Origin of the sequence: Bifidobacterium animalis subsp. animalis ATCC 25527 (assembly GCF_000260715.1) — a bacterium.
Classification (GTDB): Bacteria; Actinomycetota; Actinomycetes; order Actinomycetales; family Bifidobacteriaceae; genus Bifidobacterium; species Bifidobacterium animalis.
The window spans coordinates 173,015-230,685 of record NC_017834.1 but is presented as its reverse complement, the minus strand read 5'-3'; the positions used below and the strand labels follow the sequence as shown (position 1 = coordinate 230,685).

Below are 57,671 nucleotides of genomic sequence, written 5' to 3'. Positions count from 1 at the left end.
TCACCTATATAGAGGAGAACGCCGAGGGATTCCAGGTGCTTGTGCGCGATTCGCCAAGCACCGACCCGTCGAGCTCGTTCTCGTCGCTGCTGGGCGATGTATCGATGCGCGTCGGCGAGATCCTGAGCGAATGGTTCAAGAAGCAGAAGCTCCCCACGAAAGGCGTGCCGTATTACGCACAGATGCTCGTGGGCATGACGGTGTTCACCGGGCAGTATTGGGCCGACCAACGCAAGGTGAGCAAGGAGCAGCTCGCCGCGCTCATTGTGAACCTCGCATGGAACGGCCTGTCACGCATGAAGGCGAAGCCGGAACTGCGCTTCGAGGGCGAGAAGGCGAAAAAGGCGGCGCAACAGGCGGCGGAGAATGACGGCACGGAGGAAACGCGCACCGAATCCCCTTCTGCGTAAAAAGAGACAGAACACACCGTGCAAATGTCCCAAATTACGCAGAGGACTGCACTAAGAGGCCTGCACTAAGAGGACTGCACTCATGCAGAGGAATTGCGTAGCGGGCCGAGCCCATTACGCAACGGCCTGCGGCCTGCACTCAGCTCATCCAGTGGTCACTCATCTTGAACGCGTTGTGCATGAGATTGCTCGTCGTGTAGAGCACCTGATTGAGCAGCGTCTGCGTGCGCGTCTGCAGCCAATCTGCCATCGCCTCGTTTGCAGTCTGCAACTCCAGACGCACCGCCTTGAGCCCCTCGCGCGCGGAGTCGCTCGCCAACGCGTCGGCATCGGCGCGGATCGAGGCGTCGGTGTCCGCGACAAGCCGGTGGCCATGCGCCTGCACATCTTCGATGTACTGTTCGATCTCGCCGTCCGTGTCATAGTAATGCGCGTCGGCCATCACCGCGAGTATGCGGTTCGTCCAGTACAGCGAGTTCGTCGACGCATTTTCGCCGTCGGTGTCGCGTAGATAGGCCGGCGTATCGGTCACATTCGCGTAGAACGGCGCGGGAGTGGTGAACGCGCTGGAACCGTATGAGATCCACATGATCGAACGGTAGGCGGCGGCCGCATACGGGCGAATCTGCATGCAGACCATCTGCCCGGTGCGGTTCACGCCGATCGGGCGGTAGCGGTGCCGGGATTCCGCCGTGCCGGTCGTGCCGTACGGGTCGAACGGCGTGCCTTGGAAATGCGAGCCCATCAGGAACGCGACGTCCTCTATGGTCACTTTGCTCTCCGGCTCGCGCGCCCACGGCATGTCCTGCGAATCCGGGCGGTACTGCGCGGCCGACGAATCCCAGTCGTCGCTCGGGTTGAGATACCGCTGCATGTACCAGGCGCGTGGGGTGTTATAGATCGCGTCCTTCGGCGTCGCCGTGCCGAACACCGTGCGCGGATTGACATGCTGCGCGGTGTGGTCTGCGAACTCGGGGTCGGGCATGGCGCGGTCGAGATGGTTCGCCTCGATGAAATCGGCCAGATCGGCGCTGCACATATTGTTGCGGCATTCGCTCATCGCGTCGTCGATGTCGAGCAAATCTATACCGAGCTGGTTCGGAATGGCGGCGTAGCAGTCGTCCGGCACACGGCGCGCAATCCAGTGATGGCCGCCGATCGTCTCCACATACCAGATCTCATCCACATCGCTGGCGATGATCCCGTTCGACTCATAGGTGCCGTAGGTCGCGAGCAGCTCGCCGATGCGCGCGACTGCCTCACGCGCCGTCCTCACATACGGCAGCACGAGCGTGATGATGTCCTCCTCGCCGAAACCGCCGGGCACCTCCTCGCGATAGTCAGCGTCACCGGGTTCGCCGTGCGCCGGCACGAGCTTGACGAGCGGATCGGCGGCGAGCACGCGCGAATTCACGGCGATGGTCTCGGTTGCGCTCATCGCCACATTGTATTCGTTGACGCCCGCTTCGGCGAGCACGCCGCGATTCGGGCGCACGTTCGGCACAATGCTGTACAGGCACGGGTCGTCGGGCAGATCGATCTCCATGTGGCTGATCACACTGCGGTAGTGCCGCGGCTGGTCTTCGGGACGCACCGCCACGAATTTCTTCGGGTCGTAGGTGCCGCTGCCCGAGTCATCGTTGCGCGCGATGATCGTGGAGCCGTCGTAACTCGCTGATTTTCCTACCAATAGCGTTGTGCAAGACATAGTTACAGACTACTCAGCGCACCGCTCACCCGCCACGCCGACCGCGTACACCCGCATTTTGCGTTTTCCCGCACTCGTTGTAATATGTGCGGTGTTGCCCCTCTAGCTCAACGGTTAGAGCAGCGTCCTTTTAAGTCGTGGGTTCAGGGTTCGAATCCCTGGGGGGGCACAATGAAAAGGCTCTGAACCATTGGAATACCAACGATTCAGAGCCTTACTTCTTACCACCACAAGGCCATTCCGGTGCCGGAAAAGGTCATGTTATGGTCGTGAAACAGCGATAAAAGGTCATATCGAGTCAAGACCGCCCCACTTGTCCAACGTGCTCGCCGTCTCCACCGTGTGCAGATTACGGGCAATATAGACACGCTCGGTCAACTGTTCATCCTCATGCCCCAGATAGTCACGTATGGCCAGCTGCGGCGCTCCCTGCGCCTCAAGGATGCTCGCACACGTCTTCCGAAACGAATGGGACGTGAACCGCAACTCAGGATAGCCAAGCGCATCACGATTCAACCGCAGATGCTTGTTCAGCAGATTCGCCTCACGGACATTCCCATTCGGCAGCGGAAACACCAAATCATGCTCACCGCCCCCACCATCGCGCACCTGCTCCTCATGCCGCCTCCTGAGCAAATCAACCGTCGCAGATGGAATATGGATACGCCTCCGGCTCGCGCTCGTCTTGACATCATCAACCACCTGCACACCCTCACCGGGAACACGCTTCGACTGGCGTTCAACCGAAATCTGCCCAGTGTCAAAATCCACGCAATCCCAGAGCAGACCACACGCCTCGGACACCCTCAACCCGGTGCCAACCATGAATCGCAGTAGATCTACTTCATCGTTTCTAACCAAATCGGAAATGGTTGAGATGGCCCGGAACACATCCTCCAAGCCCTCCAAAGGAATCGCATCCGCCTGCCGTTCTTCATCATCATCGGAACGCCTCACCATGTCCAGCTCCGCCACCGGATTATGCATGATAGCGCCATTCCGAACCGCCAGCTTGAACATGCCGCTTAACACGTTTTTACATGTTTTGGCTGCACCGCGCCCATGTTCCTCCACCACGTTGTCGATGAACCGTTGCAGCACCATCGGAGTGGCCTCGAACACGCGCAACCCACTCAAACCGGCGTCAATCGTCTTGACCGCCGACCTGTATGGGGCGAGACTCGATTGACGCACACGACGCGCGGCATCATCCAGATACAATTCGGCCAGCCTGTCCAGCTGCATACGCCCATCAACATCACCGCCAGCATTCAGAGGCAAGGTGCTGAACGCCTGCTCCAGATTCCGTCGCGCAGCCTCTTTCGACTTGCCCGACCGCTTGAGCTTCCTCAGCTTCCCATCAGGCGTCCGATACTGGCAGAGAGCACGCCAACCCTCACCAACCGACTCGAACCAAACATCACCATGCTGACCCAACGGAATCCGCTCACGCGGCATCACTATCACCACGCTTCCAATCAGCCGGAAGAAGCAAGCCCATCTTCCGTGCCTTCGTAATCCAACGGCGCACGCTACCCGGTGCTACATCACTGTTGATCTCAACCATCTTATTTGCAGCGTTCGCATTCGGATATTTCTCGGCAACCGCATCATACTGTTCAGCCACAAGAGCATAGAACCAGTTACGTCTCGAATACTCCACCGGCAGTGGCGTGAGAATATTCTTTGGCGGACAAGCTCGCGGAATATCTTCATCATTCCAATACAGTGTCGGAATACCCGCTTCCTTTGGGCAATTCAATAACATTCCGCGGTTCACTACAACCTCTCTCGACCATCTGACCTTCAGGTAAGCAGATATGATTGCCTTCAGCGGGAAATCATGCAAATCAGTGGTACTTATATCCTCTGTATACGGTTGCGCCACAATGAACATTTCAAGAAGCCGGAAATTCACCCCAATACCATCAGGTTGACCACTGTACGTGGTCCCAAGCAGTAGGGCGACAATCATGCCATTAGCCGTGTTTCGAACTAGCTTCCACTCGGCATGTTTTGCAAACTCAAACAAGCCCATGCGGCCAACAGCAAAGGGGTGTTTTGGGGGATTCTTGTCCTCGATATATTCCAATACCTCACGAAATTCACTGTTTACGGCATGTAACTTGTGGTTTTCAGTTCCATAGAGACGGACATCTTCCCACGGTTCTGGAAGCTGCACAGGTTCGTTCTTGCGGTCTGTCATGCACTCTAGAGTATGCCGACCTTTTAACTACCGCCACCCATATATGACGTGGGTCACATGGGTCACGTAGGTCACATAGAGCACGGAAACGTTGGAAGGAAGCCGAAAACGCCCCACACACTCAACAAACATGCTGGCGACACACCATAGCCAAAGACGCCCCCACACCCATACCCTGAAAAGGCGTAACCGGCGTAACCGGCGTAACCGCAACGATTTCCAGCGTAACCAAAGAAAGTAAAAGTGTAACCGGCGTAACCGCAACGATTTCCAGCCGCACACCACCTGGGCAACAGCACAACACAGGCATAAGGAATACGATGCAGCAGACGTGCAGTGGTGGGTGATGTGTGGTGCAGTGGTGTATGTAGCGGCGTGCGGTGTATGCAGTGCGATGCAGTGATTGCAGATCATGCGGGAATCCCGAAGCAGGACTGCACCTATGCTGCAAGGTGGTCGTGAACCACGAGCACCCACAGCAGCGTCCGCCAGCTCAATCAGACACCCATCTGGATACCATGCCATGAACCCACCTGCAATCCAGCGGATACGACACTTCAGACACTTACACAGCAAAAGTGTCTGATTCCAAAAGCCAATGATTCCAAGTGTTCCCAAGTTATTTAAGACACTTACGACACTTCAGACATAGTGTCTGATACGACACACACGCATGAGGTGGTAGACCACCACCCCACACCTACCAAGCATCAACTTTACAATTACTAAAGTTGTCGGCAGTCCCAATCCCAGTCGCGCCGCGACACCGCACGCTACACCCTCACACAACAACATACCCTCTGTAACGCACATAAACGCCCCTCTAACGCGAGCAACATGCGCACACGAGTAACCCACACAAACAGTCAAAACGAGCCGGAGACGAAAGCCTGAGAGGATATAGGGGCGGGGAGGGGTGCCCCCCACAAAAACGATTTGGCCGCATGCGGTTCTGGTTCCGGCCCCGAATGCGTTCTGAGACTATTTGGAAGAGGCGTGACATGTTCCCGAAAACACAAGCGGCAGTAGGTGTTACGACGTTTTTACAACACCTTCGATGGGCATGAAAAAGGGCCCCACCATATCAGCGAGGCCCATCAGCAGCTATGCAGCCGTCACTTCGTCGGGACGATCACGCGACCAAGACGTCCAGGATTCGCGACACCAAACCCGAGGCGCAACGTCATGCGCAACAACGAGGAATCGCTGGTGAACATCGCAGAAGAATCAGTATCTGCGGCAATATCCGAAACGCTCACAATCACATCGGGCGCGGACATCGTGAGGATGGTGTTCGCGGGGACTTGGCTGTTGAACAGGACGGGGACGTTGAACAGCATGGGCGACGCGGAAGCCGTCACATCGGGCTCGATAAGCGGACGCCCGTCTGTAGCGGTGAGCGCCATGAGGGTTGCCCACGTCGAAAAACGCATGACGATAGCCGTGGGCGTGGCCCCTTTGTCGGTGACGGCCGCCAGCACGTCGAGAACCGCATCGAGGGTCTTCGCCTTGCTCGCGGCCGTAACCTCGGTCACCCCGCTCGTGTCTTCCGTCGCCGCCGGAATCTTCGCGATACCAGTGGGAAGCACGCCGTTCGTATCAGCGTCCGCCGCAAGGAACAGATGGTCGGCCTGCGCCACGAGCGCCTTCTGCGCCGAATCGGTGATAAGCGTCACGGCATCCTCGTAGCGGAGGCTCTCGTTCGAGAACGGTACGAGAAGCGCAATCTTGTGGGTGCCGAAGCTGATTTGGTTCAACGCCGGGTTGCTCGTGGCTATCTCCGCCCCCTCGGCCACGACGTTTGCCGTGGGATCTACCGACACGTAGGGCACATTAACCCTAGGCGCGTCGCCACTGATTACAACCGACTGTGTTGCCACAAGTGGGTTGAGTGCGATGGCCTCGGGAATGGCCTCGCGAGCTGCGATGAATTGCGCATCAGGGAATGCCCCCTTGGTTGTTGTTGTCTTGAAAACCGCCATGTATATGTCCTTTCGTCTCTGCCGCGCAGCCCGGTAGAAACGAAAACGGGGCGTGCGGCACCATCAATTAATGAATGCACCGCACGCCCTGCGTTACGGGTCGTGAACCCTGTTCACTCCTCCGATTATACCATGAAATCGGCTTGATTTCAACGATTAACTAGCTTCTGAGCCACACCCTCCATGCCGCTGCCAGGACGCTTCATCTTGCCGCCGCCGACCTTGTTCGCGCGCACACCCTGCATGATGAGCTGCAACTGAGTAGGCTCCGCAGACTTGGCCGCGAGGGCCGAAGCAACCTGCTCGAACGTCGCCGCCCATTCAGCAACGCCTTCCGGCGTGTCCGCTCCGCACAGCGCATCGAGCACGTCCACCGTCACATGCTCATGCTCCGTTACGGCCTGTTGTATTGCGAGGTCGAGGCGCGCCGCAGCCAGTTCGCGTTCTGCGTCGCTCATGGCTCCGCTGTCCGGTTCCGGTTCACCGCGAAGCGCGACAACAAGCCCCAACGACTTCTCGGCCCAGTCTGCCAGCCCGTCCGCGTCTACGCCCTCCGGCGCATACTTCTCAATCAGTTCGGCGGTCAACTCCGGGTGATTGGCCGTCACCTGCTGCCGTGCCTGAGACAAGCGAAGCTCTGCTATCTGCTGCCTCAAGCTCTCGGCTTCGGCTTCGGCGGCGTCCGCGCGGGCCTGCGCTTCCTTCGCGGCGATTCGCCTTTTCGCGTTCTCCGCCGTCAGACGGCCTTCGTGGTCGTTGTTATCCGATGTGGGTTGCTCATTGGTGTGGTCGTTCATCTTCTTCCTCTCTGCTGTTGTTTTCGATTGTGTCCAGGATTTCCGCGTCCACCCGGGCACGCGCCCGGTCAGACACATAGAAGTGTTCGGCCTCGCCTGCGCGCTGCCACGCCTGCAAACGCTTCCGCACTGTGAACTCGAACAGTCGCTCGGCCCGTGTGGTGTCGGCGGCGAGGGGTACAAACCGGGCCAATTGCTGCAGAGTTTCCAGCTCTTGCTGGGCCGCAAGCCGACTGTGCGCGTCACTGCCGCCGAAGATGTTCATCTGGCGCAACATGGTTTGCATATCCATGTGTGGCACTCCTTTCACAGCAGTTCAAAGATCTTGGCGAGCTTCTCGTGCAGGGCTTCGTTCTCGGCTTCGAGGGCGGCAATATAACGGCGTTTCCACAGCCCCTCGCTCACCCGCTCGCCATTGATGGTGAACCTCCAACCTGCCCGCCCGTGGTGTGCGCTCATACCGTCCACGTGATCCCACATCAGGCCACGGCCTCCCGTGCCGGTATGGTTCCGTCCGCGATGCGCTTGGCCCACTCGGACGCCACCATGTCAATCGCTGCCGCGTACCGTGTGCGGAACGCATCCGCAAGCGCGTGCAACTCGTCGGGTGATTGGAAGCTCCATTCGCCTGTCGCGTCGCCGTAGCATTCTGCATGCTCGTCGTTGATCGCGCGCACATCGAATCCGAGGCCCATGTCATCGAGAGCGAGCCGCACGAAGCTGTGCAGTGTCTCACCGTCGCCAACATCCTCGTGCTGCGCTTCCGTGCTGAACGTGACGCCCTCCATCAGCTCGCCACACGTGAGGCTTTCCACATGGTTCAACCTGCACGCCTCCGCTACTTCTACGAGCTGTTCCAGCGCGTCCGCGATACGGGCCATGTTGTTGTCGTTGCCTGGTTCCTTCGGTTCCAGTCGGCTCACAGCGGTCGTTAAGCAGCCCAGATTTGTTCCAATGAGGCGTAGCGCGTTCGCCGTCTGCTGCTCGAATTTGGTCATGGTATTGTTATTCATCGTCATTATCCTTCTGCTATTCTGTATTCTCTTGATTCTTCGGGGTGTGTCAGCTGTGTTTCTATGGGCCTCCTCTCATAACAACGTCCCCTGCTGCCATCCGCTCACGGCGTCGATGCGTGCGCATTCGGCTGCAAGCTCGCAGAGCGGGCATGACACCCATCCGGTTTCCGTTTCGATGTTCTGGCGAGAGGTGCGAACACCGCCCACGACCTGCTTGCCGCACAGCACTTTGTTGTTCTTGTCAAGTACATGCGCGACTGATATTGTTACCCCCGACCGATTCATTTTTGGCTTCCTTCCAACAAAAATCACGCCCTACGTGACCTACGTGACCCACGTGACCCACGTCAGGTAAGGGTGGGGAGGTGTAGGGAATCAGCAACCTTGGCAATATCGGCACGCAAGTACGAACGTGGTGTTTTGGCACCGTTGTCATAACTTCGAACCGAATGAATTCCAAGTGGGGACATCATCTTCGCCAACCGTTGCCTTGTGATTGGCTTCCCGTATGGACTGGCAAGGCCCCACTCCTCTGAGTTGTAAGCCGCCAGCTTTGCAACAATTTCCGTTGTCGGCATGGACTCGCGTTCACCGAAAACTGTCACAAGATCACGGAGCAACTTCACCGTTTGCGGCAATCCGTTGATACCATCCGCTCGTTCGGCTTCCTCGCGGTCAAGGTCGGCTTCGATCAGATCGTTGACCTTGTCGGGCCATTGTCCACCGGCGACGGCGGCGATCTTGGCGAAGCTGACCCACCTTTCCTTCGCCCTGTTCCGGCATCGGGTGGGGAGCACCGGCCTCGTGGCCTGCACCTGCTCAGCATGAATGGTCGCCCACGCCTCCAGCTTCGCATGCAATGCCGCCGCCTGCTTTGCCAACGTGTCATCGCTCACCCAATCCGTCTCGTCGGCGCTACCGTCGATGTCCGGCAAAAGGAAGATTGGGATTGAACGCGACTTCGTGTCATCCGGTAGCTTGGGACTGTTGCCAGCCATCGCGATTGCGGCGTACGTGTCCATCGGCGCCGCCTTCCACCCCTCTTTCTTGTCCGGCACGAGCACAGGTCGGGTCGCGCCCGGCTTGTAGCCTGAATTGATCACGGCGAGCAGATCGCCCACGCCATCCTTTGATGGGTCGAGCGTCCTATCAACTTCGTCAATCAGCAGAGAGAGTGAGGCATCTCCAGCAGCGTCGATCATTCGTGGAATCATCGCCGCCGAGCCGAACGCACTGGCCAGTGTCGGCGCGTGACATAGGTGATCGAGGTGTTCTAATGTTGTGGTCTTGCCGGAGCCTGGCATTATCGAATCAACCACGAGTCGCGGCGACACCGGCAGCACTTGCAGAAGGTACGTGTGCAGCGTCCACAACGACAGCACATCCAAGTCAGAGGGCTTCCGCGTCACAATGAACCGTGCGAACCACGCCCTCGTATCGTTGAGCACGCCATCATCGGGCATCGCAGCAACAGCCGCAAGAGCATCCTGCCGTTCAATCAGCAGCGCATCCGCGTCAAGCTCAGTTGTCAGCATGTCTCTTCCTCTCCTCCTCAATCTCCACCGAAGTAAGCACCCTGCCGCCACTTAGCGGTTCTATTGCTTGTCCCCCCGCGTTCCTCACCAAACCATCGCCCCATCGCGCAAGCTCAGCATCACTGAATCGCACCAGCGGCGAACGGGCCAGCGAAGGTGAAATCAATCCCATCACCGCACCCCGCTTCCCGTACGAGCACCGGCTATGGCCTCGATCTGGGCGATCGTGGACGCGGTCGTTCGATACTGAAGTGTCGCCACCGCCGCGTTCCGGCCATCCATCGCAACCCGCTCGTCCCCGGCAATTTGCCGGAGCGACGCCAGCAGATTCTCCAGCACACGACGATTCTCGTCAGGCTTGTCCGAGCCCCGCTTGAGCTGAAAGATCGCCCCCATCACGAGTCGCATTAATTCGGTAATCTGGCGCATCGTCACAAGTGGAGCAACATTGTTTTCGTTGACTTCATCCACGGCAGCGCTGAGCTGATTCGCGAGAACAGACAGCACTAATTTGAGTTGGTGAATCATTTTTGCTCCTCCTGTTCTTCTTCATGTGCGCTCATCCATGCGTTCACCGTGTCAACATCCCAACGAAGTCGGCCACCAACCTTTACTGCCGGAGGCAGCGTCTCCTTCATGTATGTCCTGCGCCGGTAAATGCTGCGCACTGATAGTCCGGTGATATTGGCTAGTTCTTGGATGCCTATGGTTTTCATGACCTCCCCTTTCTGTGAAATTTTTATTTAGCACATTTATCGATAAAGCGATAATAGCGCGAAGTTTTAAAATTTCACACTTCGGCGTGTCGCGTCGCCCTCCTGCATTGGGTCGTGGTTGGGTCGTGAATCGGCGCTATAGGGCGCTATATTCCGATAAAACAAAACAAGCGACACGCCGACAATTTCAAGCATTCAGTCATATCGTGATAGCTGGTGATAAACAGAAGATTATAAGTCGTGGGTTCAGGGTTCGAATCCCTGGGGGGGCACTTTCAATTTCTTCACACGGCTTCCAGTGATCCCTAAGTAATTCGGCAGTCTGCGCCAATCCGTTGCGAAGTTCGCCCCAAACTTCGGCAGCTGTACTGAATCCATACGCAATTCGGTTTGCGAATTTTCTACAGATATCGACACAGATTGGGGAATGAATATGGCACAGCACGACAACACGAACACCGGGATCATCCGGCCGCAGGACGGTTCACAAACCCAACCGGCGGCCGACACCACGCAGACCGCGCATACCCAAGCGGATGCGCCCACCCAGCCACAAGGCTATGCCTTCGACTTCGCACAACAGCAGGGCGAGCAGATTCCACCGAGCCAGGGCTATGCACCGCAGAACGGCGAACAGCCCTTCACCACGGCGGCCAACACCGCGCAGCCGAGCATGGGGAACGTGGGCGGCAACGGCGTCCCGAACAATCCGCAGGGCGGCCAGATGCCCATGAATGGCGGCGCACCGGGCAACCGCGGAACGGCGACGTTGCGCGGCAAACTGGGCGGCAAGACCATCGGCATCATCGCGGCGATCAGCCTCGGGTGTGGCCTCGTCGCCGGCATCGCGGGCACGGCGGTCACGAACGCGATCTACCGGTCGAACGAACCGTCGCATTCGAACATGATGATGCGCGGCATAGGCGACCGCGACTTCGGTGAATGCGACGGGAACGGCGAGTCTATGCCGGACTTCGGCTCGCGGAACCGCCGTTCCTACCGTGCGGACGGTCAGATGCCGGGCATGCAGGATTCGGACGGCGCCAATGGCGAGTCGAACGGCGATGCGCGCAACCGCAGCCAGTCCAACGATTCCGACACGAACGTCGACTCTGGCAGCTTGGATTCCAGCAAGAACTGAGTCGGCGGCGCCATCTGCGTGCCGCCCTCTCAGCCTCACCCTCTGCACCTCACCGTCTGCGTAAGAAGGGACAGAAAACACCACGCAGCCCCCTCCTGCGTAAAAAGGGACAGAAAGCATGATGCAAATGTCCCAAATTACGCAGAGGCGAATCGCAGAGGGGCAGATCACTCAAGAGAACGATAGAGAACAATCACCAGATTTCGTCGATGTTGTTCACGAGTTTCACCACCAAGGCGCGAATCTCGGGCAACGAGACCGCCTGCGGCGTGCGCAGCCAGAACATGACGCCCGCGATGAACGCCGTCGCGGCCATGTCGAGCACGAGCGCCCGATTCACCGTCGCAGGCCCCTGCCGCACCGGCAATTCGTTCCGGTTCGTCGCATCGGCATCCGTTCCAGCCGGCAATCCCTCCTGAAATGTTGCCGAACCGCCATTCGACGTACCTGGCGCGGCACCGTCACCCCATTCCGCAACCGCATCAGCTGTCGCGGCACCGCCGCGCTCGGCTTCGAACAACCGGTGCCATACATGGTATTCGAGCGATTGCTTCCACAACGCCACGAACCGCGAACTCGGCTGGCGCACCAGCACCAACCGGAACTCGTTCTCATGCGCGCGCAGCACCTTCACGAACGCGTTGAACGAACGCATCGTCTCATCGGTGCCGTCTGCACGCACGCGCATCGGCACTGCGCACTCGAAGAGCTGGCGCAGCAGCCGGTTCTCCACCGATTCATACACCTGCCCCATATGCTGGTAATTCGCGTAGAACGTGCTGCGCGCCACGAATGCCTTCTTGCACAGCGCAGAAACGCTCAGATCACCGGCCGGGCGGCCGGTCTGCGTCATCCATTCCACCAGCGTGCGTTCTATCGACTGGCGCGTCGGCGTGAGTGGCAGCACCTCGATGTGCGCCGCAGCCGCATACGGATTCACGTCGTTCATAGGCACCAGCATAGGGAATCTCCCATGGGGACTCACGAAAAAAGCAGACATTTCTCGCGAATTTGTAGCGCGCCCTCCGCCATCGCACCTCATTCATCGATTTCAATGAATACAGATCAATGCATACGATCGAGCGCAATCGAGGTGATGGCGGTGCAGCAGACCACGCAGCCGACACGACCCGCACGCCGCGAGAAGGTGGGCGTCATCGACGTGGGCGGCGGCCTGCGTAGCGCCTACAGCACCGGCGTGCTCGACTACTGCCTCGACAACGGCATCCATTTCGATTACGGTCTGGGCGTCTCAGCCGGCGCCGCGAACATCACCTCGTACCTCGCGGGCCAGCGCGGCCGCGCACTGCGTTTCTACACCAAGTACTGCTCGCGCCCCGAATACATGGGTCTGGGCAATTTCCTGCGCACCGGCTCGTATCTCGGGTTCGACTATATTTACGGCACACTGATGAACGAGGGCGGCGAAGACCCGCTCGACTACGATGCGCTCAAGGCCGGCGGCGTGCCGTACCGCATCACCGTCACCGACGCGCTCAGCGGCATGCCGAAGTACCTCGGCCCCGAGTCCATGAGCCGCAATCACTACGACGCGCTCAAGGCCACCGCCTGCCTGCCGGTGCTCGACAAACCCTACCCGCTGGATGGGCGCCCGTATTTCGACGGCACGATCAGCGACCCGATCCCGTTCCGCCAGGCATTTGCCGATGGCTGCACGAAACTCGTCGTCATTCTGACGCGCCCGCGCGATTTCTACCGCAACCCCGACAAAGACATCCTGAGCTCGATGATGCTCGCCGTCCGCTATCCCGAGGCGGCACGCGCACTGGCGAATCGCGCGCATACCTACAATGTCGAGCTCAACATGTGCAAGAGACTCGAGGCGCAAGGCAAGGTGCGCATCATCGCGCCGAAGAGCATCGACGGCCTAAGCACGCTCACCAAGGATCCCGACAAGATTCAGAACCTCTACAACCGCGCCTATAACGACGCGACCGTGCTGCGGAACTTCCTGTAATCCCGCACACATCGCAGCCGCGTCGCACACTCCGCCTGCCATGCCGTATGGGCGACTCCCACCATCTATCGTCTCATATTTGTGTCCACTATGCAGATTCAATTATTGAGAATCGTTCTCATTTGCTACGCTCGTTATTGAGAACGATTCTCAATAGATGGCATAGAAGACAGTGGAGAGGGAACAGAGACGAGCATGACAGAACAATCTACAAACCAACACCCCGCAACGCATGACGAACCGCGACGCCGGCCGATCACCCGTACCGCGATCGCATTCCTCGCCGGCCTTGCGGTGTGCGGACTCGCCGCTGGCACTCTGTCGGGCTGCGGAGGCAACGCCGGAGGAAACAGGACCTCGGCCGCAGCCGCACGGCAGACCACCGACAGCTGCGACACCACAATCAACGTCGTGGCATCGGTGAACCAGTGGGGTTCGCTCGCCCAGCAGCTCGGCGGCTCCTGCGTCAACGTGACCTCGATCATCAACTCCACGGCCACAGACCCACATGACTACGAGACGACGCCGGCGGACCTCACGAAGCTCGCACGCGCCGACGTCGTGGTGCTCAACGGCGCCGGCTACGACGGATGGGCCCAGAAGGCGCAGCTCGACGAAGGTCGCCAGCGCATCGTGAAGGCATCGTCGCTCATGGGCATCGCCGACAGTCAGGATGACCACGACCATGACCACGACCACGAAGAGGGCAAGGGGCACCATCACCATCACGGCACGGTGAATCCGCATCTGTGGTTCAGCCCGGCGGCCGTGCTCAAGATGTCGGAGGCGATCACCTCCGCCTATGTGGCCAAGGCCGGCGAGACGAGCGACACCGCCGCCACAGCACGGCGCCACTCGAATACCTGGAACGCGGAATACGCCGAATACACGGCGCTCGTCAACCGCGCACGGGCAAAGAACCTGCAGCGCCGCTATGTGGCCACCGAATCGATCATCGGACACCTGCTCGACTACATCGGCGCCACCGACAAGACCCCGGACTCCTACACGAACGCGATGAACAACGACGCCGAGCCCTCGGCCTCCGACCTCAAGAACGCGCTTGACACGGTGAGGAGTTCGAATGTGGACATGCTCATCGTCAATCCGCAGGAAATGGGTGGATTCGCCAAGAAGCTCGACGCGGCCGCACGCGAGAGCGGCAAGACGATCATCAGCGTCACCGAGCAGCTGCCCGAGAACCAGAAGACGCTGCTGGGCTGGATCACGACGATCACCAACCAAGCGCTGGCCGACGATTCCCAGCACGGCTGGTTTCTCACGCAGCAGGTGAAGGACCGCACCATAGCCGACTACGCCGGCCAATGGCGTTCCGTCTACCCGCTGCTCAAGAACGGCAAGCTGCGTGGCGTGATGGAGCACAAGGCAGCCACCGGCGACAAGACCGCAGACGAGTACACCGCCTATTACGACGCCGGCTACAAGACCGACACCGAGACCATCACCATAGAGGGCGACCGCATGACGTTCACGACCAACGGGCGCAAGGTGACGGCCACCTACCGCTACGACGGCCACCGCATACTCGACTATGCGAAGGGCAACCGCGGCGTGCGCTACCTGTTCACCGCCACCGGCGACGTGTCGCAGGGCGCGCCGAAGGCTGTGCAGTTCTCCGACCACGGCATCGCACCGGGCAAGGCCGCGCACTTCCACATCTTCACCGGCGACTCCCACGACGAGGTGATCAAGCAGATGGAGCACTGGCCCACCTACTACCCGGCGTCGATGAACGACGACGAGATCGTCAAGGAGATGCTCGCCCACTGACGTTCCTGCGGGGCCCCGACCGCATTCGGCCGGGGCCCCGCATGTGCATTCAGAACCGCACGATGCGGTCGCACACCTCGGCGGCCAGCTCGTCGTCGTGCGTCACGACGAGCACGCACACGCCACGGTCGGCCAGGTCGCGCATGAGCGCCCCGACCTGCAGCATATGGTGGCGGTCGAGCCCGCTTGTCGGCTCGTCGAGCACCACGGCCCGTTTCTCGCCCATGAGCGCCACGGCGATTGTCAACCGCTGTTTCTGACCACCCGACAACGTCATCGGGTGCCGTTCGGCGAAGTCGAGCAGACCGAGCTGTCGCAGAATCCCATCGGCGCGCTCGCGCACCCGTTGCGCATCTTCGGCCGTACGCACATGCTGCATCGCCTCGAGCAGCATCTCCTCACGCACGCTCGGTGCGAACAGCTGGTAGTTCACATCCTGCATCACCATCGCGCACAACGCGGAGAGCCTGCCCGGTTTCGCCGCGCGCCCATCGACGAGGATCTCGCCCGCCACCGGTTCGACCAGCCCGCACACCGTTTTCACGAATGTGCTCTTCCCCGCGCCGTTGCGCCCCATGAGCCCCACGATCTGCCCGGCGAACAGATTCACATCGCCCACCTCGCGCACGAATCCGCGCTTGGTTCGGCCGAACAGGCGTCGCCGCTCATACCCGACCTTCAGACCACGCGTTGCGATCACCGGCTTCTCGCCGGACGGTTCCGCTCGCTGCGCGATCCGCTCGACCTGTTCCCGCGGCCCGCTCAGTTCGAGCACACGCAGACCCCATGCACGCCGCTGGGACTCGGGCAGCGCATGGAATTGTTCCGCGGTGTATTCGCCGACCATGCGACCGGCGTCGAATACGACATACCTGTCGACCAGATCGGTGACCCATGCGAGCCGATGCTCGGCGATCACGATGGCGATGCCGTCGCGTTTGAGTCGCTTGACCATGTTGCGCAACCGTTCCATGGCCTCCGCGTCCAGATTGCTCGTCGGCTCGTCGAGCACGAGCACCCCCGGGTCGAGCATCGTGGCCGCCACGACCGCCAGCTGCTGTTGCTGACCGCCGGAACAGTCAGCAATGTTGCGGTCGCGCAGATGTTCGACGTCGAACGCACGCAACCGTTCGCGAATGCGACGGCGGATCTCGCCGGGCTCCATGCCTGCGTTCTCGCAGGGGAACGCGAGTTCATCGGTCGAGTTCGCATGGAAATACTGGGTTTTCGGATTCTGGAACACCGACCCCACTTCGGTCGCATAGTCCTCTACCGCCGCCACGCCGGCATGGAGTCCACCCACGCGGGCCTCACCGTGCAGACTCCCCCGGAAATGCTCGGGCGCGAGCCCGTTGAGCAGTCTGGTCACCGTGGTCTTGCCGCACCCGCTGCGCCCGACAAGCATCACAACCTCGCCCGCACGCGCCTGCAGCGACACATGGTCGATCGCATGCACTCCGCGTTCCACACCGTCAACGGATTCATCCGATGCATACCGGAACGAACAACCATCCAACGCACATCGAGTCCCGTTCACACCCCTCCTTGAATATCACAGCCATCACCGTCATTCGCCCGCCACACCCGTGCTAGGCCTGCCCTGGCATAAGCGGCAGGCAGCACAATGCCAGCATGGCCCAGTCGATTGCCCGCATGTGCAGCATGGCGGAGCTGGATGTGGCACGTCGCCGTCCGAGGCCCTTGGTGAGGGCGGAGACGGTGAGATCGTGCGCCACATTCGCCGCGTTCATCAACAGCGGCACCAGCACGTACTCGAGCGAGCGTATCGGGTGGCACAGCATGGCCCAGCCTCCCACATTGATGCCGCGCAGGCGCATGCTGCAGCGGATCATGCGGTAGTCACGCGCGATCGTGGGGAAGAACCGCAACAGCACGATCGCCGGAATCACCACCGCATCGGGCAGATGCAACCGCCTCAGGGCGGCGACGAGCTCGCCGGGAGGCATGGTTGCGAATGCGCTCATGCCGGCGATGAGGCACGGCAGCATCATTGCGCCACCAGCGGCCAACGCCCCCGGCACATGCAGCCGAGGTGCCGCATCTGCCACGGCCACGGCGAGCCAGTCCACGCCCAGGCACATTGCATAGCAGGCCAGCATGCCCACGCCCAGCGCGATCTTGCCCCCGCATAGCAGGGGTAGCGAGAACAGCAGCACTCCCATCATGCCGGCGTACGGCCCCACATGCAGGAACATCATCATATTGGCCACCACGAGCATGGCGAGCTTGACGCGCGGGTCGAGGCGCAGCACACCATGGGTGGCACGAATCGGCACGTGAGTTTCACATGGAACAACCACCTCCATCATGCCACGGCCGCCTTGAGGAAGTGCCTGCGCATCAGGCGCATGCCGAAGAAGCCGCCGACCAGCGCGCCAATCACAATCGCCACCATCGCCACCACGAAGGTCGTGCCGTTCACCGCGCCGAACAGCGCATCAATGTAGGCGGCGTCCTTGCCTTTGCGTTCAAGGCCGGCAATGTAAGCGTCCCTCATCATCCACAACGGCAGAATCGGCCCGGCGCAACCGAAACTGAACACGATGTAGCTCAGCATGAGCGCCCACGGGCGACGCCATGCCCCGAATCTGGCAATGCAATCCGCCGCCAGCGGGAACACGATCGCCGTGACAAGCGAAGTCGCGAAGTGACCCGAAACGAACAGGAGCAGGCCGAGCATGAGCCCCATGAGCGTAATCGCACCGAATCTGCGCACCCGAGCCACCATGAGCATGAACACCGGCCCGGCGAGCACGGCCGCGATGGCGGGCAGCAGAATGTTGCCGGCAACACCGAACACCGCCATACTCGCCAATGCGGCGACGCCCACGAGCGCGAAATAGACGGCGCCGAACACACCCACGTTGATCAGATCGGCAACGGTCAGACGTGTGCCGCCAGCCGCCCGCACCTCGTGCCTCCGCACGTCTCGTTCCATGTCGCTCATGCCTTCGCCTCCTCGCCTCGTACTGCAACACCGCGTAGCGCCGGGATAGCCCCGTGGCGTAATCGCCCGCACCGCGGTTCCGAACGATTCACAATGTATTGAGAATGCACCGCGCACACAAGGGTTTCGCGAAATCACCGGAACAATTTCCATAATCCGGACACAAATCCGAGATGGCGAGGAGCTCCGCGCGAATCTCTGGGTATAATAACGCTACTATGTCCGTAGCGCTACGTATACCGTATCGTTGAGAAGTACACGCACCCCAAGCGGAAGGAAGCGAAAGAGGAGTCATGCGCAACATATGGTTCATTCTGCGGCGCGACCTCAAGCGACTCATCATCAATCCGGCCGCTTGGGTAATCATCTTCGGCCTCACCTTCATTCCCGCGCTCTACGCCTGGTTCAACATCATCGGCTTCTGGAACCCATACGGCAACACGAAAGGCATCACCGTGGCCGTGGCGAACGAAGACGCCGGCGCCGACAACGCCATGATGGGCAAGCTCGAGCTCGGCGACCAGATCGAGAGCACGCTCAAAGAGAACCACGAGCTCGGCTGGACCTTCCTAGGCAAGGCGAAGGCCATGGAATGCGTGGAATCCGGGCATTGCTACGCCGCCATCGTGATCCCGCGCAACTTCAGCGAGAACATGACCGCCGTGATCACCGGCAGCGGCCAACGCCCCACGCTCGAATACTACGTGAACGAGAAAGTGAACGCCGTCGCACCGAAAATGACCGACGTCGGCGCGAACACCGTGGACCGCCAAGTGAACAGCGCGTTCGTCTCCACCGTGAGCAAGGTGGTCACTGACACGATCAACACAACGAATGTGCAGATCACGCAGGAGGGCAACGCCACCGTGGCGCAAACCGCGGCGAAGCTCGACGCCACGAAGGCCAATCTGAGCAAATCGCGCACGATGATCGCCGACCTGCGCAAGACGCTCGACGGCGTGGATGAGAAGACCACGGCCGCCAAACAGGCGCTCGCTGGCGTCGACCCGGCCGCCACAAGCGCCTCCCAAGGACTCACCAGCGCATCCGACCTGCTCACGAAAACGCAGGGCGGCATCACCTCGTTCAGCAACGACCTGTCCACCGGACTCGACCAAGGCGGCAATCTGTTCCTGCAGGCGAGCGGCAAGGCGAGCACATCGGCCACCCGTGTCGCCAACGGCGTGCTCACCGCGAGCGGGGCCACCGGCAGCGCACTCAACGAGCTCACCAGCGTGAACAAGACGAACGCGCAGATTCTCGCCGATCTCAAGGCACTGCCCGCCAATCCGCTGAGCAACCAGATCAACGAGATCGTCACCGACCTGAGCGCTGAGAACGAAAGGGTCGCGCAAACATTGCAGACGCTCACCACCCTCAACGACTCCACCGCCGCAGCCGCGAACAGCGCGCTCGGCACGGTCAACCAGTTCTCCACGACGTCATCGACCACGGTCGACGCGCTTTCCGGCGCACGCAACACGATCAACTCGAGTGCGATACCGCAGCTCAATTCCGGACTCGCCACGCTTTCAGGCACCGCCGGCACGCTCTCCGGCTTCCTCACCGGCACGCAGTCGCTCACCGGGCAAACGAGCCTGATCCTCGACCAGCTCACGCAGATCTGCCAATCCACCTCCAGCTCGCTCAGCAGCACCGACGACCTGCTCGGCAAGTTCATCACACGCATCGACACCGTGAACACCGACCTGAAGACGCTCGAGAACACAAACGTGCTCTCGGACCTGCTCGGCAGCAAAAACGGCACGCTCGACGCCTCGCGGATCGCCTCGTTCATGCTCTCGCCCACCGTGCTCGACACGCATACGCTCTACCCGATAGACACGTACGGCTCCGCCATGGCGCCGCTGTTCACGAGTCTGGCACTGTGGGTGGGCGTGTTCATGCTCATGGTGCTGTTCAAGCTCGAAGTGGACAACGAAGGTCTGGAAGGACGCCATGTGACGACGAACCAGACCTACATGGCCCGCTACCTGCTGCTGGCGATCGTCGGCGGCATGCAGGGCATCGTGTGCGCGGTGGGCGACCTCGTCATAGGCGTGCAATGCGCGAACCGGTTTGTCTTCGTACTCACCGCATGGCTCACCTCGCTCGCTTACCTGGCCATCGCCTACGCGCTGTCCGCCACGTTCATGCATGTGGGCAAGGCCCTCGTCGTCGCGCTCGTCATGCTGCAGATTCCCGGCGCCTCCGGCCTCTACCCCATCGAGATGATGCCGGACTTCTACCGCGCGCTCTACCCATTCTTCCCGTTCACCTACTCGATCAACGCGTTCCGCGAGACGATCGCCGGATTCTACGACGGCGACTGGCTGCGGAAGATGCTCATGCTCGCCCTGTTCACGGCCATCGCGTTCTTCGTGGGACTCGTGGTGCGCCCCTGGCTCGGCAATTTCAACCACCTGTTCGCCCGCGAGGTGCATGAGGGCGACATGATCGTCGGCGAGCGCGTGTACATGCCCGCCAACCGCTTCGACCTCGCGCAGGCGCTCCACGTGCTCGCCGATCACGGGGAATACCGCAGGCGCATCGAACGCCGCGCCAAGCGTTTCGCCACACTCTACCCGCGGCTGATGCGCGGCGCACTCGTGGCCGGTTTCGTGGTGCCGATCGTCCTGTTCATCGTCTTCTCGTTCGTCGGCGCCTCCGACGGCTCGAAGCTCGTGGCGCTCGCCACATGGATCGCGTGGATTCTGATCATCATCATCTTCCTGATGACGGTCGAGTCGATTCGCGAATCGCTGCGCCGGCAGACCGAGCTTGGCTCGCTGAGCGAGGATTCGCTGCGCGACATGATCATGGCGCAGGGCGTGTTCGGCAACAACCGGCACCACATCACCATGCCGGCGGACGAGCTCAGGTCGGGCGCAGCGAGCAACAGCCGCGAACGCGCCGAGAAGAGGCGCGAGGAGCGCGATCTGAACCATCTGGAAGACACGCTCGACCTCAATCTCAACGAACTGCGCAAACTGGAACGGCAGAGGAAGCACCGCGGGAGCACAAGCCGGCGCAACCACCACGACGGGAGGCACTCGGCATGAGCATGCTCGCGAAGATCTTCGCCGATGACGTGCGGCACCTCACCAGCAACATCGTCTCGATCATCATCACGATCGGCCTGATCGTGATCCCCGGCCTGTTCACCTGGTTCAACGTGGCGGCCTGCTGGGATCCGTTCGCGAACACGAAGAACCTGCAGTTCGCCATCGCGAACGACGACGAGGGGTACAAGGGCGACCTGCTGCCCATGCGCATCAACATCGGCGAGCAGGTGGTGGACACGCTGCGCGCGAACTCGCAGCTCGACTGGACGTTCACGAAATCGAGCGCGGAGGCGATCGACGGCACGAAATCGGGCAAATACTACGCCGCCGTGGTGATTCCGAAGAACTTCTCGAAGAACATGATGACGTTCTTCACCGACGACGCGCACCACGCCACGCTCGACTACTACAACAACGAGAAACTCAACGCGCTCGCCCCGAAGGTGACCGGTCAGGGCGCCGACACCATCGCCGCCACGATCAACCAGACGTTCTCGAAAACGCTCACCGACACCGCATTGAATCTGGCCTCGTCCATGCTCGACATGCTCGGCAAGCCGGAATACCAGCAGCGGCTCAAGTCGTTCAACGGCAACATAGCCGACCTCGCGGGCATGCTGAACGACAGCGCGGCGGCACTGCGCGCATACTCGTCGCTCACCGACTCCGCGAAAACGCTGCTCGCCAGCTCGAACAAGCTCATCGCCGACGCGCGCGCATCCGCGAAAACGGGCGTCGACGACCTCTCCGCCGCCAAAACCGGCGTGAGCGACCTCTCCGGCGCGCTCGGCACGTCGGTGAATGCGCTCGGCACGGCGATCGACACCTCGAAAACGAGTCTGGGCAGTCTGAACGACCGTGTGGACGAGCTGTTCTCGGCGGTCGACAAGCAGGCCGGCGGCACGTCTGCGGCAATCAACAACCTCGCCGGCAACGTGCGCATCGAGGCGACGGCGTACGCGACCACGCGCGACAGACTGCAGGAACTGCTCGACAAATCCGACAATCTGGGACCGGTGGCGAAATCCGCCGTGCAGGCGTTCATCAACCGGATTGGCGCGGTGGCCGACGACCTGAACCAGATCGCAGACCGCCTCACCACAGCCGCGAACGACGTCGACTCCAAGGTCGGCTCCAGCAAGGAGAACCGGCAGGAAATCAAGGATCTCGCAGGCAAGGCGCAATCGTCGGTCTCGTCGATCTCCAAGGACTTCGATGAGACGATCAAGCCCGACCTCACCGCGATGACGAACGCGTTCTCCGACGCGGCGAACTCGCTCAACGGCACCATCAGCACGCTCGACTCCTCACTCGACAGCCTGTCGGGCACGGCCAGCGACGCGAACAAACAGCTCGACTCGGTGCACGAGCTCATCGACAACGCGGCCACCCAGCTCACCGACGCCGCGAAGGAGCTCACGAACTTCAACACCCAGTTCGCCCAGGCACTCGACACCGGCAACATGGGCACCATCAAAAAGCTCCTCAGCGGCAACACCGCCACGCTGAGCACCGCACTGAGCACGCCGGTGGAGCTCAAGCGCGTCGCCCTGTTCCCAGTCGACACGTTCGGCGCCGCACTCACGCCGTTCTACACGTTCCTTCCGCTATGGGTGGGTGCGCTGCTGCTGGTGGTCACCTTGAAGATCGGCATCTCACGCAAACGCCAGCGCGAACTCGGCAACCCGAAACCGTGGCAGATCTTCCTCGGCCACTACGGGGTGTTCGCGGCAATCGCGCTGCTGCAGAGCACATTCTCCTGCGCGGGCACCCTGCTCTTCCTACGCGTGCAGGTGGTGCACCCATGGCTCTTCATGCTGGTGGGGTGGTTCAGCTCCATTGTGTACTCGTTCTTCACATACACACTCGTCTCCACGTTCTCGAACGTGGGTAAGGCCATAGGCGTACTGTTCCTCGTCATGCAGATCTCCGGTTCGAACGCGGCCTACCCGCTCTCGATTCTGCCGCACTTCATTGGCGCCATAAGCCCATGGCTGCCGGTGAGCTATTCAGTCACCGCCATGCGCGGGGCCATCGCCGGCATCTACGAAAACGACTACTGGATCGCCATGGGCAAGCTCGCCCTGTTCCTCGTACCGTTGCTATTCATAGGCCTGGTGCTGCGCCACGCCCTGCTCGGCTTCAACCATTGGTATGAGGTCAGGGTCGAGCGCACCAAGCTGCTGGGATGAGGTGACGCCATGCATTCCATTTCCTCCGCCTCCGCCGCTTCTGCGTCCGCCGCGCGCGCTGCCTCCTGCGCTCGCGCCCCTCGCCCGGCGCTTGGCATTCCGCGGCATGGGCTGCGCCGCGAACGCACCGACGGCAAGATCATGCACGCCGTGCTCGAACTCATTCTCGCGAAAGGCATTGGCGCGGTCTCCATCGAGGCTGTGGCCAAAAAGTCCGGCGTGGCGAAGACCACGATCTACCGCCGGTATGCGAACACCGACGATCTGCTGCGCCACCTCTCGGTCGCCGTGGGCGAGCCGCTCGATTTCAGCGGATTCGACACCACGTTCGACGGGTTGCGCGGTGTGCTCAAGTGCATTGTCGACTGTTTCGACGAGGAGCTTGGACTCAAAGCGATCGGCGTCGTGCTGTCGTCGAGCAACGACTACCTCACGAACCTCGCCGAGCGCGTGGTCACGCCCGCCCAGCAGCGCTTCGCCGATTTCATCGGTCGCGGGGTCTCCTCTGGCGCATTCCGCGGAGATGTGAACGTGCCGTTCCTGTTCCAGGCGGTCATCGGATCGATGATGGCCGCCAAAGCGCTTTCAGATTCCTCCCACGACACCTGGGCGCACGACATGGCCTCCCTGCTGTGGCCCACGCTCACCGCCCGCTGACCATTGCGCAGTCCATCTCACGGAATCTGCCGAAAGATATGCCGCAGATCTCCATCTCCGCGGTCATCCTCACGGAACCTTCCGCATAACAGACCGCAAAGCAGTCTCCCCGCGGCATATCTCACGGACGCTTCCGTACAACAGACCGCAGATCGCCATCCCCGCGGTCGTTCTCACGGAACCTTCCGCATAGCAGACCGCAGAACCGCAGTTTCGCGGCATGTTTCACGGAGTCTTCCGAAAAGGTAACCAAGAAAGCACCCCAGTGAGGTCGCGTGCACGGAAGCGTCCGCGCAATGGGCCGCGGCGGGGTCTGCAAACGACATGGATTACGGAAAAACCCACGCAATATGCCGCGCATCTGCGAAACAGTGCAGGAAATCGAACTGGCTCAATTTCACAGCAAACTCTCAGGATGCTCTATATTAGCCTCAAGCATTACTTGTCTACAATATAGACATCAGCTGAAAAGCTGACCCCTTCTTTCTTCTTCTCTTCTCTCTGGAAGGCCGGCGGCACACGAACCGCCGGCCTTTTCTCTTGCTTGCAGATCATAGGCCATCGCACTGGCAGCACGAGCAGCGAAGACGCAGAGAAAATGGTCTTCCTTGCAATACCAATCTCATCACAGCACACGCAGAACGCGTCATCATGCCACCCTTGCAAGTTCAATCTCACCACAGCACACATGCAGCCCACCAACACGCCACCCTTGCAATACCAATCTCAGAGCAGCACATAACCAGCGGATACACGTGCCGCCTTTGCAGGCATAATCTCAGATTGACTATCTAAGATGCCTGAATATGCTCACGTGAGGCCGGGACTGCAAAGCGAGCCATCCTGGAGCGCACAGACGTGTCCCTTTTGCAACTTCAATCCCGAGCAGGCATTCCAGAACACTGTGACGTGCCCCTTTTGCAACCATGACCTCACAAACACACGAGCCACCAACACGAGCGCTGGCATCGGCAACAAACACACGCGTCACCAAAACCAGCGTCGGCAACAAACGCACGCACTACCAACGCAGGCGCCAACGCCCGCGCCAAACGCACGCTACTAACGCCGGCGTCGACGCCCGCCGAGCGCATACCGGTACACGCAGAACGCGCCGAGCGCGAACAGAATCGCCGGAGCGAGCGACGAGACCGTGGCGACGACGCCGTCGAGCGTCGTGGGCATTTGCAGATTCGCCCACTCGTTGCGGAAATATCCCCACAGCATCGGCATGCTGGCGCCGAGCAGCACGGCGACCACATACCAACGGATTGCGCGCCGCGAACGCTGCCGCCACAGCAGTGCGCCGCCCGCCGCCGGACTCAGCACGAAACTGCTCGCGCCGCTCACCGGAGTGAACAGCGAGTCCGCGCCCGGCAGCCAGGTCACATGGCCCACCAATGCCATCGACGCCGCGCACAGCACCGCCCACGTCACCAATATTCGGTTGCGCCGGTAGAACCGCCTCAGCGCGCGCATGCCAACACCTCACTTCACTTCCGCTTGCCGAACGCCACACACCGTGACGCAATCGGCGGCGCGGCGCACATATTCGCCCATATTGTAGCGTCAGTCTGCCATCTCGTCGGCGCGCATCTCATTCCAGTCGATCCGGCGGTCTTTGAAATAGTATTCGCGGTCGCGCTCGCCCACTTCGCGCAGCACATGGCACGGGTTGCCCACGGCGACGACGTTCGACGGCAGGTCGCGCGTCACAATGCTGCCCGCACCCACCACCACGTTGTCGCCGATTGTCACGCCCGGCAGCACGACCACGCCCGCGCCGATCCAACAGTTCTCGCCGATGCGCACCGGCATGTTGTACTGGTAGCCGCGCTCGCGCAGTTCGGGCAGAATCGGGTGCCCGGCGGTCGCGAGCGTCACGTTCGGCCCGATCATCGTGTGCGAGCCGACGTAGATATGCGTATCGTCCACGCAGGTCAGATTGAAGTTCACGTAGATGTCGCTGCCGAAATGCACATGCGCCCCGCCGAAATTCGCGTGGAACGGCGGTTCGATGTAGCACCCGTCGCCGATCTCGGCGAACATGTCGTGCAGCAGTTCGGCACGGCGGTCGAGCTCGTGCGGGCGCGTCTGGTTGAAATCGTAGAGCCGCTCAAGGCAGTCGAACTGGCGCGCGAGAATCTGCTCATCGTGCGGCAGGTACATCTCACCGGTGTGCATGCGGTCTTTCATGTCGCTCATTTGCTCTCCTGACACGTCTTTCGTACATCATTGCCGTCGACACCATTGTATTGGGCTGCCCGCTAGTCTGGCACTATGGATTCGCTGTTCGTGAGGAAACATTGTTGGCAGATTATCGGCGCACTGAGCCTGATCGGCGCGCTGTGGTTCACGATAGCGGTGTGCCGGTTCCATATACTCGGCATGGACACCGCAGTATATGACTGGATCACCGCGCATGTGATGACCCCCGGCATGACCAGCGTGATGCGCGTGCTCACCCAGCTTTCCGGGTCAATCACCGTGATCGTCGTGGCGGCGGTCGCGCTCGCCGTGCTGGCCGTGGTGAAACGCTGGAAAATCGGTGTGGCTGTGGTCGTCAATCTCGCGGGCATCTATGTGCTCAACGAGATCATCAAACACATTGTGCGCCGCTCGCGCCCCACTTTCCCGCATCTCGTGTTCGAACAGGGGTACAGCTTCCCCTCCGGCCACGCCATGGTGAGCACGGCGTTCTACGGATTCATCGTCTACCTGCTGTACCGCTACTGGCACACCGCGCGCGATTCGGGTGCCCGCGTGGGGAAGACCGTCGCGATTATACTGCTGTGCCTGATCCCGCCGGTCGTCATGTTCACCAGGGTCTATTTGGGCGTGCATTACGCGAGCGACGTATGCGCGGGGTTCCTGTTCGCAATCGCCTGGCTCACACTGTTCTATGTGCCGGTGATGAAGCGCACACTGCTCAAACGCGCGTCGCCGGCTGCATCTTCGGCTAAGCGATAAGCCATACACTCGCAATTGAAGCCGATGGCAGATTGATCGCCGTGGCTCTCGGCTATCTGCAGTCGCGCCATTATCTGTAAGCGCGCCATCTGCTCGGCTATCGCACACTCTGCCGGGCGCCGTTTTCGTCATTACGCCGCGCGAATCCGCAACAATGGCGAAACCAGCACCCGGGTTTCGTCATCTGCGCGGCTTTTCGCGAACCGATGACGAAACTGATGATCAGATTTCGTCATATCGTCGCAATCTGGCGAACAGGTGACGAAATACGCAGCCGAGTTTCGTCGTATCACCGCGTTTTCCCGAACAGACCACCAAAACACCAGCGCATCCGCTTGCCTCCGCGAGGTACACTAGCAACAGCAGAACAGACTGCACAACGCCGGAGAACGGGGCGAACATGGGCGGCAAATCTTCCGGGCAGGGCAACGACACACCATATGAAGAGGTGCAGCGGGACGCCACACAACACAGCACCGCGCATGCCGACGATTTCGACACCATGCACGCCGAATTCTCAGACACCACAACTGGTTCCGCCGCATACGGACCGCCCGCGCCCCGCAAACGCCGCAACGCCGTCATCGCCATTGCAGTGACTGCGCTCATCATTGTCGGCGTGCTTGCCGCGATCATCATTCCAATCAGCCGCGCCAACCACCGGCATGCCGAGGAGGCGCACGCCGCCGCGCTCGCCGACTGCGAATCCGCGCGACGGGAATTCGCCACGCTCAACACCACATACAGGGCCACGCTTGCCAACGCCGGCAAGCTCGCGAAAGGCGACGGCAAAACGATCAGCGAGGATCACGCGACTGCGCTGGCATCGAAAATCGAGCATATTGACGACACGCATACGGTCTCCTCGCTCGTGAAATCCGAGTGCGGCACCAGGCAAAGCACCGACGACCTCAACGAGCTCACCCGTAAATACGGCACCGCGAGCACGAGCATGGTCAACCGCATGCGCGACGTGCAGACCGACGCCGACACGCTGCGCCGACTCGTGGAGGGCGCGCGCAACTCGAACCGGCGCGGCGAACTGCAGAAGCAGCTCACCATTGCGAAGGCCGCATACGAACGCTCGGCGAACAAGGCTGCCGAGAATCTGCGCGCCGCATTGCAGGCGCAGATCGCCAACGCGGGCGCACTGCTCGAACCTGGCTCCACGGCCACGAATCCGCAGGTCAACGATGCGCTCGGCTCGCTCACCGACGCCACGAACGCGGTGATCAACGCGATGCCGCTCGACTGTGAATTCGCCGCCTGCGTGGCCCTCACCTTCGACGACGGCCCGAACAAGCAGATTACCCCGCAGCTGCTCGCCGCGCTCAAGCAGGCGGATGCGCCGGCCACGTTCTTCGTGCAGGGCCAGTTCGTCTCCGGCAGCAACACACAACTGCTCGCGAATATGGCCGCACAGGGCAACGAAATCGGCTCGATGAGCTGGCGGCACAAGCAGTTGCATACGCTCTCCCCCGCCGAACTCACCAAATGGTTCAACGACACCGATGACGTGATCAAAAGCGCGGGCGTGGGCAAGCCGACGCTGTTCCGACCGCCGGACGGCGCGTGGAGCGAAGATGTCGTTGATGCCGCAAAGCGCAGCGGTCAGTCGGTGATTCTGTGGAACGTCGACTCACGCGACTGGGACGCGCAGGCATCCGCCGCCGACATCGCCAAAACCGTGCTCGATGGCGCGTCATCGGGCGCGATCATTGCACTGCACGACGGCAACGAGCGCACAGTCGAAGCGATCCCGCAGATTGTGAGTGGCCTGCGCGAACGCGGATTTACACCGGTCACCGTCTCCACGCTGCTCGATGGCGAACTCGAACCGGGCACCGTGTTCTATGCGCGAGGCGACACCGCGCAGGACAGCGCACCGGCCGACGGCGTGGAGGCCACCCAGTGAGCCCAAATGCCGTGCACTCTACTGCGCGAGTGTGAACTGCGCGTTGTAGATGTCGGCATAGAAGCCGTTGCGTGCCAGAAGCTCGTCGTGCGTGCCGCGCTCCACGATGTCGCCGTCGCGCATGACGAGGATCATGTCGGCGTCGCGGATCGTGGAGAGCCGGTGTGCGATGACGAACGAGGTGCGCCCCTCGGTGAGCTTGTCCATCGCCGCCTGGATGAGCTCCTCAGTGCGCGTATCGACCGAGCTTGTCGCCTCGTCGAGAATGAGGATCGGCGAATCCTGCACCATGGCGCGCGCGATGGTGAGCAGCTGCTTCTGCCCCTGCGACAGCGTGGCCGACTCGTCGAGCACGGTGTCGTAGCCGTTTGGCAGCGAGCGAATGTAACGGTCGAGTCCCACGGCACGGCAGGCGGCGACCACCTGCTCGTCGGTCACGTCTTCCTTCGCATACGCCACATTCTCGCGCACGGTGCCGTTGAACACCCAGGTGTCCTGCAGCACCATCGAGAACTGGTCGTGCACGTTCCACCGCGGCACGCTCTTCGTGTCGATGCCGTCGATCGAGATCTTCCCGCCGGCGATCTCGTAGAATCGCATGAGCAGATTCACCATCGTCGTCTTGCCCGCGCCGGTGGGCCCCACGATCGCCACTTTCTGCCCAGGCTCCACGTCCGCCGAGAAATCATGGATGACGAGCTTGTTCGGCTCATACCCGAATTTCACGTGCTCGAAGCTCACGCGCCCTTCGACGGGCGTGATCTCGCCGTTGCTGCCGTAGCCGAGCAGCGGTTGCTTGTCGGACTCGTCGGCGAGCTCGGGCTCGTTGAGGAAGGTGAACACACGTTCGGAGCCCGCGGCGCAGCGTTGCAGATTCTGGAACGCCTGCGCAAACTGCGAGAGCGGCTGCGTGAACAGGCGAATGTAGAGCATGAACGCCACGATCACACCGAATTCGATGGTGCCGTTCATCGCGAGCGCCGCGCCGACCACGCACACGACCACGTAGCCGAGGTTGCCCACGAGGTTCATCATCGGCATCATGAGCCCCGAGATGAACTGGCTCTTCCAACCCGATTCGTACAGGTCGTTGTTGTAGCGTTCGAATCTGCGGATCGCGTCGGCCTCGCCGCCGAAGGCCTTGACCACGGTGTGCCCGCTGTACATCTCCTCCACATGGCCGTTCACGTCGCCGAGTGCCATCTGCTGCTTGACGAAGTACTTCTGCGAGAACTTCATCACGACGAGCATGAGCACCATGCCGAGCAGGCTCGCGCCCACTGCGCACAATGCCAGGATCCAGTTGTTCGCGAACATCATGACGAGCGAGCCCACGAACAGCGTGATCGACGAGATGAGCGTGCCGAGGGACTGCCCGAGCGTCTGCCCCACGGCGTCCACGTCGTTCGTGATGCGACTCATCACGTCGCCGGTGCTGTGCTCGTCGAAGTATTTGAGCGGCAGCTTGTTCATCTTCACGTCGATGGCCGCGCGCAGGCGTTGCGCCGTGCGCTGCGTGACGGTGGCCATCATCCAGCTCTGCACGTACGAAAGCAGTGCGTAGCCCACGTAGAGCGCCACGAGCGTCCACCCGATGTGCGCCACCGCGGCCATGTCGATCGAACGCAGCACCGGCTTGCCGTGCACGAGCGCGGGCAGTCCCTTGGTGATCTCGTCGGTCATATCGCCGAGGTAGTCCGGCCCTATGATCTGGCAGATCGCACCGCCGACGCCGAGGATCAGCGCGATGACGATCGCCGGAATGTACCGTTTGCTGAAGCGCATCAGCTCCTTGAGCGCGCCGCCGAAATCATCGGCTTTCTCCACGGGCGCGCCTGCACGCCCATGTCCCATTGGTCCTGGCATATCCTCACATCCTATCTATCTCAAACCCATACATGTGCATACGGCATGCGACGCCCCACTCACGCACTGAGCTCCTCCTCGCTCAGCTGCGATTTCGCGATCTCCTGGTACACCTCGCAGGTCTCGAGCAGTTCGCGGTGCGTGCCTTGACCCACCACCTTGCCGTCCTCGAGCACGAGAATGCAGTCCGCGTCCATGATCGTGCCGACGCGCTGCGCCACGATGAGCTTCGTCGCATCCTTCGCCGTCTCCTTCAACGCGTCGCGCACCTCGCGGTCGGTTTTGAAGTCGAGTGCCGAGAACGAGTCGTCGAAGATCAGAATCTCCGGGTCGCGGTACACGGCGCGCGCAATCGACAGGCGCTGTTTCTGGCCGCCCGACACATTCGTGCCACCCTGGGCGATCGGCGACTGGAAGCCTTTCGGCATCTTGCTTACGAATTCGGTGGCCTGTGCGACGTCGCTCGCCTCGCGCACGCGGTTCGCCTCCTGCGCGGTGAGCTCGCGCGCCTCGTCGGCCTTGAGGAACTCCCGTTCCGCCTTGCGGCCGCTCATGCGCGAGACGTCGATCATCGGCACGTTTTCGGGTTCGTCGGGCCGGTCGCCATAGCTCACATTCGATTCGACGGTGCCTTTGAACAGGAAGGAGCGCTGCGGCACGTAGCCGATCTTGTCGCGCAATGTCTTCAAGTCGTATTCGCGCACATTCATGCCGTCCACGAGCACCTCGCCGTCCGTCGCATCGTAGAAGCGCGGCACGAGATTGATGAGCGACGACTTGCCCGAACCGGTGGAGCCGATGATCGCCACCGTGTCTCCCCTGTTCGCCGTGAAACTGATGTGTTCGAGCATCGCCTCGCGTGAATCGGGGTAGGTGAAGCTCACGTCGCGGAATTCGATCTCGCCGGCGAGCTCGAGGTCGTCGGCATATCGCGCACGTTCCGCTGGCGTGATGATTCCGCGCTGCTTGGCCTCCTGCACCGTGAGCCCACGCTTGGCGGTGCCGGACTTGACGAGCGGGTCGGTGTCGAGCACTTCGAGCACGCGGTGTGCGGAGACGTCGGCGCGCGGCCACAGCACGAACACCATGCTCATGAGCAGGAAGCTCATCACCACCTGCATGGCGTAGCTGGAGAACACGACCATGTTCGAGAACAGCGTGAGTTTGTCGGTCAGGCCGGCGTCCTGGATCAGGTAGGCGCCGATCCAGTAGATCGCGAGCGACAGCCCGTTCATGATCGTGCCCATGAGCGGCATCATCACCGACATCGCGCGGTTCGTGAACAGCTGTGTGTTCGTCAGATTGCTGTTCGCCCGCTCGAACTTGCCTTCCTGGTAGTCCTGGGCATTGTAGGCGCGCACGACGCGCATGCCGGTCAGATTCTCGCGCGTCACCAGATTGATGTCGTCGGTGAGCTGCTGCATTGCCTTGAACTTCGGCATGACGAGCACCATGAGCACGGCGATCGAGATGATGAGGATCGCCACGGCGATGCCGGTGGCGAGCGTCCATTCGAAGCCTTCGCCGGCGATCTTGCACACGGCCCACACGGCCATGATCGGCGCCTTGATGAGCATCTGCAAGCCCATCGTGATGAACATCTGAATCTGCGTGATGTCGTTCGTCGAACGCGTGATCAGGCTCGCCGTGGAGAAGCGGTGCATTTCGGACGGCCCGAACGACTCCACCTTGCGGAACTCGAGCGAGCGCAGACGCTGGCCGAACGAGGCGGCCACGCGCGCGGCGAAGTAGCCGGTGACCACCGCGCATGCGAGCGAGCCGAGCGAGACGAGCAGCATCTTGCCGCCGGCGATCCAGATGTCGCGCATCTGGCTGCCCGGCGTCTCCACGAGCCGCGTGATCTGTGACATATAGCTTGGCAGTTCGAGGTCGAAGTACACCTGGCCCACAATGGTGACCAGCGACAACACCAGCTGCCCTATCTCCGTTTTGGAGAGATATTTCATGATTCGTATCATATTTTTCCTTACACCGTAAGCTTTTTTCTCAAACAGATGATGCGCGGATTCTGGAGCTGCGCACGGCGTCCTTATTGCACGGGACGGTCGACGTCGGCGTCGTTCGACGACGGCGCATCATGCGGCCTGCACGAGCCATGCCATCGCTCGCCATTGCGCACCATCTCGCGCATACGTTCGTGGAGTCGGGCGCGACGCTCAAACGCCTCCCCGACCTGCTGCGCGGTGGGGCGAGGCTCATTCGGCCCGCAGATCGACAAGTAGGTCATGAATTCGGAGAGCAGGCCCACGAATTCGCGCGTGCGGCGCTCCCCCATCTGCGAGAACACCCACGAGAGGTCCCCGACGAGCTTGTCGCTGTGCTGTTTCACCACTCGCCTGCCCTCGTCGGACAGCTCGATGACCACGCTCCGGCGGTCCTGCGGATCACCCGTGCGCACAATCCAGCCCTTCCGGGTCAGCCCGGAGAGAATCGATGAGATGCGACCGCTCGTCGCACCCATCGCTTGGGCGAGCTGCGAGGGGGTGCAGGAGCCCTGAAACTCGAGCTCACGCAGCACGAACATCTCACCCTGGGTCCCGCGCTCGAACGAGCGCGTCGCCTTCGAACGCGACGCCCACATCGCGAACATCAGTTCGTGCACCGCTTCCAACTTGTAGTCCATTGCCGCTCCATATGCGATATCCCTATTTGCTTTACACCGTAAAATACTTCTAGTGTAAGACAAATCTTCCCCGCCAGTGAATCGCACATGAAACCGGCGCGTCAAACGTCATCTCGCGCCCGAAAACCCAAAATAAACAAGTATTCGCGAGTTTTTAGCATATTTTCGTCATTTGTCAAATTTCGCTGAAATATAACAGGCGATACTGCGTAAACCATGTTCGGTATTCTTCGGTGTCAAGTATTGAGTCATGTATCACGTGTTGTTTTTTGGGGAAGGCTTCCATGAACACTCATACGGCATCGAACAGCGACAGCAAAGACCCGATCGTCGCCCGTGCGGTAGATCTGTGCAAACGCTATGGCAAAGGAGACAACAGCGTCGCCGCCCTCGACCACGTCAACGTGGAGTTCAGGCGCAAAGCCCTGACGGCGATCATGGGTCCCTCGGGTTCCGGCAAATCGACGCTCATGCACTGCATGGCCGGGCTTGACACCCCCACCAGCGGCCAAGTGTTCATTGAAGACCTCGAGGTCTCCTCAATGGGCCAACGCGAGCTCACGCAGCTGCGTCGCAAGGAGATCGGATTCATCTTCCAGTCGTTCAATCTGGTGCCCACGCTCACCGCGAAGGAGAACATACTGCTGCCACTGCAGATCGCCCATCGTCCCATCGATATGGATTGGTTCGACAAAGTGGTGTCGGTGGTCAAGTTGCAGAACCGTCTCGACCATCGCCCGAGCCAGCTGTCCGGCGGCCAACAGCAGCGCGTCGCCTGTGCGCGGGCGATCATGGAGCGGCCGAGCGTGATCTTCGCCGACGAACCGACCGGCAACCTCGATTCGCGGTCGAGCCATGAGGTGCTTGAATTCCTGCGCATGTGCGTGCGCGAATACGGGCAGACGATCGTGATGGTGACGCACGACCCGCGTGCCGCGTCGTTCGCCGACCGCGTGCTCGTACTGTCGGACGGCAGCATTGTGCAGGACCTCGACCATCCGTCGTACGACGACATTCTCGCGGTGTTCGCGCAGGACGACGACCCGCAGAACGGTCCGGTGGAGGTGGAGTCTGCAACGGCAAGGAGCGCGGAACAATGATTCGCATTGGTCTACGCGATGCCAAAGCGCATTTTCACCGCTTCGTGATGTCGATCATCGCGATTGCACTGGGAGTCTCGTTCGTGGTCGGTTCGTTCTGCTTCCGTTCCATGCTGAACGATCAGGTGACGCAGCTGATGGGCACCAATTCGGATCACGACGTGTATGTGCGCGGCGCCACCGAAGAGCAGAACGATAGCTCCTTCGCTACCAGCGGGCCGATCTCAAGCGGCACGAGCTACAACAAGATCGATACGAGCCTCGTCACCCAGATCGAGCAGGTCAAGGGCATCGACAACGTGAGCCCTCCCGAACGCACGATAGGCGCCACGTTGCTCGACCATGACGGCAATGCGGTGGCCACCACCGGCGCGCCGACGCTCATGATCAGCGCATCATCCGAACACCCTTGGCGTGCCGCCAATTTCATCGCCGGCACCTATGCCACCGACGAGCATGAGATCGCCCTTTCCCAGGACGCCGCGAAGAAGGCAGGACTCCAGGTCGGCGACACCACGCGGCTCATCGTCAACGGGGAGCCGCACACCATGAAGGTGTCGGGCATCTTTACCACACAGACCGCCGAACTCGGCGTGCTGATCATTCTCGCACAGCCGGCGCTGGTCAATCAGCTCATGCAGTTGCAGGGCTAGGACACCTCCAAGATAGACAAGATCGGCGTATACGGCAACCGCACCACCCCACTCACGGTTCAGGAGCAACAACAGCTCGCGGACCGCATCAACAAGGCGCTGCCCAAGGATTCCAAAGCCCATGCGGTCACCGGCCAGTCGGTGCGCGACGAGGCCACGAAAAGCACGCAGGAGTCACTCGGCTTCGTCCAGCCGCTCATTCTCATCTTCGCAGTGATCGCCCTCTTCGTCGGCGCGTTCATCATTGCGAATACGTTCACGATGATCGTGCGTGATTCCATGCGCGGCTATGCGCTGCTGCGCTCGGTCGGGGCCTCCCCTGCACAGGTGTTCTTCAGCGTGGTCATTCAGGCGCTCATTCTTGGCGTCATCGGCTCGGTGCTGGGCGTGCTCCTCGGGTGGGGGCTCATAGAGCTCATCGACTGGGGCCTGAGCAAGGGCGGCTTCCCACTGTCCGGTTCTCCAACGCCTTCGCCTACGGCAGTCGCCGTCGGCTTCATGGTGGGCGTGGTGGTCACGGTCATCGGCTCCGCCATTCCCGCGCGCACCGCCGCCACGGCACCACCCATCCAGGCGATGAACGAGACGATGAACCCCGAGAAACCGGTGACGGCACGCGGTTGGATCGGTGCCGGCATGGTGGCGCTCGGAGCACTGTGCTGGTTGTTGTGCTGGCTGCTGGCAGCCAAGAAAGTCTCATGGGCATGGCTCACCACGGTGGGCACGGGTTGGCTGCTCGGTTTGGGCGGCGTATGCACGGTGGGTGGCGTGATCGTGCTCGCCCCGGCTCTGGTGACAGGCGCCGCCAAGGTGCTGGGGTGGCTTCCCTCGCTCGCATTCCCGGTGACCGGCACGCTGGCCACCCGCAACATCGGCCGCACGAAACGTCGCACCGCCAACACGGCCGCCGCCCTGTTCGTGGGCGTGGCAATCGTCAGTTGCCTGAGCGTACTCGCCTCGTCAATGCGCGCCTCGGTGAGCGATATGATCGACGACAATCTTCATGCCGACTATGTGCTCGTCTCCGCCGCGCTCTCGCAATCCGTCTCACCCAAGGCCGTCAACGACGTGAAGCATACGGCCGGAGTCGGCGCAACAACGGCGGTGCGCACACTGCCCACCGTCAAGCTCATGCAGGCGAACGAGCAATTCACCGCCATGGCGGTGGACCGCGAACTCCTCGATGCCATGTACCCGGCCACCCATCAGGAAGGCGATGCGGCGCATGCCATCGAGCATGGCGAGATCGCCGTCGGGCGCAAGGTCGCAGACTCCAACGGGTATGCAATCGGCAGCACCGTGGAAATGGAGTCCAAGAACATCGGCATCGACGAAGCGGCCACCAAGCAGGCCATCGCGGCATACGAACAGCAAGTGGGCGAGCAGGTGTCGGTACATCGAACGGGCAGGTACGTGGCATGATCGCCATAGAATCGGTGATTCTCTCGGTGTTCGGCACCGTGCTCGGCATTCTCGTGGGGCTCGGCGCCGGCGTGGTGGTTCGCCAGGCGTATCGGGACAACGGTCTTTCCACCATGAGCATCCCATGGCTGCAACTGCTCGGCTTCCTCGGCGCGGCCATTCTCGTGGGGTTGGTCGCCAGCATCTCGCCGGCAAGCCGCGCGCTCAAGAAACCGGTGCTCGAAGCGGTGGCCAGCGACTGATCAGCCGTGTGCTACGCGTGCGCATCGCCCGCGGAATCTATGGACTGCTTGAGATCGCGGTTCTGGAAGCGCTCATGCAGCACGCAGTAGCCGCCGAACACCACGAGCCACACCAAACCGGCGATCGCCGGTCCGCGGGTGTCTGCCCCAATGAACAGCGTGCAGTAGATGAACACGAAGAACGCGGTGGTGAGCGGGTTGAGCACGCGGTACGCCGGCATGCGGAACCCGTTCGCCATGAACTGCGGCGAATTGCGGTAACGGTAGTGCGCGATCATCGTCAATATGTAAATGAAGATGATCACGGCCGACGACGCCGACGAGAACATGACGAAAGCGCCCGAGACGCGCGGGATCATCTCGATGACCGGCGAGAGCAGCACGAGGATCGCCGATGCGATGATCGCGCGCGCCGGCACCTTCGTCTTCGAGACGACGCCGAGTTTCGCAATCGTAGGCGACGGGGAATCCTCGGCGATCTCATACAGATGGCGCCCAGCCGAATACAGCAGCGAGTTGAGTGACGAGGCGGCGGCCGTGACCACCACGAAGAACACGAGGGCGGCCGCCCAGTTCGCGCCCGCGTATTCGAACACCATGATGAACGGCGAGGCGAAGGAGCCGTCTTTGTTCGGACGGAAGTTGCGCCACGGCACAATCGTCATGATCGCCAGCAACGCGCCCACGTAGAAGATGAGCACGCGCACGATGATGCCGTTGATCGCCTTCGGCAGCACCTTGCGCGGGTTCTTCGTCTCGGAGACGGTGACGCCTATGAATTCGATCATCTCATAGGCGAAGAAGACCATCTGGAAGCTCATCAGGAATGCCAGCCAGCCATTCGGCGCGAGCGAGAATCCACGGGTCAGATTGTCGAGCGTCACACTGCCGGCCGGCGACACATGGTCCTGCCCGGGCACCTGCACGGCGTTGTATTTGAAACCGCAGACGAGCATGATCACGGCGGTGGCGATCATGGCCACGATCAGCGTGATCTTGATCATCGAAAACCAGAACTCCGCCTCGCCGAACGCCTTGACGGCAATGAGATTGATCATGACGAGCAGCAGCAGGAACCCGAGTTCTATGAGCCCCTTCCAAGCGGAGACGTCGTACCCGAGCGTACGGAAGAACGTGACGCAGTACTGCCCCACGGCGGTGATCTCGGTCATGCCTATGAGAATGAGCACGATCCAGTACGACCACAGCGCGAACTTGCCCCATCCGTCACCTAGGTAGAAGCGAATGAAGTTGATGAACGTGTGCTGGCTCGGGTCGCGGTACATGAGTTCGCCAATCGCGCGCATCATGAGGAACATGATGCCGCCCACGAGAATGTAGACGAAAATGATGTTCGGGCCGGCCAGATTGATCGACTTGCCGGAGCCGAGGAACAGGCCCGTGCCTATCGCACCGCCGATCGCGATGAACTGCACGTGGCGATTGCTCAGGCCACGTTCCATCTCGTTGTCTTTGTCGAGCGTCTCGAGCGAGGCGTTCACTTCCTCTTCGTGAGGGGTCTCATGAGGTTCCGCTGGTTGCTGCACATCCGACATAATATTTCCGACTCTAGCAGGCATCCGTTGCACATCGCGTTCGCACACCGCAAACTATTCGACGGACTTAAGCGAGCTGACGGGGTCGATGCGGTCGAGCACCGGATTGACGAACAGCTGCACGAGCCATGCGAATGCGAGCGTGGCCACAACGGTGATGATGTAGCTCCACCACGAGATATGCACCTCGAAGTAGATTCCGGGCATGTTGAGCGCGTTCGTGAGCAGGCCCGACACCCATCTGCCAAGCGGAAGGCCTATGACGATGCCCATCACGGTGAGCACCATCATTTCGCGGTTCACGTAATGGTGCACCTCGCGGTCGTAGAACCCGAGCACCTTGAGTGTGGCCATCTCGCGCAACCGTTCCGAAACGTTGGTGTGCGCGAGCGTGAACAGCACGACGAGCGCGAGGCTGCCCGCGAGCGCGACAATCAACGTCACGACCGCGCCCATGAGGTCGAATTTGAAATCCTCGGCCTGCTGTGCGCACGAGGTGGCGCTCATGACGGTCGCCTCGTTCTTGAGGTGCTGCACGTATTCACTTTGCTCGCCGTCGCTGCCTTTGAGCTTGGCGTAGACGGCGTTCCAAGTGAGTGCTGGTTCCGTGCCGCCATCGCCGGCCTGTTGCGCCGGGAACAGCTGATGGTAGAGGTCTTCGGAGATGAACGCCTCCGCGCCGATCAAGCTGCGGGTGACCTGCGCCACCTTGACCTTGTGCGGCTGGGTGCCGTCGCCACGCAATGTGACCTCGCTGCCCGCCTTGACGCCAAGCGACTGTGCCGCGGACTGGGCAACGATGATGCCGCTGTTGTCGAGGCGCACCGGCTGGTTTCGGTTGCTGCCATGCACCCAGCCGAGCAGGGAATCACCCTGCTCCGGCTGCAGATCGAACATCGTGTTGAGCTCGCCCAGCTGGCGTTGCGGCACCACGGTCAGCTGAACATTCGTGCCGCGACCGTTGGCATTGGTGATCTCGCCGTTCTCGATGCGCGTCTCCATGATGGCCGTCGTTGTACCGTCGGAGACGAGTTTCTTTCTCAATGCCTGTTCGTCGCCGTCGTTGGCCACGGCGAGCATGTCGTATTGGTCCACGCCACGGTACTGGTTGGGCCCGAGTGCGGCCACCGTGTCGTTGATGGCCAGGCCGCATAGGATCAACGCGGTGCAGCCGGCCACACCACCCACCGTCATGATGAGCCGCGCCTTGAACCGGAAGATGTTGCGTGCCGTCACTTTGTTCAGGAAGCTCATGCGGCTCCAGAGCGGGCGTACACGTTCGAGCAGAATACGCGAGCCGGCCTTCGGCGCCTTCGGTCGCATGAGGGCGGCCGGCATCTGGCGCATCTCGCGCACCGAGGCAATGAGTGCCGCTCCGAGCACGCCCACTACGAACAGCAGCACGCCAAGAGAGCCATAGAGCCAGTCGTATTCGAGCCGCAAGTCCGGAATCGCGTAGAGTCCGCGAATCACCACGAGCAGGAAGGCGGGAATGCCGAGGAAGCCGATGAGCAGCCCCAATCCGCCGCCGATGAGGCATGCCAGCAACGCGAACAGAGCGTAGCGCAAGGTGATGGCGATGCGGCCATAGCCCAAGCCAAGGTAGGTTCCGACGAGCCCGCGGTCCTCCTCGACCAAACGGCTCATCGTCGTCAGGCTCATCATCACGGCAACCACGAGGAACACAATCGGGAACGCCTTGCCGAGCGACTCGATCGAGCTGATGTCGGATTTGAGCGAGCTGAATCCGGCGAGCGCCGATCTCGATTGTACGTACCAGCGTGGCGTGGCGATGTCGTCGACCTTCTGCTGTTCGGCGGCGAATGTGCTGAATGCCTCGTTCCGCTGCGTGTCTACGGCCTGCTGCGCCTCCTTCATCTTCGCGTCGGCGGCCGCCCATTGGCGCTGCGCCTCGGCGAGCTGGGCCGGCTCCGGAACACCGACCGGAATCTGCGCAGCCTGGGCGTCGAGTTGCTTCAACTGGTCGTCCAGCTGCCGGCGCTGGGCGTCGAGTTTGGTCTGCGTCGCATCAATCTGGTCGAAGGCCTTCTTCTTCTCGGCGTCGAGCTTGTTCTGGGCCTCCTTCACCAAGGCGTTGCGCCGGGCCTGCTCGCGCTTGGCCTGCACACCGTTCTCAACGCGTTTGACCGTTCCCGCCACAAGATCGTCGTAACCGGCCGTGAAGGCGTCCTCGTTCTCGGCATTGTCGAGCCGGAGCACGACCGAGCCGTACACCTTCGGGTCGGCGGCGGCGATGGGTGTACCATCGGCCTTGACGAAAGTGTGCTGAATGCCGTCCGGAGCCGTGTAGAACGTGTAGTCGTTGGTCATCGACGAGCGGAAGGCGGATCCCGAATAGCCACCCGGATTCGTCAGGTCGGAGGGGTCGGTGACGATGCCGACGATCTTCAGCCCATGGGCGCCATCATCCTCACCATCGGCGGCAACCTCCACTGTGTCGCCGAGCTTCCTGTGGGTATCGTGCGTGAACTGCGCGGTCACCGCCACCTCACCGGGCTTGCTCGGCAGCCGCCCCTCGTTCACATAGGGCCTGTCCAAGGCAGCCGGCGAGCCACTTGCCGGCTCTTCGAGGGTGGCGTTCAGCTGCTTGCCGTCGCCATCCGCCACCTTCACCCGAATCATGCGCATGCCCTGCGCTTGCTCCACTCCTTCCACCTGCTTCAGTGCATCCACGTCGGCATCGGTGAGCCCCATCGTCGAAATCACCTGCACATCGTGCAATCCCTGCGCACGGTAGAACCGGTTCGCGGCCGCGAAGGTGTCACGGCAGCCCGCGTAGATGCCGGTGAGCACCGCGACGCCCAGCATCGTGATGATGAGAATCGACAGGAACGGCTTCCACGCATGCAGCCAGGAGCGCATCGCATCGAGCAGGAATGCCGAGCCCACTGCGCGTGCATGCCCATGTTCGGCATGCAACGAGCCGGAATCGGCAATCTGCTCATGCACGTCGGCATCGCCAACGGGAACCCCTTTACGCCGTGCCATCTCGCCACCTACCATTCGATCTGCGAGATCGGCACCGGGTGTTCGTTGGTCTCCTGGCTCGTCACCTTGCCGGAGCGGAACCGAATCACCTTGTGCGCCATCGGGGCGAGGGCGGAGTTGTGCGTCACAATGAGCACGGTCATGCGCTCGGTACGGCAGATGTCCTGCAGCAGTTGCAGCACCTCCTTGCCGGTCTCGTAGTCGAGCGCGCCGGTCGGTTCGTCGCACAGCAGCAGCTTCGGTTTCTTCGCCAATGCGCGCGCGATCGACACCCGCTGCTGCTCGCCGCCAGACAGCTGCGCCGGGAAATTGCCAAGTCGATCCGCGAGCCCCACTTTCGCCAAGGTCTGCGCCGGGTCGAAGTGGTCTGTGCAAATCTGCGAGGCGAGCTCCACATTCTCGAGCGCCGTCAGATTAGGAATCAGGTTATAGAACTGGAATACGAAGCCGATGTCGTTGCGCCGGTACGTCACCAGATCATGGTGACTGAGGTCGGTGATGTCGCGGCCGCCCACGATCACACGTCCCGAGGTGGCGGTATCCATGCCGCCGAGAATGTTCAGCGCAGTCGTCTTGCCGGCGCCGGACTGGCCAAGGATCACGCTGAGCTCGCCTTCGTCCGCAGTGAAGTTCGCACCGTCGAGCGCGCGGATGGAGGAGGAACCGGCAGGGTACTCCTTGACCACATCATTGAACTCGATGTATGCCATGGCCACCTCCATCTATACATGTTGCGCGCCATCGCACAACATACATATATAGATTATGCGAAAACCAATCTGGAGTACAGTGGCCGTCTCCCGCGTGCCGCCTGCCAATGCGGCACAGCATACGGAGGCATCCGAGAACCAGGCCAGAAACCACCCCGTCAGCAGCACAGCTTTCGGAAGCATCCGCACAACGGACCGCAAACCACCCCATCAACGGCACAGCATACGGATGCTTCCGCAAAACCGACCACACAGCGGCCGACGGCAACGCCTACTTGCGCGTGGAGTCGAGCACGGTCTTCGCGTCGCGATTCGCCGAGGCGCGCGAGGTGATCGCATACGCGGCGAACAGCACGGCGAGCCAGATCACACCGGCGACGAGCGCAATGCGGTAGCTCGGTGAGAAGCACATGAGCACGGCCACCATGGCGAGGAACGCGATGATCACATACGGCGTCCAGTTCCACCCCGGCAGCTTGAACCGAATCCTCGCGAGCGCCTCGGCACCGCGCAATCCGTTGAGCTCGCCCGGGCCATCGCCGGCAGCCACACGCCGCCGGAACAGCATCTCGGTGATCATGATCATCGTCCAATTGATAATCGCGGCAATCGTGGCGATCGACATCAGGTAATTGAACGCGAACTGCGGCCACAGGAACACGACCACGACGGCCACCACGGTCACGGCGGCGCTGGTGAGCACGCCGGCCACCGGCACGCCGCGCTTGTTCACGCGTCCCAGATACGCCGGCGCATTGCCTTGGCGAGCGAGCGAGAACAGCATGCGCGAATTCGAATACAGTGCGGAGTTATATACGCTCATCACCGCGGTGAGGCACACGAAATTGAGGATTCCGGCGGCCACTGGCACGCCCACGGAATCGAAGATCTGCACGAAGGGGCTCATCTGGCCGTCGATGCGATCCCACGGCACCACGGCCATGATGATGCCAAGTGCGGCCACATAAAACACGAGAATGCGCCAGATTATGCCGTTTGTGGCGCGCGGGATCGTCTTGCTCGGGTTCTCCACCTCACCTGCGGTCACTCCGATGAGCTCGGTGCCGCCGAAGCTGAACATGACCACGACGAGCGCCATGAGCAGGCCGTCCCAGTGACCGTCGGCCGCGCGCGACATGGCACCGTGCGGGAAGAAGCCGCCGTCCACAGTGAACCAGTTCGCGAACGAGGCGCGCACGCCGGAGTCGGTGGGCAGATTCGCGACGATCACCCACAATCCGCCCGCGATCATGGCGATGACGGCCACGATCTTGATGAGCGCGAACCAGAACTCGAATTCACCGAACTCGCTCACACCGAACAGATTGAGCAGCGTGATAAGCACGAGGAAGAACGCCGCCGACGCCCACTGCGGAATGTTCGGGAACCAGTAGTTGACGAAGGACCCGACCACCGCGAGCTCCACCATCGACACGAGCACATAGTTGAACCAGTAATTCCAGCCCGAGATGAACCCCGCGCGCTTCGACCAGTATCGCGACGCATAGTAGCTGAACGCGCCGGCCCGCGGGTCCTCCACGCTCATCTCGCTCATCGCGCGCACAATCATGAAGATTGCCGCGCCGCCGATCACGTAGGCGAGCAGAATGGACGGCCCGGCGAGCCCGATTGACTCGCTCGACCCGTAGAACAGGCCGGTTCCAATGGCACCGCCCAGCGCAATGAGCTGAATATGGCGGTTTTTCAACGATTTATGCAATTGCTGCGGGTCGGCGTTCCGCTCCCCTGCACCCTGTGAAGCACTCATAGGCATCCTTTTGCATAGCCCGCGTGTGCATACGCGGACGCTCCCATCTCTCTTGCACCGCCGCACGCGCGCTCGCACGTTGCCGCGGTATCGCCATTCTACGCGCGAGCCGTATATCTATGCCGTATCTATGCCGATGCCTATCGCGACTGCCGCCATCTGCCGCCGCCCATCGCCGCCTTGAACGCCTGGCTATGCGGTTAGGCCTCCGCTTGCCAATCCTTGCAGACGTCCACCCACGCCTCGCTCCCCGAGTACCGCTCGAGCTCGTCAAGGGTGAGACCGATTGCGCTGTTGCCGCTGCCTGCCGCCGGGTACACGGTGTCGAAGCGCTTGAGTGACTCGTCGAGGAACACGCGCACGCCGCTTGTTAGCAGATCGTTACCTGACGGAGGTCTGCGCACTGTTCGCGCGCGACGAGGCCTGCCTGCGTATGCGGTCGAGCGTGCTCACCGAGTCACGCGCCGGCGGCACGAAATAGCGGTCGTACGAAATGAAGCAGCGCTTGTAGACGAGCGCCAGGATTATCGAATCTGCAAGCAGCGTGAGCGCGGAGACCGCCGCCAGTATGACGAACTGGTATTTGGCGGCGTTCACTGGGTTCTGACCGGCGATGATCTGGCCTGACATCATGCCCGGGATCGTCACGATGCCACTTGAGGCGAGCATGGCGATCGACGGAAGCAAGCCGAGCGTGATCGACGAGGTGATCGACGGCTTGGCGGCCTCCCACGGCGTCGCACCAAGCGCGAGCAGCGTGTTCACCTCTTCGTAGCGTTCGCGCATCGAATTGAAGAATCGGCTCAGACCGAGCGCCAGCGCGGAGACCGTGTTGCCGAGCAGCATGCCGGTGAGCGGTATGATCAGCTGCGGCGAATACCACGGGTTCGGGCGGATCACCAGTTCGCCCACCAACGCGAGCATGAGCAGCATCGTTACGGCAAGACTCAGCAGCACGAGCGGCACCAGGCCTTTCGGTATGCCTTTGGCGCGGCTCATCGTGATCTGCGCGGCGGCAACGAGCATGACCGCAATGAGGCCGATCACCAGCCACACGTTCTGCGCGCGGATCACATATTCGAGAATGAAGCCCATGGCGAGCAGCTGCACGAGCGAGCGCACGGTGGCCCACAGCAGCGATTTGGCTACGCCGAGTTTCATCAGTGCGGAGATTCCGGCGGCGATGCACACCATGAGCACCGCGATGAGCAGGCCCCAGTTGTCTATGGCGAAGTATTGCTGCATGTCAGGCCTCCGTGTGCGTGCTGGGTGCGGCTTGCGCGGATTGCGCGGATTCCGCGGTCTGCAGCGGGGAGATCGTGCCGTTTGCGAGCACCATGATCCGGTTCGCGCGGCCATCGGGCTTGCGGTGGCGAATGCGCACGACCGCGGTGCCGTTATCGGCCGCCTTGCGCAGAATATCGGCCACTTTGTCGGCGTTTTCCTCGTCGAGCCCGGCGTCCACCTCGTCGGCGAGTAGCACGCCCGGATGCGTGAGCAATGTGCGCGCGAGCGAGACGCGTGCCGCCTGGCCGCCGGAGAGTTCGTGCACGGCCCGTGCCAGATCGATGTCCTCGCAGCCCATCGAATCGAGCGTGGAGCGGATGAGCAAGTCGGGCAGTTTCTGCTCGGCGGTCTCATGATCTTGCGAGACGCGGATTTTCAACGACCACGGCAGGCGGATCGCATCTGCCACGTTGTCACCGATCAGCACGGAGGTCTGCGGCAGGTACGCCACGCGTTCGCGCCACTGCTGCGGCGAGAGCGTGTCGGAATCCACGCCGTCGAGCACGAATTTGCCGGTCGTGTTCACGTTGAGTCGCGCGAACGAGGTGAGCAGCGTGCTTTTGCCGGAACCCGATGGCCCGGTGATGTCGACGATCTCGCCGCCGTGCACTTCGAATGAGAGGTCCTTGAAGATTGTGCGTGTGCCGCCGGCATCATTGTCCACGACGGCGGTCACACCCGTCGCTTGGAAATCGTGCGCTGAACTCATGCTTCCCATTATGGGCAGACCTCCCCCGTGTTGCCTATGGCGTAAGACACACGGCGACTTGCGCAAAGTTCCGTGAAACCGCGCGGCCCTACCCAGCCCGGCCTGACATGCTCCCACTTCCGCCTCACCTCAGGCCGCCATGCCCCCCAACTCTGCGTAAAAAGGGTCAATATGCAGTGTCGAATTGTCTCGATTTACGCAAATGGAATCTGGCATATCTGCGATATCTGCGATATCTGCAACATCTGCATTATTTGCCCTATCTGCGTAAAAAGGGTCGGTATGGCGGCTCCATCTGACCCTTTTTACGCAGGAAGAACAGCACGCGATGGCTCCACGCCCGCTATATGCGAGAAGATTCCTGCGCCTCCTACTTGGTTTGTCTCATCTCAGACTCGCCAGCGAGACAAACCAAGCAGCAGAAACTTGCTGTGTGCCACTCCGGCGCCCCCAGTGAGACCAACCAAGTATCGCCTACTGGTTTCCTCTCACTGGGACCGGCTTTGCGAGATCAACCAGGTAATCAATACTTGTTTTATCTCATCTCAGACTCATCAGTGAGACAAACCAAGTACCCCATACTTAGTCTGGTTCACTGAGCGCAATCTGGTGAGACAGATTAAGTGCGCGGTACTTGGTTTGGCTCACACGCAGATCGGATTCCACGGTCTTCTTCGGCAGACAGCTACGAGCAAAAGAAAAAGCGCCGCAAATGCGACGCCTTACTATTTCAGCCGACCGCCATCACCGTGACCTACCAGGCAAGGGGAAACACAAGTCTGGTGACGGCGGCTTGCTGAAAGTCTTAGTTGAGGCCTTCCTCGACGCCCTTCTTCGTGGCGGGCGCAATGGATAGGGCCGGGTCACGCAGCGGGATCATCATCGCCTGCGTGGCGTGGTACAGGTCGGACTTGCCCGGCCACACGGTGTCGATGACCTCGTTCTCGCGGTTGAGCTGGTGGAACCAAGAACCGTTCTTGTGATACATGAGGTAGGTGTCGATGTACTCGAGGAAGGTCGCATACCAGTCGGCATACTCCTTCTTGCCGGTCACGTGGTAGAGCGTGGCGGCGGTGTTCACGCCTTCGGCCAGCGTCCACTGCATGCGGTCGTGCACAACCGGCTTGCCATTCCAGTCGGTGGTGTACGCGATGCCCGGCGCGCCGTCGGCATCCCAGGCGTCTTCGACCGCGCGATTGAACAGGTGCTCCGCCGCGTCGAGGTACTTCTTGCCGTCGCCGTTCAGCACGCCGTCCTTGCCGTAGACGGAGGGGGCGTACTGCGTGATGAGGCGTGCCCATTCGATGCCGTGGCCCAGGGTGGCGCCGTACGGCTTGAACTGGTCGTCCGGCTTGTCGGCGTTGAACTCGAGCTCCGGCTCCCAGTTGGAGTTGAAATGCTCCGGAATGCGCCAGTTGTTCTCCTCGGCCCACTTGAGCACATGCTCGATGATGCGGCCGGCGCGCGTACGCCAGCTTTCGTCGCCGGTGACGTCGGCGACGGCCAGGCATGCCTCGACGGAGTGCATGTTCGCGTTGAGACCGCGGTAGGTGTCGAGTTCCGCGAAGTCGGTGTCCCAGGTGTCGACGCTCAGGCCGATCTTGCCGTCCCAGAACTTGGTGAGGTAGACGCTCTCGGCCTGCTCGAGCAGTTCCTTGGCGCCCGGGCGGCCCGCGAGCAGCACGAAGGCGTGCGCGTAGGCCTGCTTGGTGGGCATATGGCAGATGTCCGGCGTGATTTCGGCATACCAGCCGTCGTGCTCCTCGTCGTGCAGCACGCCGCGCAGACCGCGGATGCCATCGTCGACGAGTTCCACGGCGCCGTCCACACCGAGCAGCGTGGCCAGTGAGTAGACGTGCGTCATGCGGCAGGTGATCCAGGTGGCGCGGTTACGGTCCTTCCACGGGGTGCCGTCGTCGCCCAGCCAGTAGGAGCTGCCGTCGACCGCCGGGAAGTGACGACCGAATGCAATGAGATTGTCGCGGGAGATGTCGAGGAACTTCTTGTTCTCCGGCGTTCCGATCTGGTACTTCGGATCTGTGTTGGCCATTCCCAATGAGGGGCCCGCGCGTGACGCACCGGCCCGATCTTGCTGTTCTGCCGCCGTGCCGGAATCTGGATGAGGAGTCTTCGCATGTCTGCAGATTCCAGATTTCCCGGTTCGCGACCCGCGATCCGCTCGCATCGTCATTGACAGAAACGTTCTGCACACAGCGTGTCGCTGAAGCGCTTAAGTATCAGGTTCGAAATGCCTATCGTGTGTCAGATTTCACGACCTCCATATGCGGGGAGGGCGGCCACACTCACGTGGCCGCCCTCCCCGCATTCCGCCGCGCGCCGGCGAATCAGATATCAGATTGCGCGCATGTCGAGCACGATCGCCTGCATGGGCCACAGCGGCGGAATCTGCAAGCCGATGTTCTTGAGCAGCGCGCCGCTCACCACGAAGCCGGCGCCCGTGGCGGCGTCCGGCTTCTCGCGCGGGGTCTGCACCTTAAGCGTCATCATGTCAAGCTGGCGCAGCGCATCCCCGGCGGTGTCGAACGCAAAATCACGACCCCAGTATTCAATCTGCGGCATGTCGCCGTCCGGCGTCTTCGCGACGATGCACACGCCGGCGCGACGCAGCACAATATGTGGCCCCTTCTCGTACATAGGTATTGCCCCTCTTGCCTGATTCTCCGCTCACCCACTTTGGTGAGGGCATTGACTTTTCCTTGATTTCATAATATATTAAGCGGTTAAGTCACGCAAACGAACACCGGTCTGTGTGCGCCTCGATCGCCGAAGATGGGCACGTCGCACACAAGCCACGGAAAATGGCGGAAACAATCTGCAGACCGAAACAAAACGCAGATTTTTCGAATATGACCGCACAGTAGAGAACACCGTCCGCGCCCAGCATTTACCCAGCGCACTCACTAAAATGAGATGAGGTCTAATAGGCGGACGAATGGAAGGCAAGCAGCCGAAGCTCACGCCCGAGCAACGCGAAGCAATCGACACGTTGTCGTCGACGCCACAGTACCAAGGGGAATCGAAGATCAAGATCTTCATGAAGATTCCCGCGAAAGACAAGGCCGCATATTCCCGCACGCACTCGTCGGCATCGCCGCGAACACCCAGCAACTCGACACCGCCAAGAACTTCATCCAATATCTGTACAACGCACGCGACTGACGCGTCATGGACAGTCGTAGACACATACAGTCATAGACATAAGGAGAATGATGGCCGGAGGAATCTTCCGTCAAGACAACCCGTACAACACCGTGATGAACCGCGTCGGCGACATCGCCATGCTCTCGTTGGCGTGGTTCGTATGCAGTCTGCCGGTCGTGACGATCGGTGTGACCACCGCGGCAGCCTGCGAAGTGGCGCGCGAGATGCAGGAGGACCGCGACAACGGCATTTTCAAGGGCTTCTGGCGTGCAATCAAACGCAGATTCGGCACCGGCATGCCGCTGACGCTGTTCCTCGGCGTGCTCATTGCGCTCGTCGTCGCCGCGATCTACGCGCTGCCGATCGTGCTGCTCGCCACCTTGCCGAGTGCGGTGATGTGGGTGCCGCTCGTCTGGTGCATCTTCGGCGGCGGTGCGAGCGCCTGGGCGCAGAGGTGGCTCATCCGCCGCGCCTTCGACCTCCAGCCGCAAGACTGAAAACCCCTTACGGGCTAGGATTCCTGCTACGGGCCAGGATTCCTGCTACGGGCTAAGATTTGACCCGTGACGTCCCACTCATGATTGTTGAAAGATAGCCGTTTTCTACGTGGAGATGGTCTCACAGCAACACCAATCCGCTAGCCCGTAACAGCAAATCCTAGCCCGTAAGGGGTTACATGGCCTGTAACGGAAAACTTAGCCAGTAGCAGGAATCTTAGCCCGTAGGAATCTGAGAAACAGAAGCAGAAGCAGGATTATCACACATATTACTGCGCGGCAGGCGCGGTGGAGGCGCGCTCGATGAGCTCGTATGGCGGCTCCTCCACGTTCTCCACGTCCTCGCCATCGATGAGCTTGAGCATGAGCTGGGCGGCGAGACGTCCCGACTCGAGAATGTTGCGGCTGAGCGCGGTGATCGGCGGATGCGCGGCGACGTTCATGAATGAATCGCCCCACGAGATGATCGAAAGATCCTCGGGCACGCGCACACCCTTCACCGAGGCGACGCTCTCCCCCGCCAGCGCCATCACGTCGTTGTCGTAGATGATCGCGGTCGGCCGCGGTTCCACGCTGAGCAGTCGCTTGGTGGCCTCGGCGCCAGATTCCGGCGTGTAGTCGGTGTGCAGGCAGCGGTAGCGCATGCCGAGCTCCGTGGTGATCTCCGAGAACGCGGCGTCGCGGATGTACGAGTGGCCGAGCTCCTCCGGTCCCGCCACGCGCGCGATGTTCTTGTGGCCGAACAAGGCGAGGTGCCGGATCATCGTGCCCGATGCCGCGGCGTCGTCGCTCATCAATGTGGGCAGACCGCTCGTCAGCGACGAATCCGCCAGCGCGAGGCACGGCATCTGCGGATTGTTCTTCATCAGCTCGATGCGCGGGTCGCCGATCTCCAGATTGAGCAGCAGCAGCGCGTCGACGTTGCCGGTGGCGATCCAGTCCTCGAGAATCGAGACCTCGTCGTCATCGTCCATCGACATGCGCACGAGCAGCGAGTAGTCGCGTTCCTCGAGCGCGGAGCCGAGACCGGAGATGAGGCGCATGATGTAGGGTTCCGCGGAAAGCAGCTGTGGATCGTAGCCGAGCACGAGGCCGATTCTGCGCGTGCGCGACTGCGCGAGCGACTGTGCCGCGCCGTTCGGACGCCAGCCGAGTTTGCGCGCCACCTGCAGCACCTTCTCGCGCGTGGCATCGGAAACACCCGGCTTGCCATTGAGCGCATACGAGACCGCACTGCTCGACACACCTGAGGCCTTCGCCACGTCAAAGATCGTCACTTTGGCTTTCTGCGCTACCATAGCTCGCCCCCATTCACTGAAATACTTCAGTAATCAGTATCCAATGTAATTTACAGTTACTTAACAAATTATGTCATCGTTGACGTTGCCAGGTAGCCGGCATCCCCGTTTTCACACAGTCTTCGCATATATGCGATACGGGAATGCCGCGCGTAGGCAGTCGCTGCATACGCGCGGCCGGGTTGTCTGAAGAGGCGTCTGTGGGGAATCTGCGAACTGAAATTACTGAAGTTTGCAGATTCCCCGCGGCATGCGACTAGAAGTCGCGCTTGAGGTCGTTCGCGCTACGCAGCACGTTGGCGGCGGCGAAATCGGCCGGATCGCCCGCGTAGTCGGTGCCGATGTGGAAGGTGACCGACTCGCCCGGAAGCAGCGAGACGAGGCCTTCCTCAACGGTCGCCTTGTCGTCGACCTTGCCGACCATGCAGAACAGGTCACGCACGTAGTCGTTCGCGGTGACGGTGAGTTCCACGCCGTCGGCGGTGCGCTCGGCCTTGGTCGTGAACGCGTCGGCCGGGGCATCGAGCTCCTGCGTGAGGATTTCGGCCGGGTTGTAGATCACGCGGGCGAAGGAATCGTCGGACGGCACGGCAACGATGAGTTCGTTGTTCGCATCGCCGAAGTCGACAATCTCCTCGTTCAGCGGGAAGCCCTTGTGGCTGGCGGCGTCGAGTTCCACATCGTCGATCTGCTGCGTGGCGAGCACGTTGCCGTCGAAGTCGACGCGGTTGACCGCCCAGGAGCCCTTGTACGGCTCGTTCGTGTCGTTGAGCACGATGAGCTCGAGGTGATCGGCGTCGACCTTCACACCCTCCCAGCTGTGGGTCTCGCGGTACTCCTCCGAGGTGCGCGGCTGGATCGTGGCCAGACGCGGTGCGAAGAAGTCGCGGGAGGCATACCAGACCGGCTTGCGGTGGCCGTTGAAGTCGACGGCCGCCATGCTGGGTTCCCGTAAAAACCCAGTGTTTCCAATCATTCCGAATTTATTCGACCAATTGAATAAACAGTGCGCAAACGTTGGCATTACTTTCGGATTTCAGCGCGTCTTCAGATGGTGCGCCACCGAATCCTGAAACGGGGGCGTTTCGACAATAGGCGAAACCGCACTTTTTGCATAAGAATACGCTTGCGCGAATCTGCGGATATGCGGACTCTCGCAAGCGTATGTTAATCAAGCGCTTCAGTAAGCAGATCACCGCGCGGAGTGCTCGGCAATGAAGTTACGGTACCAGTTGTAGCTGTCTTTCCGTATACGCTCCTCGGTGTCGTAGTCCACGTAGGTCAGGCCGAAGCGGCGGTCGTAGCCGAACGCCCACTCGAAATTATCCATCAGCGACCACACGAAGTATCCGATGACATTCGTCCCCTCCTCGATCGCGCGGTGGACGGCCTCGAGATGGCGACGCAGGTAGTCGATGCGGTCATCGTCGTGCACCATCTTCACACCATCCGGGCCGACTTCCACCTCGTCGGGGCACGCCATGCCGTTTTCAGTGACGACGAGCGGAATGTGGTTGTAGTCGTCGTTCAGGCGAACCAGCGTGTTATAGAGCGCATCCGGGTCGATGTTCCACCCCATCTGTGTGTGCGGGCCGTCGGTAGGCAGCCAGTCGATGTCGCTGGCGCCCGGTGCGGTGGAGGCCTGCGTGCTCTGCGGGAACTGCGGACGGTTGCTCATCGCAAGCAGATTCGTCGAGTAATAATTGAGCCCCAGCACGTCAATCGGCTGGTTGATGAGCTTGAGATCGCCGTCATGCACGAAGTCCCAGTCGCAGATGCCCTTGGTGATCGCGAACAGCTCGTCCGGGTAGTAGCCGCGCAACATCGGATCGAGGAACACGCGGTTGGCAATGAGATCCACGCGGTGCACGGCATCTGCATCACCGCGGTTCACCTGCAGATTCAGCGTCACCGAGAGATCCGGCTTCGCTCCGGCCTCGGCACGCACTGCCTCGCACATCAGACCATGTGCCAGATTCAGGTGATGGGCGGCGCGGAACGCGAGCGGGCCGGCGCCCAGGCCAGGCGCATGCTCGGTGCCGCCGTAGCTCAGGTGCGCCGAGCACCACGGTTCGTTGAGCGTGGTGTAGGTGTGCACACGGTCGCCAAGGCGCTTGGCCACAATGCCGGCATACTCCGCCATGCGGAACGCGGTCTCACGGTTCAGCCAGCCATCCCGGTACGGATCTTCGTTCAGATACTGCGGCAGATCCCAGTGGTAGAGCGTCACAATCGGGTCGATGCCGTATTCGAGCAGCTGGTCGACAATGCGCTCGTAGAAATCGAGGCCCTTCTCGTTCGGCTTGCCGTCCGGGGTGGGAATGACGCGCGGCACGCCAATCGAGAACCGGTATGCGTTCACGCCGAGATCGCGCACGAGCTTGAGATCGTCCTGCCAGCGGTGGTAGAAATCGTCAGCCTTGTCTCCGGTGTCACCATTCAGCACGCGGCCCGGGGTGTGCGAGAACACATCCCAGATCGACGGCGTGCGGCCGTCTTCGTCCACCGCGCCTTCGATTTGGTAGGCGGCAGTCGCGGTGCCGAACTGGAAGCCCTTCGGGAACGTCATCGTCATTGCTGATTCCTCCTGCCGATACATCCGACACAATACACGTCGCATCCGAGCACAGACCCGCGCGAATCCCGAATCTGCTCCGGCATTCATTTACTTACTCGCAAGTCAGCATATGCCAAATATAGCATGCTCCTCCCCTCCACACCGCCTGCAACACGCGCATCGCCAACAATCTTCCACCTTTCCTCCCCCGCTCTCTTCCATCTGTTACGGGCCAAGTTTGTGCTTACGGGCCACGATTTTGCGTTACAGGCTAAAGAAAGTCGGGGTCCCGGCAAACGGGATCATTGGAACATGGCGGTTTCCGACTACCCGTTTTCACGAAAAGGCAGAGATGCCCTAGCCCGTAGCCGAAAATCCTAGCCCGTAAGCACAAACTTGGCCCGTAAGAGATAACTTGGCCCGTAACAGAGTTCGCAACAGAGTTTCGCGGCAAAGCGAGGGCCGCGACACCGCGAGAATAGGCATATAATCGGCACAGCAGAGACGCATAAGGAGCAGCATGCAATTCATTGACGCATTCAATCCGGCTTTCTGCACGATGGGACGCATCGGTGAATCGAAGAACCACTTGCCGCTGTGGGTGTTCCCCTACACGCAGGCGCGGTTCCGCTTCACCGGCACCTCCCTCGCCGTGCGGCTTCGCAATTTCTGGAACTACGGTCACACGCGCATCGGTGTGATCATCGACAACACCCAGTTCAGCGTGCGTGTGCCGTCGCCCGTCGAACCCGAGCCCGACGCCGCCGTGAGCGTGGGGGAAGACGGCATGCTCACCATTCGCATTGCAAGCCACTTGCCGAACATCGAGCACCGCGCAATCGTATTCAAGCGCGAAGATGGCGGCATGCACTACATGGAGTTCGCCGGCGTGGAGATTGACGACGACGCGCAGATTCTCGCACCTGCCGAACCCGCCAGCACACGCCGCATCGAAGTCTACGGCGATTCGGTGAGCTGCGGCGAGCGCAACGAGGCCGTGCTCTACACCGGCAAGGCCGACCCGGACGAAGATCTGAGCGCCTACAGCAACTCATGGTTCGCCTACGATGCCATCGCCGCCCGCGCGCTGGGCGCCGACCTGCGCATCATCTCGCAAGGTGGCGCGCCGCTGCTTGACGGCATCGGCTGGTTCAACGCGCCCGATTACCTCGGCATGGAGAGCATCTGGAATCGCGTGCAGTACAATCCCGCACTCGGCGAGCCCACCGACTGGGATTTCCGCGACGACGACCCGCAGGTGGTCATTGTGGCGCTCGGCCAGAACGATTCGCATCCACACGATTTCATGAGCGCAGATTACACCGGCAAGCAGGCCGTGAACTGGCGCGCCCGCTATGCCGAGTTCCTGGGGAATCTGCTCGAACGATACCCGGACTCGCACATCATCTGCACGACGACCGTGCTGCAGCATGACCGCAACTGGGACCGCGCGATCGACGAAGTGGTGAGCGAACTCGACAATCCGCAGATCACACATCTGGATTATTCGCATGCAGGCACGGGTACCCCGGGGCACCCCCGCATTGCCGAGGACGAGGAGATGGCACGCGAACTGGTCTCCTACATCGATTCGTTCGGCGCAGAGCTGTGGCAATAGCTCACTGAGACTCACCCCTTGGTGGCTCCCTGAAGGTCGGCTGGGTAGGGCATCGCCACTGGATCGCAAGCGCCCTTTACGTTCCTCAACCCTACCCAGCCGACCTTCAGGGAGCCACCGGTACAACCCACCCGTACTCAGACTTAACCAACGAGTATTCGAAACATCCAGAACAGATGTCGCCATGCGGGGCGAAGGGACAGGGCTGAGGAACGGATCGAGTCACGAAGCCTCTCCCTGCCCCACCATGCATTCCGCCTCGAACCGGCGCTGCTGTGCAGGGCGGCCGGGCGGGGTTGAGGAACGTAAAGGGCGCTTGCGATCCAGTGACGAGACCCCGCCCGGCCGCCCTGCACAGCAGCGCCGAGACGGTGGAGACTGAGAAACCATCAACAACGCTTACATACACTAAGGAGATACGACATGACAACTGTGACCGGCATCGCACCGGGGCAGCGGGAATGGCCGAACCCGCGGAAAGCAACGACGGCGCGCACGACCGCACCAGAAGCGGCAATCTGCGTGTGGCCGCCATATTCAGCGACCACATGGTGCTGCAGCGCAACAAGCCGATCGCCGTGTTCGGCGAGGCGCCGGTCAGCGAGTCCGTCAGCGCGTCACTGAGCGACGGGCAGGGGCAGGAAGTCGCGCGGGCGCAGGAATCTGCAGACAATGATGGCACGTTCATGCTCACACTGCCCGCAATGCCGGCTTCGGGTCCGCTCACACTGCAAGTGCGGTGCGGCGGCGACGAGCTCGCGTTCCACGACGTGATGGTCGGCGAAGTCTGGCTCGCCGGCGGCCAAAGCAACATCGAGTTCGAGCTGCACAACAGCGAATTCGGCAAGGAGGCCGTCGCCGATGCGCACGACCCGCTGCTGCGCTTCTACAACACGCCGAAGTCCGCACGAATCAATCTGACCGCGGAATCCGCGTCCGGTTGGCAGACCGCCGAAGCGCCGCAAGTCGCCCACATGAGCGCCATCGGCTACTACTTCGGCAAGCAGCTGCGCGACGCACTGGCGAACGGCATTGCGGTCGGCGTCGTGGATTGCTACATCGGCGGCACGTCGATCAGCGCATGGATGAGCGAGCATCTGCTGGAGCAAACCGAGCTCGGGCGCAGCTATCTGCAGACATATCGCGACGCGATTGCCGGCAAGACGGATGAGGAGATGCTCGCCGCGCAGACCTCCTGGCAGCAGGTGTTCGACAAGTGGAACGCCGACGTCGCCGCCGTCAAGGAGGAGCACCCGGATTACTCGCAGCCGCAGATTGATGCGATGCTCGGCCCGTGCCCATGGCCGCCGCCGGTCACGCCGTTCGCCGAGCGCAGGCCGTACACACTGTACGAGGCGATGATCCGCCGCGTGGCTCCCTACACGCTCGCAGGCGTGCTGTGGTACCAAGGCGAGGAGGACGAGTTCAACGCGGCAGGCTATGGCGAGCTGTTGCGCGGTCTGATCGCGGAATGGCGCGCGACGTGGCATGACAATGCGCTGCCGTTCCTCGTGGTGCAGCTGCCGCAGTGGATCGCCGAGGCCGACGCCGAGCACGATCCACTGCGTTGGCCGGTACTGCGCGATGAACAGTTCGCTGTTGCACGTGAAACACCGCACGCGAACATCGTTTGCGCCATGGACTGCGGCGAATTCGACAACATTCACCCCGTCGACAAACGCACGCTCGGCATGCGGCTCGGGGACACAGCATTGCACGACGTCTACGGTCTGCAGATTCCCTGTGCCAGCCCCGAGCTCGTCGATCTGCAGGTGGGCGAAGGCGGCGGCGAGATGGTCGTCACATTCAACCATGCGCAGGGACTCCATTGGCACGGCACGACGTCGGATACCATGCGCGCGATTGCGGACATTGCCGAAAGCACCGAGCGCAAGGCCGGCGAATCCGGTTTCGAGATCGCCGCCAGCGCGGACTCCGAGTTCGTTCCCGCGCACGCCCGCATTGAGCCACGCGACGATCTCGGCAGCGACATGCGCGTCGTACATCTGCTCTCACCGGAGGTGCCGAAGCCGACCCACGCGCGCTATGCCTGGCGCAGCTGGGGTCCGGCACCACTGTTCAACGGCGACGGCTTGCCCGCATTCCCGTTCATCAAGTAGTCAAGTCATTGCTGCTTGTTGCCGTGGCTGCCGGCGATTGTCGGGACCACTGCAGTCGCCGACGTGTGCCTCGGGCAGCCGCGGCAATGACTGCTACTCATTTCGCGGAAGCTTCCGGGTAATCCGCCGTGCATGCGGGCATACGCGGTCGATTTCGCGGATGCTTCCATAACCCATGCCGTTCGCAGACTGTTTTGCGGCACATCTTACAGAAGCATCCGCGAAATCTGCTACGTACAGCCCGCGCCCCGGCATAGCACACGGATGCACCCGAAAGACGTACTATTTACAGGCTCTCCCGCGGCACGGTTCGCGGAATGTTTCGAAAGATATGCCATTAGCAGACTGCTCCGTGGCGCTATATACGGAACTATCCGTAAGAATTACCACTTTTGCCCCCATTTGT

46 protein-coding genes, 1 tRNA gene and 1 pseudogene (1 of these 48 cut by a window edge) are annotated in these 57,671 nt (G+C 61.2%); 15 read left to right on the top strand and 33 right to left on the bottom strand.

What is annotated here, in order from left to right; translation table 11 throughout:
• Positions 1 to 410 carry the 3' portion of a TetR/AcrR family transcriptional regulator gene (locus tag BANAN_RS00980; RefSeq protein WP_014697128.1) on the top strand. Its footprint begins 289 nt before the window's first position, so 410 of the gene's 699 nt are visible here — the last part of the coding sequence; its start codon lies beyond the left edge, outside the window; its stop codon occupies positions 408 to 410.
• A 139-nt stretch (positions 411 to 549) separates the two neighbouring features.
• On the opposite strand, the gene BANAN_RS00975 is transcribed toward BANAN_RS00980, so the two are convergent.
• Complete coding sequence (locus tag BANAN_RS00975) at positions 550 to 2,118, bottom strand: C69 family dipeptidase (protein WP_041776936.1); 1,569 nt, start codon at positions 2,116 to 2,118, stop codon at positions 550 to 552.
• A gap of 96 nt (positions 2,119 to 2,214) precedes the next feature.
• Here BANAN_RS00975 and BANAN_RS00970 point away from each other — a divergent pair.
• A tRNA-Lys gene (locus tag BANAN_RS00970) sits at positions 2,215 to 2,287 on the top strand.
• Positions 2,288 to 2,406: 119 nt separating this feature from the next.
• Here the strand turns inward: BANAN_RS00970 and BANAN_RS00965 are convergent.
• From BANAN_RS00965 to BANAN_RS00920, 11 genes are all read right to left on the bottom strand, one after another.
• The gene (locus BANAN_RS00965; protein ID WP_148266772.1) at positions 2,407 to 3,588 is read right to left on the bottom strand and encodes a tyrosine-type recombinase/integrase; all 1,182 of its coding nucleotides are present in this window, start codon (positions 3,586 to 3,588) and stop codon (positions 2,407 to 2,409) included.
• Complete coding sequence (locus BANAN_RS00960; RefSeq protein ID WP_014697125.1) at positions 3,566 to 4,324, bottom strand: hypothetical protein; 759 nt, start codon at positions 4,322 to 4,324, stop codon at positions 3,566 to 3,568. The genes BANAN_RS00965 and BANAN_RS00960 overlap by 23 nt, the downstream gene beginning before the upstream one ends.
• A 1,115-nt stretch (positions 4,325 to 5,439) precedes the next feature.
• Positions 5,440 to 6,306, bottom strand: a complete 867-nt coding sequence (locus tag BANAN_RS00955) for a phage major capsid protein (protein WP_014697124.1) — start codon at positions 6,304 to 6,306, stop codon at positions 5,440 to 5,442.
• A 149-nt stretch (positions 6,307 to 6,455) separates the two neighbouring features.
• The gene (locus BANAN_RS00950) at positions 6,456 to 7,103 is read right to left on the bottom strand and encodes a hypothetical protein (protein ID WP_014697123.1); all 648 of its coding nucleotides are present in this window, start codon (positions 7,101 to 7,103) and stop codon (positions 6,456 to 6,458) included.
• Complete coding sequence (locus BANAN_RS00945; RefSeq protein ID WP_014697122.1) at positions 7,084 to 7,395, bottom strand: hypothetical protein; 312 nt, start codon at positions 7,393 to 7,395, stop codon at positions 7,084 to 7,086. The genes BANAN_RS00950 and BANAN_RS00945 overlap by 20 nt, the downstream gene beginning before the upstream one ends.
• Before the next feature lie 14 nt (positions 7,396 to 7,409).
• The gene (locus BANAN_RS08420; protein ID WP_155270890.1) at positions 7,410 to 7,562 is read right to left on the bottom strand and encodes a hypothetical protein; all 153 of its coding nucleotides are present in this window, start codon (positions 7,560 to 7,562) and stop codon (positions 7,410 to 7,412) included.
• A 20-nt stretch (positions 7,563 to 7,582) separates the two neighbouring features.
• Entirely contained in the window at positions 7,583 to 8,116 is a 534-nt protein-coding gene (locus tag BANAN_RS00940; protein WP_014697120.1) for a hypothetical protein, read from the bottom strand.
• Between the two features lie 75 nt (positions 8,117 to 8,191).
• Positions 8,192 to 8,404: a hypothetical protein gene (locus BANAN_RS00935; protein ID WP_014697119.1), complete on the bottom strand. Its 213-nt coding sequence runs from the start codon at positions 8,402 to 8,404 to the stop codon at positions 8,192 to 8,194.
• A gap of 62 nt (positions 8,405 to 8,466) precedes the next feature.
• Positions 8,467 to 9,654 carry a DUF3631 domain-containing protein gene (locus tag BANAN_RS00930; protein WP_014697118.1) on the bottom strand — a complete coding sequence of 396 codons (1,188 nt, stop codon included), beginning with the start codon at positions 9,652 to 9,654 and terminating at the stop codon, positions 8,467 to 8,469.
• Between the two features lie 171 nt (positions 9,655 to 9,825).
• The gene (locus BANAN_RS00925) at positions 9,826 to 10,182 is read right to left on the bottom strand and encodes a hypothetical protein (protein WP_014697117.1); all 357 of its coding nucleotides are present in this window, start codon (positions 10,180 to 10,182) and stop codon (positions 9,826 to 9,828) included.
• Positions 10,179 to 10,370, bottom strand: coding sequence for a helix-turn-helix transcriptional regulator (locus BANAN_RS00920; RefSeq protein ID WP_014697116.1), 192 nt, complete (start codon positions 10,368 to 10,370; stop codon positions 10,179 to 10,181). Before BANAN_RS00920 ends, BANAN_RS00925 begins: the two co-directional genes overlap by 4 nt.
• Before the next feature lie 433 nt (positions 10,371 to 10,803).
• Here BANAN_RS00920 and BANAN_RS00915 point away from each other — a divergent pair, with 433 nt between their 5' ends.
• Positions 10,804 to 11,511 carry a hypothetical protein gene (locus BANAN_RS00915; RefSeq protein ID WP_014697115.1) on the top strand — a complete coding sequence of 236 codons (708 nt, stop codon included), beginning with the start codon at positions 10,804 to 10,806 and terminating at the stop codon, positions 11,509 to 11,511.
• 193 nt (positions 11,512 to 11,704) lie between these two features.
• On the opposite strand, the gene BANAN_RS00910 is transcribed toward BANAN_RS00915, so the two are convergent.
• Positions 11,705 to 12,460 (bottom strand): hypothetical protein, encoded by a 756-nt coding sequence (locus BANAN_RS00910; protein WP_232311502.1) that lies wholly within the window; start codon positions 12,458 to 12,460, stop codon positions 11,705 to 11,707.
• 105 nt (positions 12,461 to 12,565) lie between these two features.
• On the opposite strand from BANAN_RS00910, the gene BANAN_RS00905 reads away from it, so the two are divergent.
• Positions 12,566 to 13,489, top strand: coding sequence for a patatin family protein (locus tag BANAN_RS00905; protein ID WP_232311503.1), 924 nt, complete (start codon positions 12,566 to 12,568; stop codon positions 13,487 to 13,489).
• A 195-nt stretch (positions 13,490 to 13,684) separates the two neighbouring features.
• The gene (locus tag BANAN_RS00900; protein ID WP_014697112.1) at positions 13,685 to 15,280 is read left to right on the top strand and encodes a metal ABC transporter substrate-binding protein; all 1,596 of its coding nucleotides are present in this window, start codon (positions 13,685 to 13,687) and stop codon (positions 15,278 to 15,280) included.
• Between the two features lie 49 nt (positions 15,281 to 15,329).
• Here the strand turns inward: BANAN_RS00900 and BANAN_RS00895 are convergent, their stop codons facing one another.
• The 3 genes from BANAN_RS00895 to BANAN_RS00885 are packed head-to-tail and all read right to left on the bottom strand — an operon-like array spanning position 15,330 to position 18,248.
• A complete protein-coding gene (locus tag BANAN_RS00895; protein ID WP_041776932.1) occupies positions 15,330 to 16,817 on the bottom strand; it encodes an ABC transporter ATP-binding protein in 1,488 nt (495 codons plus the stop codon).
• A gap of 52 nt (positions 16,818 to 16,869) precedes the next feature.
• Positions 16,870 to 17,610 carry an energy-coupling factor transporter transmembrane component T gene (locus tag BANAN_RS00890; RefSeq protein WP_014697110.1) on the bottom strand — a complete coding sequence of 247 codons (741 nt, stop codon included), beginning with the start codon at positions 17,608 to 17,610 and terminating at the stop codon, positions 16,870 to 16,872.
• Complete coding sequence (locus BANAN_RS00885) at positions 17,607 to 18,248, bottom strand: MptD family putative ECF transporter S component (protein ID WP_014697109.1); 642 nt, start codon at positions 18,246 to 18,248, stop codon at positions 17,607 to 17,609. Before BANAN_RS00885 ends, BANAN_RS00890 begins: the two co-directional genes overlap by 4 nt.
• A 293-nt stretch (positions 18,249 to 18,541) precedes the next feature.
• Between BANAN_RS00885 and BANAN_RS00880 the strand changes: the two genes are divergently transcribed.
• The 3 genes from BANAN_RS00880 to BANAN_RS00870 are packed head-to-tail and all read left to right on the top strand — an operon-like array spanning position 18,542 to position 24,162.
• On the top strand, positions 18,542 to 21,310 hold the full coding sequence (locus BANAN_RS00880) for a YhgE/Pip domain-containing protein (protein ID WP_014697108.1): 2,769 nt from the start codon (positions 18,542 to 18,544) through the stop codon (positions 21,308 to 21,310).
• Positions 21,307 to 23,505, top strand: coding sequence for a YhgE/Pip domain-containing protein (locus BANAN_RS00875; RefSeq protein WP_014697107.1), 2,199 nt, complete (start codon positions 21,307 to 21,309; stop codon positions 23,503 to 23,505). Before BANAN_RS00880 ends, BANAN_RS00875 begins: the two co-directional genes overlap by 4 nt.
• A 9-nt stretch (positions 23,506 to 23,514) precedes the next feature.
• Positions 23,515 to 24,162 (top strand): TetR/AcrR family transcriptional regulator, encoded by a 648-nt coding sequence (locus BANAN_RS00870; protein ID WP_014697106.1) that lies wholly within the window; start codon positions 23,515 to 23,517, stop codon positions 24,160 to 24,162.
• 1,062 nt (positions 24,163 to 25,224) lie between these two features.
• Here the strand turns inward: BANAN_RS00870 and BANAN_RS00860 are convergent.
• Positions 25,225 to 25,641 carry a hypothetical protein gene (locus BANAN_RS00860; protein ID WP_014697104.1) on the bottom strand — a complete coding sequence of 139 codons (417 nt, stop codon included), beginning with the start codon at positions 25,639 to 25,641 and terminating at the stop codon, positions 25,225 to 25,227.
• 90 nt (positions 25,642 to 25,731) lie between these two features.
• Positions 25,732 to 26,367 (bottom strand): sugar O-acetyltransferase, encoded by a 636-nt coding sequence (locus BANAN_RS00855; RefSeq protein WP_014697103.1) that lies wholly within the window; start codon positions 26,365 to 26,367, stop codon positions 25,732 to 25,734.
• A 90-nt stretch (positions 26,368 to 26,457) separates the two neighbouring features.
• On the opposite strand from BANAN_RS00855, the gene BANAN_RS00850 reads away from it, so the two are divergent.
• Positions 26,458 to 27,132, top strand: a complete 675-nt coding sequence (locus BANAN_RS00850; RefSeq protein WP_237705819.1) for a phosphatase PAP2 family protein — start codon at positions 26,458 to 26,460, stop codon at positions 27,130 to 27,132.
• A 400-nt stretch (positions 27,133 to 27,532) separates the two neighbouring features.
• Positions 27,533 to 29,047, top strand: a complete 1,515-nt coding sequence (locus BANAN_RS00845; protein WP_014697101.1) for a polysaccharide deacetylase family protein — start codon at positions 27,533 to 27,535, stop codon at positions 29,045 to 29,047.
• Positions 29,048 to 29,065: 18 nt separating this feature from the next.
• Here the strand turns inward: BANAN_RS00845 and BANAN_RS00840 are convergent, their stop codons facing one another.
• From BANAN_RS00840 to BANAN_RS00830, 3 genes are all read right to left on the bottom strand, one after another.
• Positions 29,066 to 30,901: an ABC transporter ATP-binding protein gene (locus tag BANAN_RS00840; protein ID WP_014697100.1), complete on the bottom strand. Its 1,836-nt coding sequence runs from the start codon at positions 30,899 to 30,901 to the stop codon at positions 29,066 to 29,068.
• Positions 30,902 to 30,972: 71 nt separating this feature from the next.
• Positions 30,973 to 32,892: an ABC transporter ATP-binding protein gene (locus tag BANAN_RS00835; RefSeq protein ID WP_014697099.1), complete on the bottom strand. Its 1,920-nt coding sequence runs from the start codon at positions 32,890 to 32,892 to the stop codon at positions 30,973 to 30,975.
• Between the two features lie 71 nt (positions 32,893 to 32,963).
• Positions 32,964 to 33,557: a MarR family winged helix-turn-helix transcriptional regulator gene (locus BANAN_RS00830; RefSeq protein ID WP_014697098.1), complete on the bottom strand. Its 594-nt coding sequence runs from the start codon at positions 33,555 to 33,557 to the stop codon at positions 32,964 to 32,966.
• Between the two features lie 284 nt (positions 33,558 to 33,841).
• On the opposite strand from BANAN_RS00830, the gene BANAN_RS00825 reads away from it, so the two are divergent.
• Both BANAN_RS00825 and BANAN_RS08750 read left to right on the top strand, forming a co-directional pair.
• On the top strand, positions 33,842 to 34,657 hold the full coding sequence (locus BANAN_RS00825) for an ABC transporter ATP-binding protein (protein WP_014697097.1): 816 nt from the start codon (positions 33,842 to 33,844) through the stop codon (positions 34,655 to 34,657).
• Positions 34,654 to 36,974: pseudogene (locus tag BANAN_RS08750) on the top strand (ABC transporter permease). The gene BANAN_RS00825 and the pseudogene BANAN_RS08750 overlap by 4 nt, the downstream one beginning before the upstream one ends.
• Before the next feature lie 11 nt (positions 36,975 to 36,985).
• Here BANAN_RS08750 and BANAN_RS00810 read toward each other — a convergent pair.
• The 9 genes from BANAN_RS00810 to BANAN_RS00775 all read right to left on the bottom strand — a co-directional run bounded on the left by BANAN_RS00810 (position 36,986) and on the right by BANAN_RS00775 (position 48,668).
• Positions 36,986 to 38,530: an amino acid permease gene (locus BANAN_RS00810; RefSeq protein ID WP_014697095.1), complete on the bottom strand. Its 1,545-nt coding sequence runs from the start codon at positions 38,528 to 38,530 to the stop codon at positions 36,986 to 36,988.
• 54 nt (positions 38,531 to 38,584) lie between these two features.
• Positions 38,585 to 41,539 (bottom strand): ABC transporter permease, encoded by a 2,955-nt coding sequence (locus BANAN_RS00805; RefSeq protein ID WP_041777079.1) that lies wholly within the window; start codon positions 41,537 to 41,539, stop codon positions 38,585 to 38,587.
• A gap of 8 nt (positions 41,540 to 41,547) precedes the next feature.
• Entirely contained in the window at positions 41,548 to 42,249 is a 702-nt protein-coding gene (locus BANAN_RS00800) for an ABC transporter ATP-binding protein (protein WP_014697093.1), read from the bottom strand.
• 271 nt (positions 42,250 to 42,520) lie between these two features.
• Complete coding sequence (locus BANAN_RS00795; protein ID WP_014697092.1) at positions 42,521 to 44,017, bottom strand: amino acid permease; 1,497 nt, start codon at positions 44,015 to 44,017, stop codon at positions 42,521 to 42,523.
• A 200-nt stretch (positions 44,018 to 44,217) separates the two neighbouring features.
• Positions 44,218 to 44,373, bottom strand: a complete 156-nt coding sequence (locus tag BANAN_RS08070) for a YbaK/EbsC family protein (protein WP_202799035.1) — start codon at positions 44,371 to 44,373, stop codon at positions 44,218 to 44,220.
• 25 nt (positions 44,374 to 44,398) lie between these two features.
• Positions 44,399 to 45,262, bottom strand: coding sequence for an ABC transporter permease (locus tag BANAN_RS00790; RefSeq protein ID WP_014697090.1), 864 nt, complete (start codon positions 45,260 to 45,262; stop codon positions 44,399 to 44,401).
• Between the two features lies 1 nt (position 45,263).
• Positions 45,264 to 46,022: an ABC transporter ATP-binding protein gene (locus BANAN_RS00785; RefSeq protein WP_014697089.1), complete on the bottom strand. Its 759-nt coding sequence runs from the start codon at positions 46,020 to 46,022 to the stop codon at positions 45,264 to 45,266.
• 796 nt (positions 46,023 to 46,818) lie between these two features.
• The gene (locus tag BANAN_RS00780) at positions 46,819 to 48,063 is read right to left on the bottom strand and encodes an AGE family epimerase/isomerase (RefSeq protein ID WP_014697088.1); all 1,245 of its coding nucleotides are present in this window, start codon (positions 48,061 to 48,063) and stop codon (positions 46,819 to 46,821) included.
• A gap of 302 nt (positions 48,064 to 48,365) precedes the next feature.
• Positions 48,366 to 48,668, bottom strand: a complete 303-nt coding sequence (locus BANAN_RS00775; RefSeq protein WP_014697087.1) for a hypothetical protein — start codon at positions 48,666 to 48,668, stop codon at positions 48,366 to 48,368.
• A gap of 572 nt (positions 48,669 to 49,240) precedes the next feature.
• On the opposite strand from BANAN_RS00775, the gene BANAN_RS00765 reads away from it, so the two are divergent.
• Positions 49,241 to 49,672 carry a DUF624 domain-containing protein gene (locus tag BANAN_RS00765; RefSeq protein ID WP_041776930.1) on the top strand — a complete coding sequence of 144 codons (432 nt, stop codon included), beginning with the start codon at positions 49,241 to 49,243 and terminating at the stop codon, positions 49,670 to 49,672.
• Positions 49,673 to 49,941: 269 nt separating this feature from the next.
• Here the strand turns inward: BANAN_RS00765 and BANAN_RS00760 are convergent, their stop codons facing one another.
• The 3 genes from BANAN_RS00760 to BANAN_RS00750 all read right to left on the bottom strand — a co-directional run bounded on the left by BANAN_RS00760 (position 49,942) and on the right by BANAN_RS00750 (position 53,545).
• Positions 49,942 to 50,970, bottom strand: coding sequence for a LacI family DNA-binding transcriptional regulator (locus BANAN_RS00760; RefSeq protein ID WP_004218450.1), 1,029 nt, complete (start codon positions 50,968 to 50,970; stop codon positions 49,942 to 49,944).
• A 256-nt stretch (positions 50,971 to 51,226) separates the two neighbouring features.
• Positions 51,227 to 51,910 (bottom strand): hypothetical protein, encoded by a 684-nt coding sequence (locus BANAN_RS00755; RefSeq protein WP_014697085.1) that lies wholly within the window; start codon positions 51,908 to 51,910, stop codon positions 51,227 to 51,229.
• 252 nt (positions 51,911 to 52,162) lie between these two features.
• The gene (locus BANAN_RS00750) at positions 52,163 to 53,545 is read right to left on the bottom strand and encodes a GH1 family beta-glucosidase (RefSeq protein ID WP_014697084.1); all 1,383 of its coding nucleotides are present in this window, start codon (positions 53,543 to 53,545) and stop codon (positions 52,163 to 52,165) included.
• A 502-nt stretch (positions 53,546 to 54,047) separates the two neighbouring features.
• On the opposite strand from BANAN_RS00750, the gene BANAN_RS00745 reads away from it, so the two are divergent.
• Together BANAN_RS00745 and BANAN_RS00740 are read left to right on the top strand one after the other, a co-directional pair.
• Complete coding sequence (locus BANAN_RS00745) at positions 54,048 to 55,145, top strand: SGNH/GDSL hydrolase family protein (RefSeq protein WP_014697083.1); 1,098 nt, start codon at positions 54,048 to 54,050, stop codon at positions 55,143 to 55,145.
• A gap of 461 nt (positions 55,146 to 55,606) precedes the next feature.
• Positions 55,607 to 57,265 (top strand): sialate O-acetylesterase, encoded by a 1,659-nt coding sequence (locus BANAN_RS00740; protein ID WP_014697082.1) that lies wholly within the window; start codon positions 55,607 to 55,609, stop codon positions 57,263 to 57,265.
• The last annotated feature ends 406 nt before the right edge of the window (positions 57,266 to 57,671 follow it).

Excerpts from the sequence above, each read along its gene's own strand:
- BANAN_RS00975 (WP_041776936.1), bottom strand. The coding sequence starts at position 2,118 with ATGTCTTGCACAACGCTATTGGTAGGAAAATCAGCGAGTTACGACGGC.
- BANAN_RS00960 (WP_014697125.1), bottom strand. The coding sequence starts at position 4,324 with ATGACAGACCGCAAGAACGAACCTGTGCAGCTTCCAGAACCGTGGGAA.
- BANAN_RS00955 (WP_014697124.1), bottom strand. The coding sequence starts at position 6,306 with ATGGCGGTTTTCAAGACAACAACAACCAAGGGGGCATTCCCTGATGCG.
- BANAN_RS00950 (WP_014697123.1), bottom strand. The coding sequence starts at position 7,103 with ATGAACGACCACACCAATGAGCAACCCACATCGGATAACAACGACCAC.
- BANAN_RS00945 (WP_014697122.1), bottom strand. The coding sequence starts at position 7,395 with ATGGATATGCAAACCATGTTGCGCCAGATGAACATCTTCGGCGGCAGT.
- BANAN_RS08420 (WP_155270890.1), bottom strand. The coding sequence starts at position 7,562 with ATGAGCGCACACCACGGGCGGGCAGGTTGGAGGTTCACCATCAATGGC.
- BANAN_RS00940 (WP_014697120.1), bottom strand. The coding sequence starts at position 8,116 with ATGAATAACAATACCATGACCAAATTCGAGCAGCAGACGGCGAACGCG.
- BANAN_RS00935 (WP_014697119.1), bottom strand. The coding sequence starts at position 8,404 with ATGAATCGGTCGGGGGTAACAATATCAGTCGCGCATGTACTTGACAAG.
- BANAN_RS00930 (WP_014697118.1), bottom strand. The coding sequence starts at position 9,654 with ATGCTGACAACTGAGCTTGACGCGGATGCGCTGCTGATTGAACGGCAG.
- BANAN_RS00925 (WP_014697117.1), bottom strand. The coding sequence starts at position 10,182 with ATGATTCACCAACTCAAATTAGTGCTGTCTGTTCTCGCGAATCAGCTC.
- BANAN_RS00920 (WP_014697116.1), bottom strand. The coding sequence starts at position 10,370 with ATGAAAACCATAGGCATCCAAGAACTAGCCAATATCACCGGACTATCA.
- BANAN_RS00915 (WP_014697115.1), top strand. The coding sequence starts at position 10,804 with ATGGCACAGCACGACAACACGAACACCGGGATCATCCGGCCGCAGGAC.
- BANAN_RS00910 (WP_232311502.1), bottom strand. The coding sequence starts at position 12,460 with ATGAACGACGTGAATCCGTATGCGGCTGCGGCGCACATCGAGGTGCTG.
- BANAN_RS00905 (WP_232311503.1), top strand. The coding sequence starts at position 12,566 with ATGAATACAGATCAATGCATACGATCGAGCGCAATCGAGGTGATGGCG.
- BANAN_RS00900 (WP_014697112.1), top strand. The coding sequence starts at position 13,685 with ATGACAGAACAATCTACAAACCAACACCCCGCAACGCATGACGAACCG.
- BANAN_RS00890 (WP_014697110.1), bottom strand. The coding sequence starts at position 17,610 with ATGATGGAGGTGGTTGTTCCATGTGAAACTCACGTGCCGATTCGTGCC.
- BANAN_RS00885 (WP_014697109.1), bottom strand. The coding sequence starts at position 18,248 with ATGAGCGACATGGAACGAGACGTGCGGAGGCACGAGGTGCGGGCGGCT.
- BANAN_RS00880 (WP_014697108.1), top strand. The coding sequence starts at position 18,542 with ATGCGCAACATATGGTTCATTCTGCGGCGCGACCTCAAGCGACTCATC.
- BANAN_RS00875 (WP_014697107.1), top strand. The coding sequence starts at position 21,307 with ATGAGCATGCTCGCGAAGATCTTCGCCGATGACGTGCGGCACCTCACC.
- BANAN_RS00870 (WP_014697106.1), top strand. The coding sequence starts at position 23,515 with ATGCATTCCATTTCCTCCGCCTCCGCCGCTTCTGCGTCCGCCGCGCGC.
- BANAN_RS00860 (WP_014697104.1), bottom strand. The coding sequence starts at position 25,641 with ATGCGCGCGCTGAGGCGGTTCTACCGGCGCAACCGAATATTGGTGACG.
- BANAN_RS00855 (WP_014697103.1), bottom strand. The coding sequence starts at position 26,367 with ATGAGCGACATGAAAGACCGCATGCACACCGGTGAGATGTACCTGCCG.
- BANAN_RS00845 (WP_014697101.1), top strand. The coding sequence starts at position 27,533 with ATGGGCGGCAAATCTTCCGGGCAGGGCAACGACACACCATATGAAGAG.
- BANAN_RS00840 (WP_014697100.1), bottom strand. The coding sequence starts at position 30,901 with ATGGGACATGGGCGTGCAGGCGCGCCCGTGGAGAAAGCCGATGATTTC.
- BANAN_RS00835 (WP_014697099.1), bottom strand. The coding sequence starts at position 32,892 with ATGATACGAATCATGAAATATCTCTCCAAAACGGAGATAGGGCAGCTG.
- BANAN_RS00830 (WP_014697098.1), bottom strand. The coding sequence starts at position 33,557 with ATGGACTACAAGTTGGAAGCGGTGCACGAACTGATGTTCGCGATGTGG.
- BANAN_RS00825 (WP_014697097.1), top strand. The coding sequence starts at position 33,842 with ATGAACACTCATACGGCATCGAACAGCGACAGCAAAGACCCGATCGTC.
- BANAN_RS00810 (WP_014697095.1), bottom strand. The coding sequence starts at position 38,530 with ATGTCGGATGTGCAGCAACCAGCGGAACCTCATGAGACCCCTCACGAA.
- BANAN_RS00805 (WP_041777079.1), bottom strand. The coding sequence starts at position 41,539 with ATGGCACGGCGTAAAGGGGTTCCCGTTGGCGATGCCGACGTGCATGAG.
- BANAN_RS00800 (WP_014697093.1), bottom strand. The coding sequence starts at position 42,249 with ATGGCATACATCGAGTTCAATGATGTGGTCAAGGAGTACCCTGCCGGT.
- BANAN_RS00795 (WP_014697092.1), bottom strand. The coding sequence starts at position 44,017 with ATGAGTGCTTCACAGGGTGCAGGGGAGCGGAACGCCGACCCGCAGCAA.
- BANAN_RS00790 (WP_014697090.1), bottom strand. The coding sequence starts at position 45,262 with ATGCAGCAATACTTCGCCATAGACAACTGGGGCCTGCTCATCGCGGTG.
- BANAN_RS00785 (WP_014697089.1), bottom strand. The coding sequence starts at position 46,022 with ATGGGAAGCATGAGTTCAGCGCACGATTTCCAAGCGACGGGTGTGACC.
- BANAN_RS00780 (WP_014697088.1), bottom strand. The coding sequence starts at position 48,063 with ATGGCCAACACAGATCCGAAGTACCAGATCGGAACGCCGGAGAACAAG.
- BANAN_RS00775 (WP_014697087.1), bottom strand. The coding sequence starts at position 48,668 with ATGTACGAGAAGGGGCCACATATTGTGCTGCGTCGCGCCGGCGTGTGC.
- BANAN_RS00765 (WP_041776930.1), top strand. The coding sequence starts at position 49,241 with ATGATGGCCGGAGGAATCTTCCGTCAAGACAACCCGTACAACACCGTG.
- BANAN_RS00760 (WP_004218450.1), bottom strand. The coding sequence starts at position 50,970 with ATGGTAGCGCAGAAAGCCAAAGTGACGATCTTTGACGTGGCGAAGGCC.
- BANAN_RS00755 (WP_014697085.1), bottom strand. The coding sequence starts at position 51,910 with ATGGCGGCCGTCGACTTCAACGGCCACCGCAAGCCGGTCTGGTATGCC.
- BANAN_RS00750 (WP_014697084.1), bottom strand. The coding sequence starts at position 53,545 with ATGACGATGACGTTCCCGAAGGGCTTCCAGTTCGGCACCGCGACTGCC.
- BANAN_RS00745 (WP_014697083.1), top strand. The coding sequence starts at position 54,048 with ATGCAATTCATTGACGCATTCAATCCGGCTTTCTGCACGATGGGACGC.
- BANAN_RS00740 (WP_014697082.1), top strand. The coding sequence starts at position 55,607 with ATGGCCGAACCCGCGGAAAGCAACGACGGCGCGCACGACCGCACCAGA.